55 protein-coding genes are annotated in these 55,145 nt (G+C 71.1%); 30 read left to right on the plus strand and 25 right to left on the minus strand.

The genetic code is table 11. The features are described from left to right. Nucleotides 1-332: 332 nt before the first annotated feature. The 13 genes from P0084_RS16440 to P0084_RS16505 all read left to right on the plus strand — a co-directional run bounded on the left by P0084_RS16440 (nucleotide 333) and on the right by P0084_RS16505 (nucleotide 13,964). Nucleotides 333-1,397 (plus strand): dipeptidase, encoded by a 1,065-nt coding sequence (locus P0084_RS16440; RefSeq protein WP_308917970.1) that lies wholly within the window; start codon nucleotides 333-335, stop codon nucleotides 1,395-1,397. Between the two features lie 37 nt (nucleotides 1,398-1,434). Next, the gene (locus tag P0084_RS16445; protein WP_308917971.1) at nucleotides 1,435-3,033 is read left to right on the plus strand and encodes an ABC transporter substrate-binding protein; all 1,599 of its coding nucleotides are present in this window, start codon (nucleotides 1,435-1,437) and stop codon (nucleotides 3,031-3,033) included. A 199-nt stretch (nucleotides 3,034-3,232) separates the two neighbouring features. After that, on the plus strand, nucleotides 3,233-4,291 hold the full coding sequence (locus P0084_RS16450) for an ABC transporter permease (protein WP_374213692.1): 1,059 nt from the start codon (nucleotides 3,233-3,235) through the stop codon (nucleotides 4,289-4,291). Then, the gene (locus tag P0084_RS16455) at nucleotides 4,288-5,226 is read left to right on the plus strand and encodes an ABC transporter permease (protein ID WP_308917972.1); all 939 of its coding nucleotides are present in this window, start codon (nucleotides 4,288-4,290) and stop codon (nucleotides 5,224-5,226) included. Before P0084_RS16450 ends, P0084_RS16455 begins: the two co-directional genes overlap by 4 nt. Continuing rightward, nucleotides 5,223-5,678 carry a hypothetical protein gene (locus tag P0084_RS16460; RefSeq protein WP_308917973.1) on the plus strand — a complete coding sequence of 152 codons (456 nt, stop codon included), beginning with the start codon at nucleotides 5,223-5,225 and terminating at the stop codon, nucleotides 5,676-5,678. Before P0084_RS16455 ends, P0084_RS16460 begins: the two co-directional genes overlap by 4 nt. Next, nucleotides 5,675-6,529, plus strand: a complete 855-nt coding sequence (locus tag P0084_RS16465) for an ABC transporter ATP-binding protein (protein ID WP_308917974.1) — start codon at nucleotides 5,675-5,677, stop codon at nucleotides 6,527-6,529. Before P0084_RS16460 ends, P0084_RS16465 begins: the two co-directional genes overlap by 4 nt. Then, nucleotides 6,526-7,296 carry an ABC transporter ATP-binding protein gene (locus tag P0084_RS16470; protein WP_308917975.1) on the plus strand — a complete coding sequence of 257 codons (771 nt, stop codon included), beginning with the start codon at nucleotides 6,526-6,528 and terminating at the stop codon, nucleotides 7,294-7,296. Before P0084_RS16465 ends, P0084_RS16470 begins: the two co-directional genes overlap by 4 nt. Further along, nucleotides 7,293-8,651, plus strand: coding sequence for an aminotransferase (locus P0084_RS16475; RefSeq protein WP_308917976.1), 1,359 nt, complete (start codon nucleotides 7,293-7,295; stop codon nucleotides 8,649-8,651). Before P0084_RS16470 ends, P0084_RS16475 begins: the two co-directional genes overlap by 4 nt. Beyond that, a complete protein-coding gene (locus tag P0084_RS16480; protein WP_308917977.1) occupies nucleotides 8,648-10,078 on the plus strand; it encodes an amidase in 1,431 nt (476 codons plus the stop codon). The genes P0084_RS16475 and P0084_RS16480 overlap by 4 nt, the downstream gene beginning before the upstream one ends. Before the next feature lie 79 nt (nucleotides 10,079-10,157). Next, nucleotides 10,158-11,195, plus strand: coding sequence for an ABC transporter ATP-binding protein (locus tag P0084_RS18555; protein ID WP_374213693.1), 1,038 nt, complete (start codon nucleotides 10,158-10,160; stop codon nucleotides 11,193-11,195). Then, a complete protein-coding gene (locus tag P0084_RS16495; RefSeq protein ID WP_308917978.1) occupies nucleotides 11,195-12,121 on the plus strand; it encodes an ABC transporter permease in 927 nt (308 codons plus the stop codon). The genes P0084_RS18555 and P0084_RS16495 overlap by 1 nt, the downstream gene beginning before the upstream one ends. After that, entirely contained in the window at nucleotides 12,118-12,921 is an 804-nt protein-coding gene (locus P0084_RS16500; protein WP_308917979.1) for an ABC transporter permease, read from the plus strand. Before P0084_RS16495 ends, P0084_RS16500 begins: the two co-directional genes overlap by 4 nt. 20 nt (nucleotides 12,922-12,941) lie before the next feature. Beyond that, a complete protein-coding gene (locus tag P0084_RS16505; RefSeq protein WP_308917980.1) occupies nucleotides 12,942-13,964 on the plus strand; it encodes an extracellular solute-binding protein in 1,023 nt (340 codons plus the stop codon). Nucleotides 13,965-14,065: 101 nt separating this feature from the next. Here P0084_RS16505 and P0084_RS16510 read toward each other — a convergent pair whose 3' ends face one another. Next, nucleotides 14,066-15,097 carry a histone deacetylase family protein gene (locus tag P0084_RS16510; RefSeq protein WP_308917981.1) on the minus strand — a complete coding sequence of 344 codons (1,032 nt, stop codon included), beginning with the start codon at nucleotides 15,095-15,097 and terminating at the stop codon, nucleotides 14,066-14,068. A 93-nt stretch (nucleotides 15,098-15,190) separates the two neighbouring features. On the opposite strand from P0084_RS16510, the gene P0084_RS16515 reads away from it, so the two are divergent. After that, complete coding sequence (locus P0084_RS16515) at nucleotides 15,191-16,534, plus strand: amidase (RefSeq protein WP_308917982.1); 1,344 nt, start codon at nucleotides 15,191-15,193, stop codon at nucleotides 16,532-16,534. A gap of 40 nt (nucleotides 16,535-16,574) precedes the next feature. On the opposite strand, the gene P0084_RS16520 is transcribed toward P0084_RS16515, so the two are convergent. After that, nucleotides 16,575-17,000, minus strand: coding sequence for a DUF2383 domain-containing protein (locus P0084_RS16520; RefSeq protein ID WP_308917983.1), 426 nt, complete (start codon nucleotides 16,998-17,000; stop codon nucleotides 16,575-16,577). A 95-nt stretch (nucleotides 17,001-17,095) separates the two neighbouring features. On the opposite strand from P0084_RS16520, the gene P0084_RS16525 reads away from it, so the two are divergent. Further along, the gene (locus P0084_RS16525; protein WP_308917984.1) at nucleotides 17,096-17,425 is read left to right on the plus strand and encodes a hypothetical protein; all 330 of its coding nucleotides are present in this window, start codon (nucleotides 17,096-17,098) and stop codon (nucleotides 17,423-17,425) included. A 70-nt stretch (nucleotides 17,426-17,495) separates the two neighbouring features. Then, nucleotides 17,496-18,404 carry a zinc metalloprotease HtpX gene (htpX, locus tag P0084_RS16530; RefSeq protein ID WP_308917985.1) on the plus strand — a complete coding sequence of 303 codons (909 nt, stop codon included), beginning with the start codon at nucleotides 17,496-17,498 and terminating at the stop codon, nucleotides 18,402-18,404. A 271-nt stretch (nucleotides 18,405-18,675) separates the two neighbouring features. On the opposite strand, the gene P0084_RS16535 is transcribed toward htpX, so the two are convergent. The 9 genes from P0084_RS16535 to P0084_RS16575 all read right to left on the minus strand — a co-directional run bounded on the left by P0084_RS16535 (nucleotide 18,676) and on the right by P0084_RS16575 (nucleotide 26,417). Beyond that, on the minus strand, nucleotides 18,676-19,416 hold the full coding sequence (locus P0084_RS16535; protein WP_308917986.1) for an ATP-grasp domain-containing protein: 741 nt from the start codon (nucleotides 19,414-19,416) through the stop codon (nucleotides 18,676-18,678). Between the two features lie 12 nt (nucleotides 19,417-19,428). Next, complete coding sequence (locus tag P0084_RS16540; RefSeq protein WP_374213697.1) at nucleotides 19,429-20,007, minus strand: SMI1/KNR4 family protein; 579 nt, start codon at nucleotides 20,005-20,007, stop codon at nucleotides 19,429-19,431. Nucleotides 20,008-20,009: 2 nt separating this feature from the next. Then, a complete protein-coding gene (locus tag P0084_RS16545; RefSeq protein ID WP_308917988.1) occupies nucleotides 20,010-20,876 on the minus strand; it encodes an HNH endonuclease in 867 nt (288 codons plus the stop codon). An 8-nt stretch (nucleotides 20,877-20,884) separates the two neighbouring features. Beyond that, nucleotides 20,885-21,295: a hypothetical protein gene (locus tag P0084_RS16550; protein WP_308917989.1), complete on the minus strand. Its 411-nt coding sequence runs from the start codon at nucleotides 21,293-21,295 to the stop codon at nucleotides 20,885-20,887. A gap of 2 nt (nucleotides 21,296-21,297) precedes the next feature. Then, nucleotides 21,298-21,684: a hypothetical protein gene (locus P0084_RS16555; protein ID WP_308917990.1), complete on the minus strand. Its 387-nt coding sequence runs from the start codon at nucleotides 21,682-21,684 to the stop codon at nucleotides 21,298-21,300. A gap of 17 nt (nucleotides 21,685-21,701) precedes the next feature. After that, nucleotides 21,702-22,007 (minus strand): PAAR domain-containing protein, encoded by a 306-nt coding sequence (locus P0084_RS16560; RefSeq protein WP_308917991.1) that lies wholly within the window; start codon nucleotides 22,005-22,007, stop codon nucleotides 21,702-21,704. Nucleotides 22,008-22,019: 12 nt separating this feature from the next. Beyond that, the gene (locus P0084_RS16565) at nucleotides 22,020-22,718 is read right to left on the minus strand and encodes a DUF4123 domain-containing protein (protein WP_308917992.1); all 699 of its coding nucleotides are present in this window, start codon (nucleotides 22,716-22,718) and stop codon (nucleotides 22,020-22,022) included. 182 nt (nucleotides 22,719-22,900) lie between these two features. Beyond that, a complete protein-coding gene (locus P0084_RS16570; protein ID WP_308917993.1) occupies nucleotides 22,901-25,249 on the minus strand; it encodes a type VI secretion system Vgr family protein in 2,349 nt (782 codons plus the stop codon). Between the two features lie 265 nt (nucleotides 25,250-25,514). Beyond that, entirely contained in the window at nucleotides 25,515-26,417 is a 903-nt protein-coding gene (locus P0084_RS16575; protein WP_308917994.1) for a LysR family transcriptional regulator, read from the minus strand. Nucleotides 26,418-26,530: 113 nt separating this feature from the next. On the opposite strand from P0084_RS16575, the gene P0084_RS16580 reads away from it, so the two are divergent. After that, on the plus strand, nucleotides 26,531-27,343 hold the full coding sequence (locus P0084_RS16580; RefSeq protein WP_308917995.1) for a class II aldolase/adducin family protein: 813 nt from the start codon (nucleotides 26,531-26,533) through the stop codon (nucleotides 27,341-27,343). Nucleotides 27,344-27,453: 110 nt separating this feature from the next. Here P0084_RS16580 and P0084_RS16585 read toward each other — a convergent pair whose 3' ends face one another. The 3 genes from P0084_RS16585 to P0084_RS16595 are packed head-to-tail and all read right to left on the minus strand — an operon-like array spanning nucleotide 27,454 to nucleotide 30,413. Next, nucleotides 27,454-28,734: a TRAP transporter large permease gene (locus tag P0084_RS16585; protein WP_308917996.1), complete on the minus strand. Its 1,281-nt coding sequence runs from the start codon at nucleotides 28,732-28,734 to the stop codon at nucleotides 27,454-27,456. Continuing rightward, nucleotides 28,721-29,347: a TRAP transporter small permease subunit gene (locus tag P0084_RS16590; RefSeq protein ID WP_308917997.1), complete on the minus strand. Its 627-nt coding sequence runs from the start codon at nucleotides 29,345-29,347 to the stop codon at nucleotides 28,721-28,723. The genes P0084_RS16585 and P0084_RS16590 overlap by 14 nt, the downstream gene beginning before the upstream one ends. Nucleotides 29,348-29,351: 4 nt before the next feature. After that, complete coding sequence (locus P0084_RS16595; RefSeq protein WP_308917998.1) at nucleotides 29,352-30,413, minus strand: TRAP transporter substrate-binding protein; 1,062 nt, start codon at nucleotides 30,411-30,413, stop codon at nucleotides 29,352-29,354. A gap of 306 nt (nucleotides 30,414-30,719) precedes the next feature. On the opposite strand from P0084_RS16595, the gene P0084_RS16600 reads away from it, so the two are divergent. Next, a complete protein-coding gene (locus tag P0084_RS16600; protein ID WP_308917999.1) occupies nucleotides 30,720-31,430 on the plus strand; it encodes a maleate cis-trans isomerase family protein in 711 nt (236 codons plus the stop codon). A gap of 117 nt (nucleotides 31,431-31,547) precedes the next feature. On the opposite strand, the gene P0084_RS16605 is transcribed toward P0084_RS16600, so the two are convergent. From P0084_RS16605 to P0084_RS16615, 3 genes are read right to left on the minus strand one after another with little or no spacing between them, the layout of a single operon-like run. Then, nucleotides 31,548-33,572 carry a beta-galactosidase trimerization domain-containing protein gene (locus tag P0084_RS16605; RefSeq protein WP_308918000.1) on the minus strand — a complete coding sequence of 675 codons (2,025 nt, stop codon included), beginning with the start codon at nucleotides 33,570-33,572 and terminating at the stop codon, nucleotides 31,548-31,550. Further along, nucleotides 33,569-33,898 carry an L-rhamnose mutarotase gene (locus tag P0084_RS16610; protein ID WP_308918001.1) on the minus strand — a complete coding sequence of 110 codons (330 nt, stop codon included), beginning with the start codon at nucleotides 33,896-33,898 and terminating at the stop codon, nucleotides 33,569-33,571. The genes P0084_RS16605 and P0084_RS16610 overlap by 4 nt, the downstream gene beginning before the upstream one ends. After that, the gene (locus tag P0084_RS16615) at nucleotides 33,895-35,028 is read right to left on the minus strand and encodes a mandelate racemase/muconate lactonizing enzyme family protein (protein WP_308918002.1); all 1,134 of its coding nucleotides are present in this window, start codon (nucleotides 35,026-35,028) and stop codon (nucleotides 33,895-33,897) included. Before P0084_RS16615 ends, P0084_RS16610 begins: the two co-directional genes overlap by 4 nt. Nucleotides 35,029-35,107: 79 nt before the next feature. Between P0084_RS16615 and P0084_RS16620 the strand changes: the two genes are divergently transcribed. The 3 genes from P0084_RS16620 (at nucleotide 35,108) to P0084_RS16630 (ending at nucleotide 38,610) form a co-directional block, all read left to right on the plus strand. After that, a complete protein-coding gene (locus tag P0084_RS16620) occupies nucleotides 35,108-36,139 on the plus strand; it encodes an aldo/keto reductase (RefSeq protein WP_308918003.1) in 1,032 nt (343 codons plus the stop codon). 82 nt (nucleotides 36,140-36,221) lie between these two features. Then, nucleotides 36,222-37,487, plus strand: a complete 1,266-nt coding sequence (locus P0084_RS16625) for an alpha-L-fucosidase (protein WP_308918004.1) — start codon at nucleotides 36,222-36,224, stop codon at nucleotides 37,485-37,487. 76 nt (nucleotides 37,488-37,563) lie between these two features. Next, nucleotides 37,564-38,610 (plus strand): GntR family transcriptional regulator, encoded by a 1,047-nt coding sequence (locus P0084_RS16630; RefSeq protein ID WP_308918005.1) that lies wholly within the window; start codon nucleotides 37,564-37,566, stop codon nucleotides 38,608-38,610. Nucleotides 38,611-38,656: 46 nt separating this feature from the next. On the opposite strand, the gene P0084_RS16635 is transcribed toward P0084_RS16630, so the two are convergent. Beyond that, nucleotides 38,657-40,051 (minus strand): MmgE/PrpD family protein, encoded by a 1,395-nt coding sequence (locus tag P0084_RS16635; protein WP_308918006.1) that lies wholly within the window; start codon nucleotides 40,049-40,051, stop codon nucleotides 38,657-38,659. 124 nt (nucleotides 40,052-40,175) lie between these two features. Here P0084_RS16635 and P0084_RS16640 point away from each other — a divergent pair, with 124 nt between their 5' ends. Next, nucleotides 40,176-41,381 carry a GGDEF domain-containing protein gene (locus P0084_RS16640; protein ID WP_308918007.1) on the plus strand — a complete coding sequence of 402 codons (1,206 nt, stop codon included), beginning with the start codon at nucleotides 40,176-40,178 and terminating at the stop codon, nucleotides 41,379-41,381. Between the two features lie 465 nt (nucleotides 41,382-41,846). On the opposite strand, the gene P0084_RS16645 is transcribed toward P0084_RS16640, so the two are convergent. The 4 genes from P0084_RS16645 to P0084_RS16660 are packed head-to-tail and all read right to left on the minus strand — an operon-like array spanning nucleotide 41,847 to nucleotide 46,052. Next, on the minus strand, nucleotides 41,847-42,722 hold the full coding sequence (locus P0084_RS16645) for a carbohydrate ABC transporter permease (protein ID WP_308918008.1): 876 nt from the start codon (nucleotides 42,720-42,722) through the stop codon (nucleotides 41,847-41,849). Further along, nucleotides 42,719-43,597: a carbohydrate ABC transporter permease gene (locus tag P0084_RS16650; RefSeq protein ID WP_308918009.1), complete on the minus strand. Its 879-nt coding sequence runs from the start codon at nucleotides 43,595-43,597 to the stop codon at nucleotides 42,719-42,721. Before P0084_RS16650 ends, P0084_RS16645 begins: the two co-directional genes overlap by 4 nt. A gap of 56 nt (nucleotides 43,598-43,653) precedes the next feature. Further along, complete coding sequence (locus P0084_RS16655; RefSeq protein ID WP_308918010.1) at nucleotides 43,654-44,919, minus strand: ABC transporter substrate-binding protein; 1,266 nt, start codon at nucleotides 44,917-44,919, stop codon at nucleotides 43,654-43,656. Further along, complete coding sequence (locus P0084_RS16660; RefSeq protein WP_308918011.1) at nucleotides 44,916-46,052, minus strand: ABC transporter ATP-binding protein; 1,137 nt, start codon at nucleotides 46,050-46,052, stop codon at nucleotides 44,916-44,918. Before P0084_RS16660 ends, P0084_RS16655 begins: the two co-directional genes overlap by 4 nt. 539 nt (nucleotides 46,053-46,591) lie before the next feature. Between P0084_RS16660 and P0084_RS16665 the strand changes: the two genes are divergently transcribed. Both P0084_RS16665 and P0084_RS16670 read left to right on the plus strand, forming a co-directional pair. After that, nucleotides 46,592-47,014: an Hsp20/alpha crystallin family protein gene (locus P0084_RS16665; protein ID WP_308918012.1), complete on the plus strand. Its 423-nt coding sequence runs from the start codon at nucleotides 46,592-46,594 to the stop codon at nucleotides 47,012-47,014. A gap of 42 nt (nucleotides 47,015-47,056) precedes the next feature. Then, nucleotides 47,057-47,551: an Hsp20/alpha crystallin family protein gene (locus P0084_RS16670; protein ID WP_308918013.1), complete on the plus strand. Its 495-nt coding sequence runs from the start codon at nucleotides 47,057-47,059 to the stop codon at nucleotides 47,549-47,551. Nucleotides 47,552-47,648: 97 nt separating this feature from the next. Here the strand turns inward: P0084_RS16670 and P0084_RS16675 are convergent, their stop codons facing one another. Both P0084_RS16675 and P0084_RS16680 read right to left on the minus strand, forming a co-directional pair. Further along, on the minus strand, nucleotides 47,649-48,326 hold the full coding sequence (locus P0084_RS16675) for an HdeD family acid-resistance protein (RefSeq protein WP_308918014.1): 678 nt from the start codon (nucleotides 48,324-48,326) through the stop codon (nucleotides 47,649-47,651). Next, a complete protein-coding gene (locus tag P0084_RS16680; RefSeq protein WP_308918015.1) occupies nucleotides 48,323-48,472 on the minus strand; it encodes a hypothetical protein in 150 nt (49 codons plus the stop codon). Before P0084_RS16680 ends, P0084_RS16675 begins: the two co-directional genes overlap by 4 nt. A 152-nt stretch (nucleotides 48,473-48,624) precedes the next feature. Here P0084_RS16680 and cls point away from each other — a divergent pair, with 152 nt between their 5' ends. The 3 genes from cls (at nucleotide 48,625) to P0084_RS16695 (ending at nucleotide 51,551) form a co-directional block, all read left to right on the plus strand. Then, nucleotides 48,625-49,974 (plus strand): cardiolipin synthase, encoded by a 1,350-nt coding sequence (gene cls, locus P0084_RS16685; protein WP_308918016.1) that lies wholly within the window; start codon nucleotides 48,625-48,627, stop codon nucleotides 49,972-49,974. A 2-nt stretch (nucleotides 49,975-49,976) separates the two neighbouring features. Continuing rightward, a complete protein-coding gene (locus tag P0084_RS16690; protein ID WP_308918017.1) occupies nucleotides 49,977-50,702 on the plus strand; it encodes an endonuclease/exonuclease/phosphatase family protein in 726 nt (241 codons plus the stop codon). Nucleotides 50,703-50,786: 84 nt separating this feature from the next. Next, nucleotides 50,787-51,551 (plus strand): DUF2243 domain-containing protein, encoded by a 765-nt coding sequence (locus P0084_RS16695; RefSeq protein WP_308918018.1) that lies wholly within the window; start codon nucleotides 50,787-50,789, stop codon nucleotides 51,549-51,551. Nucleotides 51,552-51,620: 69 nt separating this feature from the next. On the opposite strand, the gene P0084_RS16700 is transcribed toward P0084_RS16695, so the two are convergent. Next, nucleotides 51,621-52,523, minus strand: a complete 903-nt coding sequence (locus P0084_RS16700; protein WP_308918019.1) for a LysR family transcriptional regulator — start codon at nucleotides 52,521-52,523, stop codon at nucleotides 51,621-51,623. 115 nt (nucleotides 52,524-52,638) lie between these two features. Here P0084_RS16700 and P0084_RS16705 point away from each other — a divergent pair, with 115 nt between their 5' ends. The 3 genes from P0084_RS16705 (at nucleotide 52,639) to P0084_RS16715 (ending at nucleotide 54,890) form a co-directional block, all read left to right on the plus strand. Next, nucleotides 52,639-52,773: a hypothetical protein gene (locus P0084_RS16705; protein WP_308918020.1), complete on the plus strand. Its 135-nt coding sequence runs from the start codon at nucleotides 52,639-52,641 to the stop codon at nucleotides 52,771-52,773. A gap of 37 nt (nucleotides 52,774-52,810) precedes the next feature. Then, the gene (locus P0084_RS16710; RefSeq protein WP_308918021.1) at nucleotides 52,811-53,785 is read left to right on the plus strand and encodes an SDR family NAD(P)-dependent oxidoreductase; all 975 of its coding nucleotides are present in this window, start codon (nucleotides 52,811-52,813) and stop codon (nucleotides 53,783-53,785) included. 67 nt (nucleotides 53,786-53,852) lie between these two features. Continuing rightward, complete coding sequence (locus P0084_RS16715) at nucleotides 53,853-54,890, plus strand: aldo/keto reductase (RefSeq protein WP_308918022.1); 1,038 nt, start codon at nucleotides 53,853-53,855, stop codon at nucleotides 54,888-54,890. Nucleotides 54,891-55,145: the final 255 nt, after the last annotated feature.

The raw sequence follows: 55,145 nt of genomic DNA on the forward strand, positions 1-55,145 counted from the left end.
TGCGCTGCGGCGAAAGATCCTCCCGCCTCGGGCGCTTTGGGCGCCGTCGAGGGGGTCATTGTGTGCTGGAGCGGGGCGTCCGGCAAGGGGGCGGTCACTTCCAACGGGAACAGGGGGCCAGGCCGGTTCGCGGCGGTCCGTGGGGCGGGGTCGTGGCATCCGGGGCGGCGCGCGGCGCGTGTCTGCGATGCGTCTGCCCCGTGTCTGCCCCGCGTCGGACGGTTCTGCGATTCGGCCCCCGGTCGCCCCCACCGCCGCGAACCCGCCCGTGCAGCTTTGAGGGGTGCGCGCCCCTGTCGGTCGGGCCCGCCTTGCGTCTAGCGTGACCGGCGATGCCATCCGACACCGCACCCATCGTCTTCGACGGCCACAACGACCTGCTGTCGAAGCTGTGGCGCGCGGGGGGGCTGGCGGCGGTCGACGGCGCGCTTATGGGGCGCGACGGGGCGCTCGACGGGCCCAAGGCGCGGGCGGGCGGCTTCGGGGGCGGCTTCTTCGCGATCTACGTCCCCGACCCGGACCGCGACCTCGATTCCCTGATGGAAGCGTTCGCCCGGCCCGATTACGACATCCCGCTGCCCGACCCGATCCCGCAGGCCCAGGCCCTGCCCGTGGCGCTGGGGCAGGCCGCGATCCTGCTGGATCTGGAACGCCGTGGGGGGTGCCGCATCTGCCGGAGCACCGCGGACATCCGCGCCGCCTGGGACGCGGGCGTCATGGCCGCGATCATGCACCTGGAAGGGGCGGAGGCGATCGACCCCGACCTCCACGCGCTCGACGTGCTCCATGCCGCGGGGCTGCGTTCGCTGGGACCGGTCTGGTCGCGCAGCACGATCTTCGGCCACGGCGTGCCGTTCCGCTTTCCGTCATCGCCCGATATCGGGGCGGGGCTGACCGATCACGGGGCACGTCTGGTCGCGCGCTGCGACGAGTTGCGGATAATGCTGGACGTCAGCCACCTGAACGCCGCAGGGTTCGAGGATGTGGCCCGCCTGTCCCGGCAACCCCTGGTTGCGACCCATTCCAACGCCCATGCCCTGTGCGCCCATTCGCGCAACCTCACGGACGGGCAGCTGGCGATGATCCGGGACACGGACGGGATGGTGGGCCTGAACTTCGCAACCTCGTTCCTGCGCGCCGACGGCCGCAAGGACGCGGACACGACGCTCGACGACGTCCTGCGCCATCTGGACCACCTGATCGAACGGGTGGGCGAGGATCGCGTCGGCCTGGGCTCGGACTACGACGGGGCGGTCGTCCCCGAGGCGGTCGCCACGGTGGCGGACCTGCCGGCCCTGCGCCGCGCGATGCGCGAGCACGGCTATGGCGAGGGGCTGGTGGCGAAGCTGTGCCACGGCAACTGGCTGCGCGTGCTGGACGAGATCTGGGGCCGCTGACCGCGCGGCCCGACGGAACCTAGAAGGGGGACTACCGATGACTTCCATCAAGACGATGCTGACGGGCGCGGGCCTGGCCGCGGCGCTTCTGGCGGGGACGGCCCTGCCGGCCCTGGCGGAAACGCCCGACGACATGCTGGTGATCGCCAACCGGATCGACGACGTCACCTCGCTCGACCCGGCGGAGAACTTCGAGTTCGCGGGCGTCGATGCGGGGCGCAACATCTATCAGAAGCTGGTCAACTTCGACCCGGCCGACCTGGACGCGGGCTATATCCCCGAGGTCGCCGAATCGTGGGAGGTGTCGGAGGACGGCACCACGATCACCTTCACCATCCGCGACGGCCTCACGTTCCATTCGGGCAACCCCGTGCGGGCGGAGGACGTCGTCTTCTCGCTCCGCCGCGTGGTGCAGCTGAACCTGACGCCGTCCTTCATCCTGACGCAGTTCGGCTTCACCCCCGAGAACGTCGAGGAGACCATCACGTCGGACGGGAACACCGTCACCATCGTGACCGACGCGCCCTATGCCACGTCGTTCGTTCTGAACTGCCTGGCGTCGACCGTGGGCGGCATCGTCGACATGGAGACGGTGATGGCCAACGCCCAGGGCGACGACCTGGGGAACAACTGGCTGAAGACCAACTCGGCCGGTTCCGGCGCCTATAGCCTGGTGTCGTGGACGCCCAACGAGTCGCTGATCCTCCAGGCGAACCCGGACTACTATCTCGGCGCGCCCGCGATGGACCGGGTGATCGTGCGCCACGTCGCCGAGAGCGCGTCGCAGCGCCTGCTGCTGGAGCGCGGCGACATCGACATCGCCCGCAACCTGAACCCCGAGGACGTGGCCGGCATCCGCGACGTCGACGGCATCGAGATCCACGACGAGCTGCGCGGCCGGCTGATGTACTTCGCGCTGAACCAGCAGCATCCCGAGCTGTCCAAGCCGGAGGTGCGCCAGGCCCTGAAGTACCTGGTCGACTACGAGGGCATGCAGGACAGCTTCCTGTCGGGGCAGTACGTCATCCACCAGAACTTCCTGCCCCAGACCTTCCTGGGCGCCGTGGACGAGAACCCGTTCACGCTCGACGTCGCGCGCGCGCAGGAACTGCTGGCCGAGGCGGGGGTCGAGGACCTGGAGATAGAGGTCGGCGTCCGCGAGGCGCAGGAGCGCATCGAGATCGCCCAGACCCTGCAGAACACCTTCGCGCAGGCGGGGATCACCCTGAACATCACCGTGGCGACCGCGGCGCAGACCCTGGGGCGCTACCGCGCGCGGGAGCTGGACATGTATCTGGGCGAATGGGGCCCCGACTATCCCGATCCGCAGACCAACGCGGGCACCTTCGCCTACAACCCCGACAATTCCGACGAGGCGCAGGCGACCGGTCTGCTGGCCTGGCGCAACAGCTGGGACACCGGCGGGCTGACCGAGAAGGTCGACGCAGCGGTGATCGAGAACGACACCGATGCGCGCGCCGAGATGTACCGCGAGATCCAGGCCGAGTTCCGCGAGACGTCGCCCTTCGCGATCATGTTCCAGCAGATCGAGCAGAACGCGATCCGCGACAACGTCGAGAACCTGTCGCTGGGTGGGGCCACCACGGCGATCAGCTATTGGGTGATCGAGAAGTGACCGGTCGGAGCGGCCGTTCCGTCGGCGGGAAGAGCCTGCACCCCGGACTTGATCCGGGGCCTCGCTCCGCGCCGCGGAACGGCCGCTCCTTGCCGTGCCCCGGCCTCGCGCCGGGGCCGTCATGCGCGGTGCGCGACCGTTCCATCAAGATCGTCGGGGCCCCGGGTCTAGCCCGGGGCGCGCCGCGCGTAACCACCCCATGACCACCGCCCCCGACACGCCGCCCCGTGCCCGCCGCGGCCCCATCGCGCCGTGGTTCACGACGACGGTGGGCACGCTGACCTCCATCGCGGTGACGATGCTGGGCCTGCTGTTCGTGACGTTCTTCATCGGGCGGGTCATGCCCATCGACCCCGTGCTGGCCATCGTGGGCGAACGGGCCAGCCAATCGACCTATGACCAGGTCTATCGCCAGCTGGGGCTGGACCAGCCGCTGATCGTTCAGTTCGCGTACTACATCTGGGACGTGGTGCGCGGGGATTTCGGGGTCTCCACCCTGAACGCCCGCCCGGTGCTGGAGGACATCGCCCGCGTCTTCCCCGCCACGCTGGAGCTGGCGACGCTGGGCGTCATCGTGGGCGTCGTCTTCGGGATCCCGCTCGGCGTGGCGTCCGCGGTCAAGCAGGGGACGTGGATCGACCACCTGGCCCGCGTCGTGGGGCTGGTGGGCTATTCCATGCCGATCTTCTGGCTGGGCATGATGGGCCTGCTGGTCTTCTACGGCATCCTGGGCTGGGTCGGGGGACCGGGCCGGCTGGGCATCTTCTATCAGGGGATCGTGCCCGACCGGACCGGCATGATCCTGGTCGACAGCGCCCTGGCGGGCGAGTGGGAGATCCTGGGCAACGCGTTCAGCCACATCGTCCTGCCCGCGTCGCTGCTGGGCTACTTCTCCATGGCGTATATCAGCCGCATGACGCGCAGCTTCATGTTGGAGCAACTGTCGGCGGAATACGTGACCACGGCGCGCGTGAAGGGCCTGTCGGAATGGGCCGTGGTCTGGGGCCACGCCTTCCGCAACATCCGCGTGCAGCTGATCACCGTGATCGCGCTGTCCTATGCCAACCTGCTCGAAGGGTCCGTGCTGACGGAGATCATCTTCGCGTGGCCCGGGATCGGCTCCTACATCACCACCGCGCTGCTGGCGGCGGACATGAACGCGGTGCTGGGGGGCACGGTGGTGATCGGGCTGGTGTTCATCTGCCTCAACATCTTCTCGGACCTCCTTTACCGCGTGTTCGACCCGAGGGCGAAATGACCGCCCTGCCGGAGCACGGGCGCGGCCGCGGGGGCTGGCGCGACTGGCTGCTGAGCGATGCGCCCGCGTCGCGCGGACAGGCGCGGGCGGCGGCCGCGTGGCAGGGCTGGCTGAACTTCCGGTCCAACACCCTGGCGATGATCGGGCTGGGCATCCTGCTGGGGCTGCTGGCCGTGGCCGCGCTGGCGCCCTGGCTGGCCCCCTACGACCCGTTCGTGCAGGACCTGGGCAACCGGTTGCAGCCCCCCGGCACGCCGGGGCACCCGCTGGGGACCGACAGCCTGGGCCGGGACATCCTGTCCCGCCTGATCCACGGCTCGCGCATCACGCTCTACATCGTGGCGCTGGTCGCGCTGATCGCGCCGCTCGCGGGGCTGCTGGTGGGCACGGTCGCGGGCTATGCGGGCGGCTGGGTGGACACGATCCTGATGCGGATCACGGACATCTTCCTGGCCTTCCCCCGCCTGGTCCTGGCCCTGGCCTTCGTGGCCGCCCTGGGCGCGGGCATCGAGAACGCGGTGATCGCCATATCCCTGACCGCCTGGCCGCCCTATGCCCGGATCGCCCGGGCGGAGACGCTGACCATCCGGTCGTCGGACTACATCTCCGCCGTGCGCCTGCAGGGGGCGGGGCCGATCCGCATCATCACGAAGCACATCTGGCCCCTGTGCATCTCGTCGCTGATCGTGCGGGTGACGCTGGACATGGCGGGCATCATCCTGGCCGCGGCGGGCCTGGGCTTCCTGGGCCTGGGCGCGCAGCCCCCCAGCCCCGAATGGGGGGCCATGATCGCCGAAGGCCGCCGCTTCATCCTGGACCACTGGTACGTGGCCACCGTGCCGGGCCTGGCGATCTTCACCGTGAGCCTGGCGTTCAACCTGCTGGGCGACGGGTTGCGCGACGTGCTGGACCCGAAGTCGGGGGAGGGGGGGTGAAGGGGTCGTCCGTCACCGATTGGATCCAGGCGGTTGCAGTCGTCATCGGGGTTGCATTTGCAATCTACGAGCTTCGCATATCGAATCGTTCGATCGAACGCGTGCAAAAAGAGGCAACGTATGCTCATTACATCAGTCTTATCGAAGGGGACGAGTTAGACGACCTTACTTACCTAGGTTTGTCTGTCGGGTTCGTCGGGCTCGATCTGGAAGAGATGAATGCACACATGCAAGTCATTGAAAAAGCTGATCGCGTATTGCACGGCGCTGCATTTTGCCATGATAACGATATTTGTCACAGCGAACTATCGCAAGAAATGTTTTGCCCGATGGTAACGTCACTTCTCGAGATTCGTGATGCTGTCGTAGATCATTACGACGGGGACTGGATTCTCGCAAACGGAAAGACGCTGGACGAAACCCGTCTATTCAACATATGTGCCGGCGGATGAGCGAACCGCTGTTGGACGTCCGGGACCTCCACGTCCGCTTTCCGACCCGCCAGGGCGTGTTCGAGGCGGTGCGCGGGGTGTCGTTCACCCTGGGGCGCGAACGGCTGGGGATCGTGGGCGAGTCGGGGTCGGGCAAGTCGATGACGGGCCGGGCCATCCTGCGGCTGATCCGGCCGCCGGGGCAGGTGGAGGCCGCGCGCATCGCGCTGGAAGGGACGGACCTGCAATCGCTGTCGGAGCGCGACATGCGCAAGGTCCGGGGCCAGCGGATCTCCATGGTGATGCAGGATCCGAAGTTCAGCCTGAACCCCGTGATGCGCGTGGGCGACCAGTTGATCGAGGCGTATCGCCTGCACCGCCGGGGGGGACGGGCGGCGGCGCACCGGGCCGCGGTCGAGATGCTGGAGGCCGTCAGTATCGCGGACCCGGACCGCGTGATGCGCGCCTATCCGCACGAGGTGTCGGGCGGCATGGGCCAGCGCATCATGATCGCGATGATGCTGATCCCCGACCCGCGGATCCTGATCGCCGACGAGCCCACGTCGGCGCTCGACGTGTCGGTGCAGCGCCAGGTCCTGACCATCATGGACGACCTGGTGCGCGACCGGGGCATGGGGCTGATCTTCATCAGCCACGACCTGAACCTGGTGGCCGAGTTCTGCGACCGCATCCTCATCATGTATGCCGGCCGCGTGGTCGAGACCTGCGAGGCGTCCAGACTGCACGAGGCCAGGCATCCCTATACCCGAGGGCTTTTGGACGCCCTGCCGCGGCTGGACCGCCCGACCGACAGGCTGGCCGTCCTGCGCCGGGACGAGACCTGGGCCGACGCCCCGTCGGTGGGGTCGTGACGGCCATCGCCATCGAAGGCCTGGACGTGTGGTTCGGTACGGGTCGCGACCGCGTGGACGCCGTGCGCGGCGTGTCGCTGGCGGTGGGGCAGGGGGAATCCTTCGGCCTGGTGGGCGAGAGCGGGTCGGGCAAGTCCACCATCCTGCGCGCGATCACCGGCCTGGCGCCCGACTGGTCGGGCCGCATCGCGGTCGAGGGGCTGAACCTGCGCGGCACCCGGCGGACACGAGCGTTCTTCAAGCGCGTGCAGATGGTGTTCCAGGACCCCTATAGCAGCTTGCATCCCCGCCACTCGGTCGACGCCGTCCTGTCGGAAACGCTGCACCTGCACGGGCTGAGCGACGTGGACCGCCGCGTGCCCAAGCTCCTGGACGACGTGGGCCTGGGGGGGCGGTTCCGGTTCCGCTATCCCCATCAGCTGTCGGGGGGGCAGCGCCAACGGGTCGCGATCGCGCGCGCGCTGGCGGGGGAGCCGGACATCCTGCTGCTGGACGAGCCGACGAGCGCGCTGGACGTGTCCGTGCAGGCGGAGATCCTGAACCTGCTGACCGACCTGCGCCGCGACCGGGGCCTGACCTATCTGCTGGTCAGCCACGACCTGCCCGTGGTCGGGCACATGTGCGACAGGCTGGCCGTGATGCGCGCGGGCCGCGTCCTGGAGGTGATGGACGTCGCCCGCCTGCGCGACGGCACGCCCGAGACCACGTATTCACGCGAGTTGCTGGCCGCGTCGGGCGGCCCGCACGCCACGGAGGGGACGAGATGAACGCCACCGACCGCGACAGCGCCTGGGCCAAGGACCGCGCGCACCTGATCCACCCCTATGCCGACTTCGCCACCTTCGGCGAGGAAGGCAGCCAGATCATCGAGCGGGCGGAGGGGATGTACGTCACCGACCATCACGGGCGCCGCCTGCTCGACGGCATCGCGGGGCTGTGGTGCGTGAACATCGGACACGGACGCGAGAGCATGGCCCGCGCCATGGCCGATCAGGTCATGCGGATGGAGTACTACAACCCCTTCGGCCACAGCGGGAACGTCCCCGCGGCCGAGCTGGGCGCCACCCTGGCGTCGCTGACGCCGGGCGACCTGGACCACGTCTATTATTCCTGCGGGGGGTCCACGGCGAACGACGCGGCGATCCGGCTGGTCCACTTCCACTTCGACATGCTGGGGATGCCCCGCAAGAAGAAGATCATCAGCCGCGTGAACGCCTATCACGGCGGCACCTACGTCGCGGCCGGGCTGACGGGGATCCACGGCACCAAGATCGGCTTCGACCAGGTCGGCCGGGACTTCATCCACCACGTGTCGGAGGCGAACCTCTACGCCAAGCCGGAGGGCTGGTCGGACGCGCAGTACTGCGACCACCTGGTCGCGGAGTTCGAGGCGCGCATCCAGCAACTGGGCCCCGACACCGTCGCCGCCTTCATCGCGGAACCCATCATGGGCGCGGGCGGCGTCCTGGTCGCGCCCGACGGCTATCACCGCCGCATGTGGGAGGTCTGCCAGCGATACGGCATGCTCTACATCGCCGACGAGGTCGTGACCGGGTTCGGGCGGCTGGGGGCGTGGTTCGCGTCCGAGGATGTGTTCGGCATGGTCCCCGACATCGTCGTCTGCGCGAAGGGCATCACGTCCGGCTACGTGCCCCTTGGCGCCACGATCGTGTCGAAGGCGGTCCACGACGTGATCGCGCGGCCGCAGGCCGAGGGCGCGGTCTTCTCCATGGGGCTGACCTATTGGGGGCATCCGGTGTCGTGCGCCGCGGCGCTGGAGAACATCCGCATCATGGAGGAGGAGGATCTGCCGGGGAACGCGCGCGACGTCGGCCCGCACCTGCAGGAGGCGGGGCGGTCCCTGCTGAACCTGCGGTCGGTCGGCGACGTGCGGGGGTCGCACCTGATGATGGGCGTGGACCTGGTGGCCGACAAGGCGACGAAGGCCCCCGCGATGGGCATGTCCAAGAAGGTGTTCGACGCCTGCCTGAAGCGCGGCGTCGTGGTGCGCCCCACCGGCACGCGCATCATCCTGTCGCCGCCCCTGATCATCACGAAGGACCAGGCCGACGAGATCGTGGACGTCCTGCGCGACGCCATCCGCGAGGTGGAGGCGGCGTGACCCCCTGGACCCCCGACGCGACCGTGCTGGCCGGCATGGTCGCATCGGGGGAGGCGCGGGCGTCGGATTTGCTGGACGACGCGCTGGCGCGGGCGGAACGGCTTGACCCGCGGATCCGCGCGCTGACGCTGTTGCAACCGGTCGCGGCGCGGACCGCGGTCGAGGCGGGCCTGCCCGACGGCCCGTTCCGGGGCGTGCCGTTCCTGTTGAAGGATCTGGGCGCGGAAGCGGTGGACTTCCCGTCGAACGGCGGGTCCCGCCTGACCGCGAACCACGTCCACGCCTACGATTCGGAGCTGTGGCGCCGCATCCGCGCCACGGGCGTGGTCTGCTTCGGTCGGACCACCGCGCCGGAAGGCGGCGTCGGCCCCGCGACGGAGGCTGCGGTCTATGGCGCCCCCACCCGCAACCCCTGGGATCCCGACCGCACCCCCGGCGGATCGTCGGGCGGGGCGGGGGCGGCTGTGGCGGCGGGGATCGTGCCGATGGCGCACGGCTCCGACGGGGGCGGGTCGGTGCGGATCCCGGCGTCGTGCTGCGGCCTGTTCGGGCTGAAGGCCACGCGCGCGCGCCTGCCCGACGGCCCTGCGGCGGGCGAGGGCTGGGCGGGCATGGCGATCGACGGGTTCCTGACCCGGTCGGTGCGGGATGCCGCGACGATGATGGACGCCTGCGCCGGCGGCGATCCCGGGGCGCCCTATGCCGCCCCGCCGATGGCGGATACGTATTCACGGGCCATCGCACGGCCCCCCGGACGGTTGCGGATCGGGCTGTGCGACACCCGGTTCGACGGCACAGCGATCCATCCCGATTGCGCGGACGCGGTGCGGGGGGCGGGCGCGGTGCTGGAAGGGCTGGGCCACCACGTCGAACCAGACCGCCCGGACGCCGACCACGCGGGCATGATGCGGGCCTGGACCGCCATCGTCGCCTGCGGCACGGCGCTGTGGATCCGGCAGGTGGTGGCCCGCCGGGGCCGCGACTTATCGCCAAACGACGTGGAAGGGGTCGCGCGCGGCGCCATCGCGCATGCCGCGACCATCGACGGCCCCGCCTATCTGGAGGCGGTGGAGGCGATCCACGCCTATGGCCGCGCCATGGCCCGCGCGATGGACGGGTTCGACATCCTGCTGTCGGCCACCCTGGCCGAGCCGCCCGCCCGGATCGGTCGCTTCGCTCACGACACGGACGACTTCGTCCAATACCGGACCGGACCGGGGATGGTGTTCGACTACTCGCCCTTCTGCGCGGCCTTCAACGCGTCCGGCCAACCGGCCGCGTCGGTGCCCTTGCACTGGAACGCGGACGGGCTGCCCATCGGGGTCCACCTGGCCGCCCCCTTCGGCCGGGACGACACCCTGATCGGGCTGTGCGCGGAGCTGGAGGCGGCGCAACCCTGGGCGGATCGCAGGCCACCGATCTCGTGACGCCGCTTTCGCGGGCATGTGGGGGCGCCGCCACGTGGCGACCCTTGCCAAGCGCGGGACCGCGGCGCAGCCTTCGTCCATGACGGGGGATGGATCACCGGCGGTGGAGGCACGCGGCGCGCGCAAGGCGTTCGGCGGCTTCGTCGCGCTGCAGGGCGTGGACCTGGCCATCGCGGCGGGGGAGTTCTTCACCTTGCTGGGTCCGTCGGGCTGCGGGAAGACCACGCTCCTGCGCCTGATCGCGGGGTTCGAGGGGCCGACGGAGGGGTCCATCCACATCGCGGGGCAGGACGTCACCGCCGACCCGCCGCATCGACGGCCCGTCAACACGGTGTTCCAGTCCTATGCCTTGTTCCCGCACCTGTCGGTCTTCGACAACGTGGCCTTCGGGCTGCGGATGCTGGGGCGGGGCGACGTCGACGCGCGCACGGCCGCGATGCTGGACCTGGTGGCGCTGTCGGACTTCGCGCAGCGCAAGCCCGCGCAATTGTCGGGCGGCCAGCAGCAACGCGTGGCGCTGGCCCGCGCGCTGGCGCCCGACCCGCAGGTCCTGCTGCTCGACGAGCCGCTGTCGGCGCTGGACCTGAAGCTGCGCCGCCAGATGCAGCGCGAGCTGAAGCGCCTGCAGGGCGAGACGGGCATCACCTTCGTGTTCGTCACGCACGACCAGGAGGAGGCGCTGACCATGTCCGACCGCATCGCGGTGATGGAAGCCGGGCGCATCCTGCAGGTCGGCACCCCGCGCGCGGTCTACGACGAGCCTGCCACGCGCTTCGTCGCGGGCTTCATCGGGGAATCGAACGTGCTGGCGGGTTCCGTGCGGGACGGAATCGCCGACCTGCCCGGCGGGCGCGTCCCGGTCGCCGCCCCCGACGGCCCGGTGCAGGTCGCCATCCGTCCCGAACGGGTGCGGCTGGTGGCGTCCGGCACGGACGGCGCGCTGGGCGCCACGCTGGCGCAGGCGGTGTATCACGGCACCGACCTGACCGCGCATCTGGTCCTGCCCGACGGCACGGAGGTGGCGGCCCGCCTGCCGGCCGACGCGGAGCCGGGCGCGCCCGGCTCGGCGCACGGCCTGGCCTTCGATCCGGGCGACCTGCGGGTGCTGGCCGACTGATGGCGGGCGGGGTCCCCGCCGCGGCGGCCCCCCAGGGGCGCGCCACGCCCGCGCAGGCGCGCGCGGGCTGGTGGCTGTCCGCCCCCGCCCTGGTCCTGCTGGCGGTGGGCGCGACGGGGCCGCTGATCGTGATCGTGATCTATGCGTTCCTGGCGAAGGGGTCCTATTCCGGCGTGGAATGGGAGCTGTCCTTCGACGCCTGGTTCCAGGTCCTGTTCCAGCGCGACATCTTCGACGACACGGTCAGCTTCGCCGACGCGCATCTGGCGATCTTCTGGCGGTCGGTGAAGCTGTCGGTCCTGACGACGGCCCTGGCCTTCGCGGTGGGCCTGCCGACCGCGTGGTTCATCGCGACCCGCCCGGCGGCGCAGCGGACGTGGTGGCTGTTCGCGATCACGATCCCCTTCTGGACCAACCTGCTGATCCGCACCTTCGCCATCATGGAGGTCATCCGCAACGGCGGCCTGATGAACAGCGCGCTGATCGCCCTGGGGGTGATCGAGACGCCGATTCAGATCCTCTATACCGACACGGCCGTGCTGATCGGCATGGTCTACGTCTACCTGCCGCTGATGGTCCTGCCGCTCTATGCCGCCGTGGAACGGTTCGACATGACGTTGCTGGAAGCGGCGCACGACCTCTATGCCTCGCGGCTGCAGGCGTTGCGCCGGGTGGTGCTGCCGGTGATCCGTCCCGGCATCGTGGCGGGGTCGATCCTGGTCTTCGTGCCCAGCCTCGGGGCCTATGTCACGCCGCGGATCCTGGGGGGCGGCAAGAACATGATGATCGGCAACTTCATCGAGCTGCAGTTCGGGCAGGGGCGCAACTGGCCCCTGGGGGCGGCCCTGTCGCTGATCCTCCTGGTGATCGTCCTGACCGCGCTGCTGACGCTGACGCGGCTGACCGAACGGAACGACGGCCGATGAGGCGGTTCGACCCCACCGCCCTGCCGGGCTTCGCGTTCGTGGCCGTCGTCGCCGTGCTGGCCCTGTGGGCGCCCATCGTGACGATGGTGGTCTACAGCTTCAACGCCAGCGATTCCGTGGCCGTGTGGGGGGGATTCAGCCTGGAATGGTACGCGGTCGCGGCGGGGAACGAGGCGGTGCAGGGCGCGGCAATCCGTTCGCTGTGGATCGCGTTCTGCGCCAGCGCGATCGCCACCACCGTGGCCACGATGGCCGCCCTGGGCACCACGCGGCGGGGCCGGTTCCGGGGCGACCGGGCGATCTATGCCATGGTGAACCAGCCCCTGATGGTGCCCGAGATCGTGACCGCCGTGGCGCTGCTGATCGTGTTCGCGTCGTTGAAGGTCCTTACGGGCTATACCGGCCTGGGCTGGCTGATCCTGGCGCATTCGGCCTTCTGCGTGCCCTTCGCCTATCTTCCGATCCGCGCGCGGCTGGAAGGCATGGACACCACGCTGGAAGGGGCCGCCGCCGACCTCTACGCCACGCCCTGGCAAGCGTTCCGGCGCGTGACGCTGCCCTTGCTGGTGCCGGGGATCGCCGCGGGCGCGATGCTGGCCTTCGTGATCAGCCTGGACGACGTCATCATCACCGAGTTCGTGAAGTCGGCCGGGCAGGACACGCTGCCGACCTATATGCTGGGGCAGCTGCGCCGCGCCGTGACGCCGGAGGTCAACGCCATCTCCACCGCGCTCCTGGTGCTGACGATGGCGCTGCTGACGGCCTTCTTCGCGATGACCCGAACGCGCAAACCGACCTGACCAACCTCGGAGAGACGACCATGCGATTGACGACCCTCACCTCCGCCCTGGCGCTGTGCGCCACGGGCGCGCTGGCCCAAGGGCAGCTGAACATCTACAACTGGGGCAACTATACCAGCCCCGAGATGATCGAGAAGTTCGAGGCCGAGACCGGCATCGACGTGACGATCACCGACTACGACAGCAACGACACGGCGCTGGCCAAGATCGAGGCGGGCGGCCACGGCTTCGACATCGTGGTGCCCACCCATTCCGTCCTGCCCGTGTGGATCGAGAAGGGGTTGCTGCAGAAGCCGGGCATCCCGGAGATGGAGAACTACGGCAACATCGCGGAGCGCTGGCGGACCGTCGACTGGGATCCGGGCCGGGAATGGTCGGTGCCGTGGCAATGGGGCACGACGGGCGTGGCGGTGAACACGTCGGTCTACGACGGGGACCCGAACACGTCGGCCATCTGGCTGGACCCGCCGGAGGAACTCGTGGGCAAGGTGAACGTCGTGCCCGAGATGCAGGACGTCATCAACCTGGCGCTCCTCTACGTGGGCGGGACGCCGTGCAGTGCCGACCGCGAGGAGCTGCGCGCCGCGCGCGACGTCCTGGTCGCGGCCAAGCCCAAGTGGATGTCGATGGATTACGGCATGACCGAGAAGCTGGGCAACGGGGACGTGTCGGCATCGGTCAACTGGAACGGGTCCACCTTCCGCGCGCGCAACACCAACCCCGACGTGGTCTATGGCTATCCGCGCGAAGGATACGTCGTGTGGATGGACAACGCCGCGATCCTGGCGGACGCGCAGAACGTGGACGAAGCGAAGGCGTTCCTGAACTTCATCATGGCTCCCGAGAACGCGGCCATGATCTCGGGCTTCGCGCGCTACGCCAACGGGATCGAGGGGTCGGAGGCGTTCATGCCCGAGGACATGCGCACCGCGCCCGAGATCGTGGTCCCCGAGGATCTGCAGGACGCGGGCGTCTTCACGCTGGCCTGCCCCGGCGAGACCAACGAGATGTACTCGGCGATCTGGACCGAGCTGCTGCGGTAGGGCCCGGCGTCATCCTCGGGCTCGACCCGAGGACCTCCCGCCACGCGGCGCTTCGCCGATGGAGGTCCCCGGGTCGAGCCCGGGGATGACCGCGCCCGTGTTCAACGCCCCGCCAGACCCTCGAGGAAGTTGACCGCGTTCACGCCCACCGCCTCGATCGCGTAACCGCCCTCGAAGCAGACGACGGCGGGCAGATCCAGCGCGGCCACGCGCGCGCCCATGTCCCGGAAGTCGTCGCTGTCGAGCTTGAAGAAGCTGATCGGGTCGTCCCTGTAGGCGTCGGTGCCCAGGGACACGACGAGGGCTTCGGCCCCCCGGTCGCGGATCGCCCCGATCCCCCGGTCCAGCGCGTCCGCCCAGTCGCGATAGGGCGTGCCGGGCGGCAGGGGCAGGTTCGTCGTCGCGCCCGCGCCGTCGCCGGCCCCCGTCTCGTCGGCATAGCCGATGTAGTGGGGATAGGCGTGCAGCGGGTCGCCGTGGATCGACACGAGGTGGACGGTCCCGTCCTCCCAGAAGATCCCCTGGGTGCCGTTGCCGTGGTGGAAGTCGACGTCGAGCACGGCGACCCGCCCCGCGCCGCCGTCGCGCAGCATCCGTGCCGCGACCGCCGCGTTGTTCAGGAAGCAATAGCCGCCGAACTGCGCCCGCGTCGCGTGGTGCCCCGGCGGACGGCAGAGCGCGAAGGCATGGCGCGCGCCTTCCATCACGTCGCGGGTGGCGGCCTGCGCGCAGGCGGCGGACGCCTTCGCCGCGGCCCAGGTGCCGGCGGTCATCGCCGTTTCGGAGGCGTGGGCGTACCAGCCGACCTGGCCCTCGATCCCTTCGGGGCGGCGGGCGGCGGACATGCCGGGGGCGGGGACGTTCGTGGCGATGATCTCGCCCGCGTTGCCGTCCGCGACCCAGTCGTCCCAGGCCCGTTCCAGGAAGTCCAGGTAGTCGGGCGCGTGGACCCGCGCCACGGCGTCCAGGTCGCAGGGGCCGGGATCCGCGGGTGCCTCGAAGCCGCGTTCGCGCAGGCGGCGCAGGACGTATTCCACGCGGGACGGGCGTTCGAACGGGGTGACGAGCTGTCCCCCCGCCAGTTCGGCCTGCGGGAAGTGGAGGCGGTGATCCTCCGAATGGTAGGTGCGCATCGCCGTCTGCCCCCCTTGGTTCCGGAACGACGATGCCGCGCGGCTGGGCGGAAGGCCAGGGGCGGGGTATGGTGGGGCATGGACCCCACCGCCATGACCGCCGCCGCCCTGTCCCGCGCCGTTCGCGACCGCACCCTGTCCTGCGTGGCGGTGATGGAGGCCGCGCTCGACCGGATCGACGCGCGCAACCCGGACCTGAACGCGATCGTGTCGCTGCGGCCCCGCGCCGACCTGATGGCGGAGGCCGCGGCGCGGGACGCGGACCTCGACGCGGGCCGCTGGCGGGGCGCGTTGCACGGGATGCCGCTGGCGCCCAAGGACCTGGCCGACACCGCCGGGCTGCGCACGACCTATGGCTCGCCACTCCACGCGGACCACGTGCCGGGGGCGGACGGGATCGGCGTGGCGCGGATGCGCGCGGCGGGCGGGATCGTGATCGGCAAGACCAACGTGCCGGAATGGGGGCTGGGGTCGCAGACCCACAACCCGGTCTTCGGGACCACGCGCAACCCGCGCGACCCGCGCCTGACGCCGGGGGGGTCGTCCGGGGGCGCGGCGGCGGCGCTGGCGGCGGGGATGCTGTGGGTGGCGGATGGCAGCGACCTGATGGGATCCTTGCGCAATCCGGCGGGGTGGTGCGGCGTGTGGGGTCTGCGCCCGTCCTTCGGCCTGGTGCCGTCCGGCCCGCGGGCGGAGGTGTTCGGCCACCAGATGTCCACCGAAGGGCCGATGGCGCGGAACGCGGGCGACCTGACGCTGCTGCTGGACGCGCTGGCCGGGCCGGATCCCCGCCTGCCGCTGGGACTGGCCGCGCCCGGCCGCGCCATCGGGGGCCGCCCCGTGATCGGATGGATCGGGGACTGGAACGGATATCTGGGAATGGAGGACGGGGTGCTGGACGTCTGCGCCCGCGCGCTGGCCGCCACCGGATGGGATGTCGAACCGGTCCTGCCCGCCTTCGACCCCGCGCGGCTGTGGCGGGCCTGGATCGACCTGCGGTCCTGGAGCGTGGCGGGCGGTCTGGCGGCGGCGCATGCCGACCCGGCCGCGCGTGCCCTGCTGAAGCCCGATGCGGTGTGGGAGGTGGAGCGCGGCCTGGGCCTGCGGGCGTCGGACATCCACCGCGCGTTCGAGGTGCGCAGCGACTGGCATCGCGCGCTGCTGACGCTGTTCGAGCGGTACGACGTCCTGGCGCTGCCCACGGCGCAGGTCTTCGCCTTCGACGCGGACATCCCCTGGCCCCGCGCCGTGGCGGGGCGGGCGATGGACAGCTATCACCGCTGGATGGAGGTGGTGGTTCCGGGTTCGATGTCGGTCTGTCCGGTCCTGGCGATGCCCGCCGGCACGGATGCGGCGGGGCGGCACATCGGCGTGCAGCTGATCGGACCGCCCGGGCGGGACCGCGAGCTGATCGCGATGGCCGGCGCGGTGCGCTGACCGCCCGCCGGGACCGGACGTCCCGGCGGGCGGCGTCCCGTCACGACTTGGGCAGAGCCTTCACGCGGGCATCGAGTTCGGCGTGCTGCTCGGCCACGAGGGCGCGGTCCTCCGGCCCGTCGGCCGCGTCCCAGTTCTTCAGGGCGGAATCGTAGACGCCCAGCAGCATCTCCTCGCCCATGCGCACGAAGGACAACGCGTCCGCGTCGAGCGAGCCGACCCAGTCGCGCAGCGTGGTCGCGGCCTTGTTGACGGTTCCGCGGACGGAGCCGTCGTCGGTCGCCTCGCCATGGGCCGCCAGGCGGGCCTGGATGGCGGCGGCGTGCTGGCGGTGCAGGGCGTCCAGGTCGCGGGCGATGCCCAGGATCTCGGACTGGGCACGGTCCTTCAGGGTCTCGTAGCCCGACAGCACGTCGTTGATGGCGGAGTTGACGCTGTGGAGCGCCGAAACGGCGGGGGTGGCCATGGAACATCTCCTTCATGGGGCCACGGACAACGGCGGCGGGGCGGGTGTCGTTCCCCGTCCCGGGAACGGGCGGCGCACGGGGGCGTTCCAGGGCCATGCGCTATCCGGTCACGCCAGACGGCCGCTACTTCGTCGCGAAGGGACGGATGTGGCGCCGCACCGATCCCGCCCTGCCGGAGGACGCGCGCGAGGCCGCCGTGCGGGACCTGATGGCCGCCCGCCGCGCGGTGCGGGACGCCGACGGGCCGCAGGCCACGCGCGCCGCGCGCGCCCGCGTGCAGGACGCGAAGGTCCGCCTGGGGGAGCGCGGGCCCGTCTGGTGGGACGACGGCGCGCCGGACGTGACGCGGCACGCGCCGTGGAACACAGACTATGCCGCCTGGTGGCACGGTCTGCCCGACGCCGCGCGCGACGCGGCGAGCTGAGGGCTGCAACCCGGCGCCCGGCCGGGGCGTTGCGTTTCCGGACCCCAGCCCATCCGGGAAGGATCACGCCATGGCCGCCTTCGCGCGCACCGCCCTGTTGATGGCCGCGATGACGGCCCTGTTCATGGGCGTCGGTTGGCTGCTGGCCGGGATGGGGGGCATGTGGATCGCCCTGGCCGTGGCGGCGGCGATGAACCTGTACACGTGGTGGAACAGCGACAGGGCGGTGTTGCGGATGCACGGCGCGCGGCCCATCGGGCCGGGGGACGCACAGGGCCTGCACGAGATGACGGCGAAGCTGGCCGCCAATGCGGGCCTGCCGATGCCGGCGCTGTACCTGATCGACACGCCGCAGCCCAACGCCTTCGCCACGGGCCGGGACCCTGGCAACGCCGCCGTCGCTGTCACCGCGGGCCTGCTGCAGCGCCTGTCCGCGGAGGAGGTGGCGGGCGTGATCGCGCACGAGCTGGCCCATATCCAGAACCGGGACACGCTGGTGATGACCGTCACCGCGACCTTCGCCGGCGCGATCAGCATGCTGGCGAACTTCGGTATGCTGTTCGGGGGGCGGCGCGATTCGCCCATGGGGATCGTCGGGGTGCTGGCCATGATGATCCTGGCGCCGCTGGGCGCGGTGCTGGTGCAGACCGCCATCAGCCGCACGCGGGAGTACGAGGCCGACCGCGACGGGGCGGCCATCTGCGGCGACCCCCGCTGGCTGGCCTCCGCCCTGGGGAAGATCGCGGGCGCGGCGGCGCGCATCGACAACCACCGGGCGGAGCGCAACCCCGCCACGGCGCACATGTTCATCGTCAACCCGCTGCACGCCCATGCGGTCGACGGCCTGTTCCGCACCCATCCCCCCACCGAGAAGCGCATCGCCGCGCTGCTGGCCTTGGAAGGCGAGGGCGCCCCGTCCACCCGTCCGTCCCGCGTCCCCGCCGCGGGACGGCGCCGGGCGGCGGGGCCCTGGACCTGAGGCCGCCGGGCTTCGCCGCGCTGCGGCGAACGCGGTCCGTCGCGGTCGTCCGGACGGGGGCGTCACGCCACAGTCTGACCGGGAGCGGGGTTCCGGTGCAAGACCCCGGGATCGTCCAACGATCATAGGGGTCCGATGGGCCTGCGCGGTCCGATCCCGTGCCGCGCCGCGGGTCCCCGGGGCGGGTCGGCGGCCGCGGGGTGGGTGTCTGCTCCGCGTCTGCGTTCCGTCTGCCCCGCGTCGGACGGATCGGGTCGCGGGGGGCCCGACGTCACGGCAGGATCCGCACAACCCCGTCGCCGTCCCGCAGGCGCAGCGAACGGTCGAAGTCGTTCGGGCGGGACCAGGAGAACAGGCAGGCGTCGGTCGCCCGGTCGAACGGGTTGATCTCGATCAGCGTGGCCTCGCCGTCGTCGCCGAGATGCAGATCGACGGCGCAGGATTCGACGTGGAGCATCGGCACGATCCGGCGCAGCGACCGGCGCAGCGACCCGAGCAGGTCGTCGCGTCGATCGAGCAGGGCCGGGAATGTCCGTCGATGATGGTATTGGGACACGCCGACCACGCGCCCGTCGGACACGAAGGCGCGGAACTCACCCTCGTCGCCGAACCGCCGCCAAGCGCGGAGGTGCAGGTGGACGGGCGGTCCGCCCGCGAGATGGGCCGCCACGGCGCGTCCGATGCGCGGGCTGTCGGACGTCATCGTGTGAAGCACGCCCCGGCGGCCGAAGGACGGCAGGTGCGAGGGGCTGGCATCCTTCCAACTGCACATCCCGATGCGCGGGCTGACACCTTCGGGCATCCCGGCCATCGTCGCGTCGATCCAGTCCAGAAGATCCTCGCCGAACGGCCTCGGGACCGCCCCGGTCGCATCACGGAACCAGTCGGAATAGGCGCCGAGGGCCCATGCGTCGTCGTTCGACAGCGCGCGCGACCTCGTCGGAACGGCTAGGGCACGCAGCGTATGGGGCCAGTTCTCGGGGAACGTGGCGGCGACCGCCTGGGGGATCACGGCTCTGTAGCGTCAGAGCGTGATCACGCGCGCGTCGGCGCGGTTCTGACCCGCCTCCCAATTTCGGCGACCCACTTCGCTTCCCGGAAGCTCCTCCATCGCGTCGAGGAGCGAGCGGAAATCGGGTGCGAGCGGCGCCATGTCCTCGGGGCGGTTGCCGCGCTCGCCCGATGCCTCGTCCGGAGGCGTTCCCCACGGGATCGCCGATCGCGCCCAAACACGAAGAGCACCGCGATCCGCATCATGCAGGCTCATCACCACGTCGACGCCGTTTCCATCCGCAACGAACACGAAGCCCTGGGGGGTGGCATCCCCATAGTATTCGCCGCTCGAGTAGCTCTCGACGATGCGCGGTTCATAGAACTCGAAGATCGCGATGATGTCGTCCCCGATCAGATCCTCCACGGCGGGGTCGTCTAGCGCGATGTCCTGGGGCCAGGGAAAGCCCCCGCCATATGATATGAGGAACCCCCGGTAATCGGGGGGGAGCGCGGCGCCTACGGTCGCTTCGATGCGTTCGACCGAGGCGCGGCGTTCGCCCTCGTCGGCGTTCGAGCCGTCCTTTCGCCGATAGATCAGGATATCCGTCATGATCAGAATGCCTCCTGCTGGGAACCTCGGTAGAGCGATGCGCCGCCCATGTGCGGCGTGGCGGCGCCGTCGCCCGTCGCATGGATGTTTCGGGGCACCAATTGCATCGTAACGCCGTCTTCGTGGTGATGCCACGTGTGGCCGTCGGGGCGTTCCCATCCGGGGACGCGACTACGCATCGCCTCATCCGCCAGGGCGAAATCGGTCCGATTCCGACCCGTCATGGGGATGTCGACCGCCGAGGGCACCCGGACACCCCCGACGTTCTGGGCATGGACGTGACCGCTGTAGTCAGGGAACCCGTTCCGATAGGTTATAGGGGGACCACCGTTGTTCGGCGTGAACACCCCGTCACCGCGGCCTTCGGGCGGGTCCCACGTCCCCGTGTTGCTGGTGGGCGTATTGCGATACTGTGGTCCCTTCTCCAGGGCCGCTGCGTCCTTGCAGGCCTGCGTGTTATTGCACCGCGCGAGCGCGTCGCGATACGCTTGGCTGTTCTGGCGCCGTATCCGGTTCCAGTGCGCCCGCGCAGCGTCGCGGGTCCGGTTCAGTCCGCGTGCCACGCCCGTATTCAGCGTATCGAGGGAGCGGCGGAGGTCGTTGAGGCGGTTCGCCAGCCGTCCCGCTTTGGCCCCATCGCCGACGATTGGAATGAACCCGACCGCGTCCATCAGCGCGCCGCCCCAGTCACCGCGCCAAAGCGATCGGCCGAGAGAGGCCGCATCGGCCACGGTTCCGAACGGCGGCGGGAGGGCGCCGGCCGCGGCGAGCCCGCCTTCGACGGCGAGGTCCGCGTACTCGCGGCCCATGTTCTGCAACCGGTCGTGATCCGCCCGCAGCGCGCCGTGGTCGACGCCGGCATCGCGCAATGCACCGCTCATGTCGCATCCCCCTTCGTCAGGCCGTTCTCGACCGGGTACCAATAGCGATCGTCGGCGTTCTGGATGGCCGTGGCTGCCGTGTCGGGGTCGATCTCATAGAAGGCGTCGATCCGCGCCATGTCGTCGCCGTCCCGCTCGGCGATCTGGCGGAACCCTTCGTGACGGAAGAAGTCGGCGCCCACCTCCCACATCAGCGTGATGAAATGGCCCTGCGCCTCCGCGTCCTCGAACCCATGGAGGCGCGCCCAGTGACGGCCGTTGATCGTCATCTCGCGTTTCCCCTGCGCCGACAGGGCGTGGTAGAAGCGTGGCAGGTTGAACTGCATGAAGTCCTCGACGTACCATTCGGCGAACGCGTCGTCCCTCGCCAGGTGCGCCTGCTGCTGCTTTCGGGTGATGCGCAGCATGGTCAGACGGCCCCTTCGTTCCACGCAAAGAGGGCCATCGCGATCGTGCCCATCGCCGCGAACGCCGCAGCACCGAAACCGACCATCACGCCGAAGTCGCGGAACGCAGGGCTGGCGACCCATTCGGGGATCCGGCCCTGCGCGCCGCCGCGTCCGATGGCGTGGCGCAGGGCCGCGGCGAAACGCGTCCACGCCCAGGGTTGGAACGCTGCGAAGGCGGCTCCGCCCAGCAGCGGGAAGACGATCATGTATGTGCGGGCCGCCAAGGCCTCGTCCCCGCCGAACAGCGGCAGGGTGCGTTCCCCGACGATGCCGAGGACCACCAGCACCGCGAACAGCGCGCCCGCGAGCTTCAGCAGCGGCACGATCCAGGCGGACAAGGCTTGCATGCCTGTGGCCATGATCGTCAGCAGACCCGGATCCCCGGGAAGCCCATCACCATCTTGCCGCCGTGGGACGTGGCGTCGCCCAGGCGCATGACGCCCTTGCCGTCGATGCGGACCTTGCCGGACCCCTTCGACGTGCCCGCGGTGGTGGGCACGCCCGTGCACAGGCACGAGCCGCCCCCGTCGACCAGAACGGGGATGCCGTTCACCCGCACGGTGGACTGGCCCGCGGACACGGCGGGGCCGCCGATATGGGGCCGGGGGCCGGGATCGACGGCGGGGCAGGCATGGGGATGTCCCAGGTGGCAGACGGGCTTGCTGGCCATGGCGATCTCTCCTTACGTCGTGTCGGCGCCGGCGGCGCGCAGGAGGGCGGCCGCGTCGTCGGGCGAGGCGGGGCGCAGGCGGCGCGGCTCGCCCAGGGCGATCAGGTCGTGCGCCTGGCGGTGCAGGCGGCCGTCCCCGTCCAGCGACAGGGCGACGGCCCGGCCGGGATCGGCCGGATCCTCCGCCACGTAGGCGTCGATGCCGCGGAAGAACCCCGCGCGCTGGCCGTCCTCGAAGCCCGGCACGTAGTCGAGCAGGTTGCGCGGGCGGAAGAACTTGAAGAAGAACGCCTCGCCCGCCTCGTCGGTGACGCGCAGGAACGCCTTCATCCGCGTCTTGACCTTCGCCATCGGCAGGCGCGAGCGGATCAGGACGCCCCAGTTCCGGCCCCACCCTTCCTCCACGAACCAGTCCCAGGCCGCGCCGTGGCGCAGGGGCTGGCAGAGCCAGGGGCCCACGTCGCGCAGGTCGTCGAGGGTCTGGCCGTCGAACAGGCAGCGCGCGGGGTCGTCGAACGCGTCCAGCATGGTCGCGATCTCCGGGTCGGCGGCGGCGTCGAGCAGCAGGTAGAGGTCGGGCACGCCCTCGCCGGGCGAGGCGGGCAGGGGCCCGGCCTCGAAGGCCAACGCGTCGAGCGCCAGCTCGATCGCCTCCGCCCGGGGGTCGGGCAGAAGGGTGTCCGGCAGGACGATGTCGGTCGGATCAGCCATGCATCGCCTCCCGGCGCGCGATGGCGGCACCACGGTGACTGCCGTGCCCGGCCCGTGCCGCCCCGTCCCGCGCGGTCGGGCCGGTCCCACCGGGGGCGACGCCATTCCCGGCACGTCGACCCGAACGCACCGCGTCGCCCCATTCGCCGCGGATCGGATACCTGATGCGGGTCGCGGCCATCCTACTTCCCCTTGCACTCCTGCACGAAGGCCTTGTCCGAGGACAGGGCGTCGAGCTGGGAGGGCGAGCCGGAGGTGAAGTCCACCGAGGGCGACTTCACCTTCAGGTGCTTCGTGCGGATCGTCACGCCGGACTTGTCGATGGTGATGCTGCCGCCCGGGCCCGCGATCACGAACTTCTCCTTGGCATGCAGGGTGTGGGTCACCGTGCGGTTGAAGATGCTCTTCTTCGTTTCAAGCTCGTAGTCCTCGCCGACCTTCGTGGTCATCAGCTTGCCCACGGAGGTCGACATGACGTTGCCGACCACCGTGTTCTTGGCCAGGCCCACCTGCTCGGTCGCGGCCTGGCCCACGGTGGTGGTCAGGTAGCGCTCGACCACCGTGCTCATGGTGCCGCCGCCGGGCATCACCAGGCCCAGGAGGCGCGACATGATGCCGGCCTGGCCCAGCTGCGCCGCGCCGCCCGCGTCGCGGTGCCCGCCCGAGGCCGCGAACATGCCCTTCTGGGCGATGGCCGCCAGCTCGCCCGGCATGGCCGCGACGCCCGCGATGCCCGTGGCGAAGCCGCCCACGCCCTCGCCGGTCTGGCCGCGCGACGCGTTCTTCTGCATGAACTTGCCGCCCGCCTGCACGAGCGGCATCAGCACCTGCAGGAGGCCCAGCGGCCCGCCCCCGCCGACGGAGGTGGACTTGTTGGCGCCCACCCGCTCCATCCGGTTGGCGTTGATCTGCGTGGAATGGTTGGCGCCGACCTGCTCGACCCGGTTGGCCCCGATGTTGGACGACTGGTCGTTCAGGACGCGGAAGGTCTGGTCCTTCTGGGCGTGGAAGGCCATGTTCTCGCGCCCCGACTGGGCCTCGAACGAGATCTCGTTGAAGCCCTCGCCCTGGTGGCTGTCCTCGCGGATGACGCGCTTGGTCTTGTGGGCGGGCAGGGCATAAGGACGGTCGTGGTCGGCGTGGTACACGCAGCCGGTGACGATGGGACGGTCGGGGTCGCCCTCCAGGTGCTCGACCACGACCTCCATGCCGATGCGCGGGATGGCCATGCCGCCATAGCGGCGCGACGCGTTGGCCTGCACGACGCGGCAGCGCATCGAATGCTTCGCGTCCAGGTCCCAATGGAAGCGCACGAGGATGCGGCCCAGATCGTCGCAGTCGATCTCGCCCTCGCCCACCACGATGGCGGTCTGGGGGCCGTGGACCCGCGGGCGGGGAACGCGGCGGGGCGGGCGCAGGGGCGCGTCGTCGGGCATCAGCACGTACTCGCCCATATAGGCCTGGTCCGCGTCCGTGCCCTCGCCCCGTCCGCCCGCGTCGCCCGTGCCGTAGGCCTGCGCGCGGTAGCGGTGGGTGGCGGACAGGCACACGAAGCGCCGGCCCGTCACGTCCGCGACCCGGTCGCCCGTGGGCGTCACGCAGATGCCCGCGCCCAGGCCGGCCACGTCGCCCGACGCGCGGTGGCGCACGGCCCCGCCGCGCTCGGCCTGCAGCAGCTTCGCGGCCGCCGTGCGCGCCTGGTCCGGCCCGCCCCCGGGCGCGAGATAGTCGCCGGGCCAGTCGAAGCTCTCGATGCGGCCCTGGGCATGGGCCGCGTCGCCCGCCTGGTCGACCTGCTGGCCCGCGCGGGGCTTGTGGAAGTTCCATTCCGTCAGGCGCACCGCGCCCGTGGTGACCCGCGCGCCGGCCTGCCAGTCGTGGAAGTGCTCCTCGTCGGCCATGTGATGGCGGCCGTAGGGCTTGTAGGGGCGGGTGCCCCCCGGCACGTCGGGCAGGGACAGGGGGTCGTCGACCAGGACCAGCGTGTGCGATCCGGGCGCGTGGCGCCAGGCCCAGGTGATGCCTGCGCGCTCCATGATCCGCTGCGCGAAGGCGGCGTCGGATTCGCCGTACTGGACGGTGTATTCCCATTCCGGATAGCTGTCGCCGAGCCGGTCCTCCAGGTGCGGGTCGCCCCCGTCGGCATAGTCGGCCAGGAGCTCCGTTAGGATCGCGGGCGCGGTCATGCGGTGGAAGATGCGCATGTTGCGCCGGAGCGAGGCGAGGTGCAGCCAGTCCCGCAGCACGAGGCCGTAGCGCCAGCCGTTCTCGCCCGGGCCGATGCGCCGCGCTTCCGCGACGATGCCGTCGAAGTGCCGCGTGCCGCCCGCCATGTCGACCGCGACCGTCGCATGCTCGCCCAGGAGGGCGTCGAGATCCACGTCGTCCGTCGCGGCGAGCGCCTCCACCTCCCAGGCGAAGCCGCCGCACAGGGCTTCGCGCCCGTCCATCCGCAGCAGGACCAATGCGTCGCCGCCCAGCGGCGTGGTCAGGCGACCCCGCCTGGCGGACTGGGAGAAGGGCGCGTTCATGACGGAACCTCCGGGACGGAATGACGATGTCCAAACGGACTGGAATCACGGTAGCACGAAATCGACCTCCGCGCGCTAGCACGCGTTCCGCGCCGGCCGCCAGCGGGGGTGCCCGGGCCCGCGCGCCCATCGGCGGACGGGCGCCGCCCCGGGATCGGCGGTCTGCGACGCGGCGTCCGGCAGTCGACATTATGTATCGCGGGGTCGAGGATCGCGTCGCGGTGGGTCCGGTCGAGATGCGCGGACCCGTGCCCGGACGGGCGCGCTACCACCCCACCTTCCGGAAGCTCGCGACCATGTGGTCGAGGAAGGCGCGGGTCCGGGCCGCGCGGGGGCCGGGCAGCGTGACGGCGTAGATCGCGCCGTCGTCGAAGGGTCCGTGCTCGGGCAGCAGCTCGACGAGCGCGCCGCGCTCGATGGCCGGACGTGCGAGATGCTCCGCGCATCGCATCGCGCCCAGCCCGTCGAGGCACATCGCGAACAGGCTCATCCCCTCGTCGGAGCGGAACCGCCCCTCCGCGTGGAACGTCCACGGCCCGTCGGCCAGATCGAAGCGCCATCGGTTCAGCCCTTCGCGCCGTCCGGTCCAGCACAGCACCGGGATGCCGGTCAGGTCGTGCGGCGTCCGGACCGGCCCGTGGCGCGCGAGGAGCGCGGGCGCCGCGACGAGCACGCGCCTGAGGTCGCACAGCTTGCGCGACACGAGCGTGGAATCCGGCAGACGGCCCATCCGGACGGCGACGTCGATCCGCTCGCCGATCAGGTCCAGGTGGTTGTCCGACAGCAGCAGCTCCACCGCCAGGCCGGGATGCGCCTCCAGGAAGGCCGGAAGCGTCGGCCGCACCCGGTCCATGCCGAAGGCGATCGGCGCGGTGACGCGCAGCGTGCCGTCGAGGCGCCCGCCCTCCCCGTGCAGCTCGGCCTCGGCGGCGTCGACCGCGGCGATGGCGGCCTGCGCCCCCTCCAGGTAGCGCCGCCCCTCTGCGGTCAGGGCCAGCGCCCGCGTCGTCCGGTCCAGCAGGCGCAGGCCCAGCCGATCCTCCAGCCGGGCGACGGTCTGGCTCACGAAGGGCTGCGAGGCCCCCAGCGACTGCGCCGCCTGCGTGAAGCTCCCGGTCTCCGCCACGGCGGCGAAGACGCGCATCATCGTGAGACGGTCGTCCTTCATGGCGGCAGGATGCCCGAGATTCGCGCCGGGCGATAAGACTTATTGCGTCCGCGGCGTTGGGCGGTACGGGATCGTCGGCTAGACGGTGTCATCCAGTTCAGGAGGATCCCGTCATGCTCGACCTCGGAAACCGTCATTCGATCTACCAGCCCGAGCAGGAGGGCCTCGAATTCCCGTGGGAGCCGGAGTTCGAGTCCGTCGAAGCCGAACGCACCTATCGCAAGCAGCACCTCGCCGCCGCCTGCCGGGCCTTCGCGCTCCAGGGCTTCGACTACGGCTTCGCGGGCCACCTGACGGTGCGCGACCCCGAACGGCCGGACCTGTACTGGACGAACCCGATGTGCGTGCATTTCGACCAGGTCCGGGTGTCGAACCTGATCCTCGTGGACCACAAGGGCACGGTGATCGAGGGAACCCATGCGGTGAACCGCGCGGGTTTCGTGCTGCATGCGGGCGTTCACGACGCGCATCCCGACATCGTCGCGATGTGCCACGCGCACACCCCCCACGGCACCGCCTGGTGCGCCACCGGCAAGCCGATCGAGCCGGTCACGCAGGACGCCTGCGCCTTCTTCGAGGACCACGTCGTCATCGGCGACCACGCCGGCCAGGTCGCGGTCGAGGAGCATGCGGGCTCGGACGTCGCCGCGGCGTTCGGGGGCGTGAAGGCCGCGCTGCACCAGAACCACGGCCTGCTGACGGCGTCGCGCCATTCGATCGACGCGGCGGCCTTCTGGTTCATCGCGCTCGAACGCTGCTGCCAGCAGCAACTGGCGCTCTACGGCGCGGGCGTGCCGACGATCCGCATCCCCGACGACCGCGCGCGATACTCGCGCGAGCATGTCGGCTCCGAGTATATCGGCTGGCTGCACTTCCAGACGATCTGGAACCAGATCGTGGCGACGCAGCCCGACGCCTTCGAATGACCTGATCCGGACCGTCGTCCGCGCCCCCGCTCCGGCGGGGGCCGGCCGTCCGGATGACGCGGGGCCGACGGGTTGGCGACCGCCATGACCCTCGTGCCGCTACCCTCGGGTCAGATCAGGATCGCCGGGAAGACGGTGATAAGCGCGACCACGAGCAGGATGCACAGGCAGAACGGCAGCACGCCCACGATCACGGTGCTCACGTCGCCTCGGCCCCGCACGCTTTGGGTGACGTAGAGGTTCATGCCGACCGGCGGCGTGATGAGCGCCAGTTCGCACATCAGGACCAGGAAGATGCCGAACCAGATGGGGTCGTAGCCGATCAGTGTCACGATGGGCAGGACGATGGGAATGGTCGCGATCATCATCGCCAGCGCGTCGAGGAAGCAGCCGAGCAGCATGTAGAGCAGCACGAGGAGCAGGATCATCGTCAGCGGCCCGACGTCGAACGACGACACGAAGGCGGATACCTGCGCCGGCACCCCCAGCACGCCGAGGACGAAGTTGAGGTAGAACGCCGCCACGAGGATCAGCAGCGTCATACCGGTCGTCGTCACCGCCGACAGCATCGCGTCGCGCAGCATCGGCCAGTTCAGCGTGCGGTAGAAGGCGGTCAGCCCGAGGGCCGCGATCACGCCGACGCCCGCGGCCTCGGTCGGCGTGGCGAGTCCCAGATAGATCGACCCCATGACCAGGAGGAAGATCACCAAGGGCGGGATCAGGTCCGTCAGCCGCTGCCGCCGTTCCGCCCAGGGCGCCATGCGCTCCGGCCGCCCGGCGATCGACGGGTTCAGCACGGAGGCCAGGACGATCACGCCCATGAACGCCGCGGCCAGCAGGAGGCCCGGCAGGATGCCCGCGGTGAACAGCGCGCCGATGGAGGTGTTGGTGATCGCGCCGTAGATGATGAGGTTGATCGAAGGCGGGATCAGGATGCCCAGCGTCGCGCCGGACGCGACGCTGCCCGCGACCCAGGATTCGGCGTAGTTTTGCGCCCGGAAGGTCGGGAAGGCCACCGTGCCGATGGTCGCCGCGGTGGCCACCGACGAGCCGGAGATGGAGGCGAACACCGTCGAGGCGGCGATGTTGGTGTGCAGCAGGCTGCCGGGCAGCGGTCGCGTCCAGTCGGCCAGCGCGCGGTACATCCGTTCGGTCACGCCGCCGCGCACGAGGATCTCGCCCATGAACACGAAGAGCGGGATCGCCACGAGGAGGAAGTTGTTCAGCGTCCCCCACATCATCGTGCCGAAGGGCCGGATCATGGTGTCGCCGAAGAAGAGCCAGGCCCCCAGCACGGCGACGACGAACAGCGACGTCGCCACGTGCAGTCCGATGAAGAGCAGGAACAGCAGCAGGCCGAAGCCGATCGCCGCGCCCTCAATCCCGAGCATCGCCGTTCCCCGCACGGACGGCCTCGGACGCCCCCGTCGACCGCGCATCGGCGGCGACGTAACCCTCCACCTCCTCCTCCACGGTCGGGGCGCCGTAGACGCGCGACACGGCGCCCCCGCCCGCCTTCAGCAGCACGACGGCATGGCACGCCGCGACGCAGGCGGTCAGCGCGAAGAAGGCCATGCCCGCCACCCACACGCCCTGAGGCACCCAGAGGGGCGTTTGCAGCGGCGTGTTGGTGATGGCCCCGAAGCGCAGCGTCGTCTGCAACTCGCCCCAGGCGTGCCACGTCATGAACAGCGCGAAGGCCGCCACCGTCGCCTGCGCCAGCGCATGGAGCGCGTCCCGGAGGATCGGCGGAAAGAACCGGAAGAACAGGTCGATCCGCGGATGCCCGCGCCGCAGCAGCGTCAGCGCCATGCCGAGCGAGCCGACGAAGGCAAGGACATAGCCGCCGATCTCGTCCGTTCCCTGCACGGACACCCCGAAGACGTCGCGTCCCAAGATGTCGACCGCGATCAGTGCCGCGAGCACCGCGATCGAGGCGCCCGCCACGAGGGCGAACGCCACGGCGATCCGTTCCAGGAGCCGCAGGAGGGGCGGGACGGCCACGGTCCTATTCGATGGTCAGGCCGCGCGCCGCCCCCACGGTCTCGTTCCAGATCGCGGTGCAGCCGGGATAGGCCGCCTCGCACTTCTCGGCCCATTCGGGCAGGATCTCGGCGCTCGCAATCTCGGCCACCTTCGCCGCGTCGGCATCGGTCACGGGCACGAGTTCCATGTCGTAGGAGGTGTAGAGCCCGTCCGCCGGGCAGTCGCCGCCCGTGGAGCAGGCCTGCGCGGTGTCGTTGGTCGTCCGCGCGACCTCCCACAGCGCGGCCTCCATCTCCGCCATGATCCCCTCGAACGCCGCGCGTCGATCCTCTGGCAGCCCTTCGAGCCAGTCGAGGCTGACCATGTGCGCCTGGATCGAGCCCGACACCGACAGGGGATAGAGATGGGTCGTCACCTCGGGCCACTTGCCGGTGTTGGACGAGGTGGGCGACGTCACCCCGCAGGAGGCGACGCCGCGCTGGAGGGCCGGATAGACTTCCGGGAAGGACAGCGTCACCGGGGTGGCGCCCAGGTTCTCGAGCAGCGTCGACATGGAGGCGGTAAACGACCGCACCTTCAGCCCTTCGAGGTCGGCCAGCGAGGCCATCTCCTCCCCGCACAGGAACACCTGCGGTCCGAAGGGCCAGATCGCCACCGCGGTGACGCCGAACTTCTCCGCCAGTCGCTCGTTGAACGCCTCGCGGTAGGCGTCCACGGCCGTCTCCAGCTCGTCCATGTTCGTGGACACCCCGATCAGGTCGATCCCTTCGAGGAACGGGTCGTCGCGCGCGACGCTGCCCACCTGGATGGTCGCCATGCTGAACGCGCCGGTGCTGACCAGCCGCAGCGCGTCGGCCAGGTCGATGCCGAGCGACTGGAACTCGGAGCGGTTCACCGCGAACCCGGCCTCCTCCAGCGCGGCCATCGCCTCCATCTCGGGCGGGTTCTGCGCGCGTCCCTCCTGGTTCTGCGACACGAACTGCATATTCTGCGCGTGCGCGGCGCCCGCGAGGGCGACGCCGGCGGCGAGGGCGATGCCGAGGGTGGCGGCAGGGGTGACACGCGCGTGGGTCGGGGCGATCATGGTGAATCTCCGGCTGCTCGATGGATGCGGCACGGCCACGATGGGATCGCGGGAACCGCCTCGGAAAGGCCGGACGGTCCCATTTCGACGCCGCGCCCCGAAACGGCACGGAACGCCCAAGGAGACGGCAGCATCCGCCCTCTCGCGCGCAATCCGTGGGCGGCCCGGCGATCGCCCCTTGCGCGGCCCGCACCCGCAGGTGCGCCATCGAAGGGCAGCGCAACACGCCGGATCCCCATGACACCCGCCATTCCCGACCGATCCCCGACGCCGTGGCCCGACATCGTGCCCCCATGCCGCATCGGCATGCTGGTGCCGTCCTCGAACACCGCGCTCGAACCGCTGACGGCGGTTCTGGCGGCCCCGCTGGCCCGCGAGGTCGGCATCCACTTCTCGCGCTTCCGCGTCACCCGCATCGGGCTCGACGCGGATGCGGACGCGCAGTTCTCGACCGAGCCCATCCTCGCCGCGGCCGAGCTGCTGGCGGACGCCCGGGCGTCGGTCATCGCGTGGAACGGCACGGCAGCGAGCTGGCGGGGCTTCGACACCGACGCCGCGCTCTGCGCCGCGATCGAGGCGCGCACGGGCTGCCGCGCCACGTCCGCCATCGTCGACCTGAACGCCGCGCTCGCGCGGTTGGGCATCCGCCGGCTTGGACTGGTGACGCCCTATACGCAGGACGTGGAGGCGGCGATCGTCGCGAACTATGCGCGCGCGGGGATCGAGATCACGGCGAGCCGGCGCGCCGATCGGAGCGACAACTACAGCTTCGCCGACATCCCGCCGGCCGCGGTCCACGCCATGTGCCGCGACGTCGCCGCGACGGGCGTGGATGCCATCGCCATCGTGTGCACCAACATGAGGGGTCCCGGGATCGTCACGGCCATCGAGGCGGAGTTCGGCATCCCCGTGCTGGACAGCATCGCCGTGACGCTTTGGGGGAGTTTGCGCGCCCTGGACATCGACACGGCGCCCTTGTCCCGCTTCGGCCGGCTGTTCGCGCTGCCCGCGCCATAGCCGTCCGTCGGGCGCGGACGGGGGGTCCGCGCAGTCCCGACCGGCACGGCGCGATGCCGCCGTATTCGAACGCATGGGTATCCCCCGACGCCGCGCCCCCCCCGGACGGCCCCGGGCTCAGCCCGCGTGGACGATCTCGATCATCTGGTGCCCCCGCAGCCGCGGCAGGACGAACCGGACGCGGCCATCCGCCGCCTCGAAGGGGATCGCCTCGCCCTCGGGCGCGGTGCGCACGGCCGTCACCGCCGCGTCCAGGGCCACGTCCACGGCGACGTCGTGCAGCGTCACCAAGTCCTGGATCGGCTCCACGTGGTCGGTCCGCAGGAACCCGCGGCGGACGGGGTTCGCGTGCATCAGGTGCAGCACGTGCCGCCCCGCATCCGGCTGGGCCCGCAGCGTCGCCCGCCCCGCGCGCGGCAGGCCGGTCTCCAACAGACGCGGGCGTCCCAGCGCGCGGGCGACCGTCCGCTCGATCACCTCCAGCAGCGCCACCGATCCGGCCTTGTGATAGGCCGTGAACACCGGATGGGCCAAGCGGATCACCGGCCCCTCCTCCACGCCGAAGGCGCATCCGTTGGGCTCCGGCCGGGGCGGCGCGTGCAGGTGCCCCGAGAAGCGCCCCCGCCCCCGCGCGAGATACGGGTCGTGCACGTCCCCGAGCGACCGCCCGCTCGTCGCGCGCAACCGGTAGGAGGCCGCGTAGAGATAGAGCGGCTGGTCCGAGAAGCCCGGCTGCAACGCCTCCACCGGGCGGGCATAGTCGCCTGCCGGAAACGGGTTGACGCCCTCCACCTCGGCGCCCGCCGGGAACGCCACGCGCCCCGCGTCGATCCCCGACGCGCCGGTGACCAGGAGCCGCCCGCCGCCATCCAGGAACGCCGCGATCTTCGCGTCCAGCGCCTCGTCCACGGGGATCGCGTCGGGCAGGATCAGCAGGCGATAGGGCGACAGGTCGCGGTCGCGGTCCACCACGTCGAACAGGAACCCGCATTCCAGCAGCGCGCGGACGCAGCCGTCGTCCACGGGGTTCTGCTGCGGCGGCATGCCCGCGAAGGGGGGCGCGCGCATCGCCTCCTCGCTCAGCACCGCGATCTCGGCCACGTTGCGCGACCCCGCCACGAAGGACTCCGCCGCCTCCACGTGGGCGAAGGCGTGCCCCACCGCGGCATAGGTCGCGGGATCGGCGACGCCCGTCGGGTGCAGGTGGTCGCCGATGCACATCCGCGCGCCGTGGGCCAGCATCACCGCCGCCTCGTAGCGCAGGGCGTCGGGCAGCTTGTAGCCGCCCATCTCGCCCCACAGGTGGTGGAACTTCCCCGTCATGCCCAGATACGGCATGCCCACCCCTTCGACGTAGCGGGCCGACACGGGCATGTGCTCGTATCCCCAGCCCGCGGTGGGCAGCGACTCGATCTCCACGTGGCTGAAATGCTCGTGCAGGACCTCCGCCCGGCCCCGCCGGACATGGCCCAGGTTGAAGAAGCAGGGCATCCCGGCCCCGGTCGCGATGCGCTGCACGTCGGCGAAGAAGTCCAGCGTCAGCCGTTCGGCGAACCGGTCGCGGTCGGCGGCGTCGAACGGGTCCAGCCCCAACGCCGCCATGCCGTCGCGCGCATGGGGGCTGATCGACGGGCGCTGGAAGCAGATGTCGATCCAGAACCCGTCCGCATGCGGATACCGGTCGGCGACCTCCTGCAACTGCCGCAGGACATAGGCGCGATAGGGCGACGCGAGGTCGAGATGCTTCCACCCCGTCTCGTCCGCGTCGCCGTGCTGCACGAAGCGCCGGTGGTCGGGATCGACCGCGCGCCAGCCCGGCTCGCGGTGGGCCGACAGCTCGTCCCACAGCGCCGACACGTAGATCGGCGTGCGGATGCCCACGCCCTGCAGCGCCTCGATCTGCGCGCCCAGCAGGTCGAAGGACAGGCCCGGATGCATCTCGCCCACCTCCGTGGGGTGGTACGAATACCCGTGGTGGCACTTGGCGAACAGGTTGACCGACCCCACCCGGGCGTCCCGGAACGTGGCCGCGAACCGGTCGGGGTCGAAGTCCGCGCCGATGTCGGGGATCTCGCCCGCCGTGTGGAAGTCGAGGTGGATCTGGCGCCAGGGCCATGTCCGGGGATCGGTTCGAACGGTCATGGCGCGAAGAACACCTCCTCCATGTAGACCCACTTCTCGCCGGCCTTCGCGGACGGCAGGACCGTCTGGCAGGGGTCGGTCTCGGCCCACCAGTCCTGCGTCACCGGGTCGGCGGCCATCGCTTCCATGTCGGCGTCCAGGTCGTGGCCGTGATACTCGAAATGCCCGAACAGCAGGTTCTCCGGTTCGCGCAGATAGATCACGAAGTTGCGGATGTGGCTCGCGCGGATCTGCGCCAGGACGCCGGGCCAGGCCTCCGCGTGCAGGCGCTTGTAGTCCTCGATCCGCTCGGGGCGGATCCCTATGACCATGCCCACGCGCCTCATTCCGCCGCCCGCGGCGCCGCGTCGCGCCGTCCGATCTCGGCGCAGTGGACGCTCAGGCGCTCCACCGCCTCCGTGTCCCAGTCGATGCCCAGGCCCGGCGCGTCCGGGGCGTGGGCCATCCCGTCCTCCATCCGGATCGGCGCCCGCGTGATCGCGTCGAGCTGCGGGATGTATTCCAGCCAGCGCGCGGCCGGCGCGGCGCAGACCAGCGACAGGTGCAGCTCCATCAGGAAGTGCGGCGCCACCCGCACGCCATGCGCTTCGGCCAGGGCGGCCACCTTCAGCCAGGGCGTCACCCCGCCCACGCGCGCCACGTCGACCTGCACCACGGACGCCGCGCCCGCCGCGAGGTATTCGTTGAACTGCCCCAGGGAATACAGGCTCTCCCCCACCGCGATCGGGACGCGGGTCGCCCGCGCCAGCGTCCGATGCGCCGCGACCCGGTCGGCGGCCATCGGCTCCTCGAACCAGGCGATGCCGTGCTCCTCCAGGATGGCGGCGCGGCGGATGGCCTCCGACAGGTCGAAAGATTGGTTGGCATCGACCATCACCTCGAAGTCGGGGCCCACCGCGTCGCGCACGGCGCGGATGCGGCGCGCGTCCTCGCCGCCCGTGGGCAGGCCGACCTTCATCTTCGCGCCGCGGAACCCCGCCTCGCGCGCCGCCGCGGCCTCCTCGGCCAGGGCGGCCTCCGACAGGTTCAGCCAGCCCCCTTCCGTGGAATAGACCGGCACCCGGTCCCGCGCGCCCCCCGCCATCTTCCACAGCGGCAGCCCGGCCCGCCTGCAGCGCAGGTCCCACAACGCGGTGTCCACGGCGGCCAGCGACAGCGAGGTGATGGCGCCGACCGCCGTAGCGTTAGTCGCGCGCAGCATCTCGTGCCACAGCCCGTCGATCCGGTCCGCGTCGCGCCCGATCAGCAGGGGCGCGAGCGTGCGTTCCAGGAGCGCCATCACCGACGGCCCGCCCGTGCCGATCGTGTAGGCGTATCCGATCCCCGCGGCGCCCTCGGAATCGGTGATCGTGACGACGGGCGTTTCCTGCCGCTCGAACGTCTGGATCGCGTCCACGCGGCGGACCTTCGGCGGAAGGTCCACCATCCTCAGCGCCACGGACTCGATCACCGGCATCGGATATCGCCTATTGCATGCACTAAGCGTTACCAATAGGGATCGGGCACCCGTTGTAAACCCCCCGGACGCCCGCCCCGTGCCGACCGCGCCCCTGCCCCGCCGCCGCCTGCCCCGCTCCGGGATCGACCTGTCCGTACTGGGCGTGGGCGGCACCGGGCCGGGCGGCCTGTTCGAAGCGCAGGCCGAAGCGACGTCGCGCGCCATGCTGGACGCCGCCCTGGACGCGGGCGTCCGCCACTTCGACACCGCGCCCTTCTATGGGTTCGGCCTGTCGGAACGGATCGTGGGCGATGCCCTGCGCGGCACGGACGCGGTCCTGTCGACCAAGGCGGGCCGCCTCCTGCGTCCGGGCGCCCATTCCGACCCCGCCGCGATGGGCTGGCCCGGCGCCCTGCCCTTCACGCCCGTCTTCGACTACGGCCACGACGCGATCCTGCGCTCGTTCGAGGACAGCCTCCAGCGGCTGGGCCGCGACCGGATCGACATCCTCCACGTCCACGACATCGGGCGCATCACGCACGGGGACGACGACGACCGCCACCGCGCCGACCTGCTGGGCGGCGGCGGGCTGCGCGCGCTGCAGCGCCTGCGCGACGAAGGGGCCGTGCGCGCCATCGGCCTGGGCGTCAACGAGGTGGAGGTCTGCCTCGACCTGCTGGACAGGGCGGACTGGGACGCCGTCCTGCTCGCCGGACGCTACACGCTCCTGGACCAGACCGGGCTCGACGCGCTGCTGCCGCGCGCGCGGGTCGCGGGGACGGCGATCGTCTGCGGGGGGCCGTTCAACTCCGGCATCCTGGTGGGCGGCACGACCTGGAACTACGCCGACGCGCCCCCCGACATCGTGAGCAGGGTCCGGACCCTCGCGGACGTGGCGCGCGAGCACGGCGTTCCCCTGCCCGCCATGGCGCTGCAATTCCCGCTGGCGCACCCCGCCGTGGCCTCCGTCCTGCCCGGCCCGCGCAGCGCCGCGCACGTGACGGCCACGCTCGAATGGGCCCGCACCCCCGTTCCGCCGGAGGCCTGGGCCGCCTTGCGCGACCGCGGCGCGCTGCACGCGGACGCCCCCGTGCCGGACGTCAACCCCTTCACGGCCGACCCCGCATGAGGGGCGGCGCCCATCGCCATCCGTGCCGGCCCGCTCGCGGCCGTGGCGGCACGCCGGCACGGTTCCAACCGGGAGGACGCGCATGACCGCCACACCGCAGGGCGAACGCCTGATGGATCTCCGCTACGGCCTGTTCCTGCACTGGAACCCGTCGAGCGTCGTGGGCCACGAGATCTCGTGGTCGCGCGAGGGTCCCAAGCGCGAGATCATGAACAAGCCCCGCGACAGCGACGTGTCGCCCCGGCTGGGCGTGCCCGCGGCGCTTTACGACACGCTCTACCGCCATTTCAACGCCAGCCGCTTCGACGCCCCCGCGCTCGTGGCCAAGGCCAGGCGCTGGGGCCACCGCTATGTCTATATCACCACGAAGCACCACGACGGCTTCGCGATGTTCGACAGCGCCCGGACCGACTACAAGGTCACCGCGCCCGACTGCCCCGCGGGCCGCGACCTGACGCGCGAACTGGCCGATGCCTGCCACGCGGCCGGCATGGGCTTCGGGGTCTATCACTCCCAGCCCGACTGGCATCACCCCGACTACCGGACGGAGAACCACGACCGCTACGTCGAATACCTCCACGCCATGGTGGAGGAGCTGTGCACCGGCTATGGCCCCATCGCGGCCTGGTGGTTCGACGGGCTGGCGGGCGACAGCCAGGTCATCGGCCGCCCCGCGCCCCCGCCCTTCGAGCGGATCGCCGACCCCGCCCGCTGGGACGCGGAGGCGCTGATCGCCAAGATGCGGCGGTGGCAGCCCGACATGGCCATCAACGAACGCTGCGCGCTGCCCTGCGACTTCGACACGCCGGAGCAGCGGGTGGGCGACGCGGACACCGGGCGCCCCTGGGAATCGACCATCACGCTGGACGACCAATGGGCGTACCGGTTCCAGCGCGACGTGAAGTCCGCCGAAACGGTGATCGGCCACATCGTCGACGCGGCCACGGGCGGCGGCAACTTCGTGGTCAACGTGGGCCCCGACCGCCTCGGGGTGATCCCCGCGGAGCAGGAGCGCGTGCTCGACCGCGTGGGCCTGTGGCTCGACCGCTACGGTCACACGATCTACGGCACGCGCGCGGGCCCGTGGCCGCGCTGGATCTGGGGCGGCTGCACGGCCAGGGACGACACCGTGTGGCTCCACGTCCGCCGGTGGGCGGAACTCGACGACACGCTGCGCCTGCCCCTGGGCGGCGGCGTCCTGCGGGGCGAGCCCAGGCTCCTGACACCGGGCCGCCTGCGCCACGCGGTCGAGGACGGCGTCCTGCACCTCGCCCTGCCGTTGGAGGATCACGACGGCGTCGACGCGATCGTGGAGGTCGCGTTCGACGCGATGCCCCGGTTCGGATAGCGCGCCCGCGCCCCGGCACCCCGCCCCCCGCGCCCTTCGGTTCCCCGGACCCGCGAAATGCGCTAGACCCCGCGTCATGCCCCCGCCGCCGCCGCCCCGCCCCGACGCCCCGCCCCCGGCGGAGGGGACGCAGCCGGTCCGCCGCAACCGGTTCATCCACGACACCCTGCGCGACGCCATCGGCCGGGGCGCGCTGCCGCCCGGCCTGGTCCTGACCGAAAGCGCGCTGGCCCGCCTCTTCGACGTCAGCCGCGCGCCCGCCTCCGACGCGTTGGCCCTTCTGGCGGCCGAAGGGCTGGTGGCGCGCCACGACGGGCGCGGCTTCCTCGTGGGCGACGGCACCGACCCGCCCCTGCGGCGGGACCTGGACCCTGCGGATCTCGACCTGCCCCAGGACGGCGGCACGGTCCTCGCCGCCCGCTCCGCGCGCGAGACCCTCTATCCCCGGGTGGAGGTCGAGGTCGCCGCCGCCACGGGCTACGGCTCGTTCCTCGTCACCTCCGGCGCCCTGGCGCGGCATTACGGGGTCAGCCGCACGACGTCCCAGGAACTGCTGACCCGCCTGGAACGGGTGGGGCTGGTGGAACAATCGCTCAACGGCCGGTGGGTCGCGCCCCGCCTGACGCCCGAAGCGGTGGCCCACCACTACGAGATGCGCCGCCTGCTGGAGCCGGTGGCCCTGCGCCACGTCTGCGCCCCGGACCGCGCGGGCGCCACGGCGGCGGCGGCCGACGCGGCGCTGCGGCGCATCGCGGCCCTGCGCGCGGCACAGGCCCCGCCGGGCGCGGACGACATCACCGCGGTGGAGGACGACCTCCATGCCGGCATCGTCCTGGCCTGCCCCAATCCCCGCATGCGCGACACGATCCGCCGCTCGCAGCTGCCCCTCATCGCCACCCACGCCGCCTTCGACCGCTATCGCAGCGCGCCGGAGATGGAGCGCGTGCTGGCCGACCACGAAGGCGTCCTGCGCGCCCTGCGCGACGCCGACCCCGACCGCGCCGCCGCCCGCATGGCCCGCCACCTCGACCAGGGCGAGCGCACCACGATCGCCTACGTCGCCGCCGACCCCACCGCCCCCCCGGGCGTCGTCCGCCCCTACATGGTGGCGGTCGAGGGGTAGGCGGGGGGCGGGGGGGCGGGGAAGGCGTCCGCACCTCCCCGCATGGTCACCACGGCGGGGCGCCTCGCGGATGGCCCCCGCCGATGGCGGCCCCGCCCGTTTCCCCGCACCGTTGGTCCAACGGCGCGCAAAGGGCGTCCAACAGCGGCCGCAGGCCGTCCGTCTCCAAACCGCCGACCGCCGCCTCGATCCGCCCGACGCGAGCGGGGGGAAGCGCGAGGGCGGCGTAGTCCCGGAACTTCCCCCGGATCTCGCCTTCGGTCGCGGGCGCCTCCGGATCGCCGCGGGCCTCGACGTCGCGCACCTCCAGCCGCCGCCCGTCGCGCAGCACCAGGGTTACGTCCGCGAAGCGCCGTGCGGGGAACGCCGCGTCGTGACCGGCATGGGCGCGCAGGACCATGCCCCCCGACAAGCGACCGATCTCCGGATCCGCGAAGGCCGCCGGACCGACCTCCGCCGGGCCGACCCGGCCGCGCACCATCGCCGCCGCGGCGGGATAGGAGGTGGAATACTGCGCCTCCTCCGTCGTCCGGGGGGCTCGGACGGCGAGGCGGAGGGATGCGTCGAACGTCGCGACCTCGATGCGCTCCACGTCCTCGGGGCGCAGGTCGTGCGCCGCGCGCAGCGACAGCACCCCCTCCACCGCCGGCTGCGCCCAGCGGCAGACGGGATAAGCCTTCCAGTACTGCTCCGGGGTGTGCCAACGCGACCCCAGATCACCCCAAAGGTCGGCCACGTCCGCCCCTTCGACCGTCAGCGCGGGCGCCCCGGTGAAGCCGTCCGCGGCGAGGTAGCAGGCGGACACTCCGGCCATGGCGCCCCAGCCGGACCCGTCCTTCAGCATCGTCGGATGATCGATGCACCGCATCATCGGGCTGCGCGGCCCGTGATACTCCGCGATGCCCAGGGCGTGCCGGGTCGCCCCGGCATCGAGCCCCAGCAGGCGCGATCCGAGGCCCGCGCAGGCGACCGAGACCCAGGCGCCGGAGGTGTGGTAGTCCCGGGCGGTGCGGTGCAGCGCGATGCCCGCGCGCGTGCCGATCTCGTATCCCAGCACTAGGCCGCACAGGAACTCGGCGCCGTCCATCCGCCCTTCCGCCTCCGCGAGCGCGAGCAGGGCCGGCAGGACCCCGCAACCGGCATGGCCCTTCGTCAGCCGGTGACCGTCATGCGCGTCCATGGCGTCGATCGTCATGCCGCCCGCCAGGGCCGCCCCCGCGGGGCCGACCGGGCGCCCGTCCATCAGCATCCGCGCCGCCCCGCGCGTGCCCGCCCCGAACTGCGACGCGGCATGGTCGCGCACGATCCGGGAAAGCGGCGTGCGGGCGCCGACGGCGGCGACGCCGGCGAGATCCAGCAACCAGAGCCGCGCGCGCTCGCGGACCGCGGCGGGAACGTCGCCGGGGGCCAGGTCGTGAAGGAACGCTGTGATCGATGACATGTTCGGCGCCTCGCATCCCGTGGGGACCGAACCACACGGAGGGACGGGCGCATAGACCGATCGCGACGAGCCGCCCGGGCGCATCCGGATCGACGTTAACGATTCGTTAAGGTTTGGCACCCTATTGATCACCCTCCGGTTGATCGACCGCTGGTGGGAGGACGCGATGATTGTGACCCCCATGGCGATCCTGATCGCCCTGACGTTCGGCTTCGGGGTCATGGCGCTCCTGACCCTGGCCTTCGGCATGATCGAGCGGGGCGTCGCCGGCGCCCGTCGCCGCTCGGTCCTGCACGGATCGATCTTCGGCGTCGGGGCGGCCCTCGCCATGCTGGAACCGGTTCATTTCGGCGACGGCGTGATCCTCGACGGGCGCTCGGTCATCGTGGGCCTGGCGGCGGCGTTCGGCGGCGGACCGGCGGCGTTCGTCGCAGCCCTCGTCGCCGGTGGCGTCCGGCTCTATCTCGGCGGGGTCGGTGCCATCGCTGGGGCGGTGGGGATCGCGATCGCCGCCGCCCTGGGCCTTCTCTGGGCGCGGCACCTGCGGCCGGAGGGTCGCGCGGGCCTGATGCATCTCGCCGGGCTCGGCACGCTCCTGGCGCTCCACACGTCCAGCGTCGCGTTCCTGCCGGCGGCGTTGATCGTGGTGGTCGCGATCAAGGCCATCCCCGTCCTCGCGGCGGGCTGCATCCTCGGCACGATCGTCATGGGGCATCTGCTCGACCGCGAGCGGGGCCATCTGAGCGTCGAGGGGACCTTGCGACGGGATGCGCATACCGACGCGCTGACGGATCTGCCGAACCGGCGTGCCTTCGATTGGACCCTTGCCGCGGTGGCCGCCGCGGCGTCCGAACGACGCGCCTGCGCGCTGATGCTGGTGGATGCGGACCATTTCAAGCGCGTGAACGACCGCCATGGTCACGCGGGGGGCGACGAGGCCCTGAAGTTCATCGTCGCGCGACTGCGCCACGCCGCGCCGGACGGGTCCCATGTCTGCCGCATCGGCGGCGAGGAGTTCGCCGTGATCCTCGAAGGGACTTCGTATGCCGAAGCCCTGCGCGCGGCCGAGGCGCTGCGCAGCGAGGTCGAGGCCCGGCCGTTCGTCCACGACGCGATCCCGGTACCCCTGACGGTCAGCATCGGCGTCACGATGGGCAATGGACCGGAGACCGCCGAGGCGTCCGAGCTCCTCCGGGCCGCGGACCTCGCCCTCTACGCGGCGAAGACCCGGGGCCGCAACCGCATCGTGTTCCACGGCGCGCTGCGCGGCGCGCATGGCCGGCTGGCATCGGTTCTGCTCGACGGCGAGGAAACCGAAGTGCTCGCCTGAGGTCCGGCCCCCACGCCCCGCGACGCGCGCGCGGTCCCGGGCGCCTGTCGCGGCGGATGCCGGTACGGATGCCGTGCCGCGGGCAAGCGGTCGGACGGCTCCGGTCGAGCCAGCCTCGCCCGCACGGACCGCCGGACATCACCCCCTGTCCGGAACGGTCGCGTGTCACGCAACGTCGCCCGAAGACGGGGCCTTTGCGTATGTACGGGGGGTGTACAGGGGGGCGAAGGACCGGTCCCGCAGGGACGGGTCGATCCAGTGGATCGAGCCGAGGTCCGCAGCGCGGTCCGCCCGAGCGGACCGCCGGACACCACCCCCTGCCCGGAACGGTTCTGCATGCCACCACGTCAATCCCAAACGGTGACCTCGCGTATGCACGGGGGGTGTACAGGGGGTGTACGGGGGGTGCACAGCACCTCCCGGTGCGAGAAAGGGACGATTTCCCGCATGCTCCGTGATCGCGCCCTACTTGCCGATGCCCGCGAAGGCCCGCACGAAGTGGCGTTGTGCCACGATGTAGATGGCCAGCAGCGGCAGCGTCATCAGGTTCACCACGGCCAGGATCTTGGGCCAGTCGGACGAGTACTCGCCCTGGAACTGCATGATGCCGGTGGTCCAGACCCGCGCCTCCTCACCCGACGCGGCGATCGACGCCCACAGGAACTCGTTCCACACGCTGACCGTCTGGAAGATGACGACCGACAGCACCGCAGGCGCCGACAAGGGCAGCACGATCGCCACGAGGATCCGCCAGGGCGAGCAGCCGTCGATGCGCGCCGCCTCCTCCAGCTCCGACGGGAAGTCGAGGAAGAAGGAATACAGGATCACCACGGAGAACGGGATCCCCAGCGCGATATGCGGCAGGATCAGTCCCAGATGGGTGTTGAGCAGTCCCATGTCGTCCACCATCCGATAGAGCGGGACGAGGATGGAATGCACCGGGATCGCATAGGTCAGCACGATCAGCACGTAGATCGCGCCCCGCCCGATGAAGACCCGCCGCGCCAGGGCATAGGCGGCCATGATCGACACGACCACCATCGGCACGACCGAGCCCACGGTCACGATCACGCTGTTCCAGATGTAGTGGTGGAACCCGCTCTCGAAGATGTTGGCGTAGTTGCCCCACTGCGCCTCCGCCGGCAGGCCCAGGGGTTCCAGGAACACCTCGCGGCGGGTCTTCACCGACGCCGTCATCACCCACACGATCGGCACCAGGACCAGCGCGCAATAGGCGATCAGCACCAGATGGGGCAGGCGCCGCAGCACGAAGGCCGCGGCGGGGTTGCGCCGCCGGCGCGCGGGCGCCTCCGCGGCGTAGGGGACCGCCGCCTCGCTCATGCCCGCCGCCCCGACCAGACCTGCAGCGACCCGAACAGGATCGCCACGACCAGCACCACGACCGACATGCCCGCCGCATAGTTCGGCCGGAACAGCTGGAACGCCGCCTCCACGATGTAGGTGCCCAGCACCTGCGTCGTATTGCCCGGCCCCCCGCGCGTCAGCACGTAGACCAGCTCGAACGTCTTGAAGCTGCCCACCACGACGATCAGCGCGCACAGGATCAGCGCGCCGCGCACGCCCGGCAGCGTGATGTTCCAGAACGTCTGCAGGGGCGACGACCCGTCGAGCCGCGCCGCCTCGTAGAGGTCGCGGGGGATGCCCTGCATCGCCGCCAGCATGATCGTCATCATGAACCCGATGTAGTTCCACGCCCCCACGGCCACGATCGACGCGAAGGCCAGGTCCGGGTTGCCCAGCAATCCCTGGCGCGGGAACGGCAGCCCCGTGGCGTTGAACGTTTGCCGCACCAGCCCGAAGTTCGGCTCCAGCAGCATGGCCCAGATCACCCCGATGGCGACGGGCGCGATCACCAGGGGCGCGAAGATGATCGTGCGGATCACCGTGGATCCCCGCCGAATCCCCTGGTCGATCAACGCCGCGAACACCGTGCCGACCCCGACCTGGAACACCAGGTTGCACAGGATGAAAAGGACGTTGTTCTTCATCGCGATCCAGAACACCGGATCGGACGCCATGTCCCGATAGTTCGCCACCCCCACGAACCCACCCCCCCGCGTCGGTTCGGCGTGGAGCGAGGTGACCAGCGCCTGCACCGCGGGCCACACGATGAACAGCCCGAACAGCGCCAGGGCCGGGGCGATCATCACCAGGTCGAAGCCCGTGCCGTGGCGTCGTCGGATCGTGGCGGCCATGACCCCTCCCTCAGGGCGTCGGGCGGGGGCGTCGATGTCCCCGCCCGCGCGTCGGCTCAGCCGCGCGACGCGGCGTCCCGGGCCTGGGCGCGCACCCGGTCCATGAACTCCGCCGGCGTGATCGTGCCCGCCACCAAGTCCTGGCCCGACTTCAGGATCACATCGCTGACCGACGTCTCGACGATCGTGTTGAGCGGCGGCACCGAGACGGGCGCGGACGTGGCCATGTCCAGCAGCGCCGCGGCCATGGGCGCGAGGTCGCCGTCCTCCAGGGCGGCGTTGTTGGACGGGATGCGTCCGATCATGCGCGCCCGCAGGGCCGCCATCTCGGGGGACAGCAGATGGGACACGAACTTCAGCGCGGCCTCGCGCTCGTCGCTGGCCTCCGACACCTGATAGCCGACCGCGCCCACCAGCACGCCGTCCTGATCGCCCTCGGCCCCCTCGATCCGCGGGAAGGGGAACATCGAGTAGCGCCCGGCGAAGCCTTGGTCGTCGAACATTGGCGGGCACCACGACCCGCAGAAGTTCATCGCCGCCAGTTCGGTCGCGAACATCGTGCGCCCCACCTCCGGCGTGACGGAGTTGATGCCGTCGTTGAAGCACTGCGCGTCGATCAGCGACACGAAGTCCTCCAGTGCCTTCTCGTAGCCGGGATGCGTGAACAGCTCGTCCGCCGGGGCCTGGAGCTGGTAGTCGGCCAGCGCGGTCTCGATCGGCACGTGCCGCTGGAAGAGGATCGTGAGGTAGTGGTTGATCGTCCAGCTCTCGGACGCCCCGAACGAGATCGGCACCATCAGGGGGTCGACCTCGCGGATCCGGCCGCACAGCGTGCGCAGCTCGTCCAGCGTTTCGGGAACCTCGAGGCCGTTGTCGTCGAAGAAGGCGTCGTTCTTCCACATCGTCTTCGTGTAGATCTCGGCCGGAACGCCGTAGAGCCCGTCGTTGTGGCGGAACTGGTCGACGATGCCCTTCGACGCGCCCCGCGTCCAGGCGTCGCCCCGCGTCTCGCTGTCGGAGATCTCGCTCACGACGCCGGTGTCGGCGATGTCGTTGGCGAAGGATCCGGCCCAAACGAAGTAGACGTCCGGCGGATCGTTCGACTCCATCATCACCTTGATGCCGGTCTTGTAGGGCTCGTTGGCCTGCCACGCGTACTCGACGTCGATGTCGGGGTTCGCTTCCTCGAAGAGACGGATCGCCTCCTCGTTGAACGGCTCGCGCTCCGGGCCCTGGTCCTGGAACGTGATCGTCGTCTGCGCGCCGGCGACGCCGGCGGCCAGAAGCGCCGCCGTGGTCGTCGCGATGAATGTGGTCCTCATGGTCGTCCTCCCTGGTTGATCGTTCGGTCTTCGTGCGTCGCCCCTCCCAGCCGCGCGCCCGTCTCCGCGTCGAAGACGTGCGCACGCGCGAGGTCGAAGCGCAGCACGATGGTTTCGCCCAGGCGCAGCGCGCGGGGCTTCAGCATGCGCCCGATCCAGTCCCCGCCCTCGCCCATCGGGAAGAAGACGAGCGTTTCCCCGCCCAGGGGTTCGGCCGCGGACACGGTCGCCTCGATCTCCCAAGGCTCGGCCGCGTCCATGCCGTGCCCCTCCGGCGCGATGTCGTTCGGGCGCAGGCCGAAGAGCACGCGGCGCCCGACCGCGTCGGCCAGGCCCCGCGCGGGCAGGTTGAGCGGAACGGTCGCGCCCCCATCGAGCCGCACGCCCCCCGCTTCCAGCCGGCCGGCCGCGAGGTTCATGGGCGGCGAGCCGATGAAGGCCGCGACGAAGGCGGATGCCGGGCGGTCGAACACGTCTTCCGGCGTGCCCACCTGCTCGAGCCGCCCGTCGCGCATGATGACGATGCGGTCGGCGAGGGTCATCGCCTCCACCTGGTCGTGGGTGACGTAGACCGTGGTCGCGCCGACCTGCCGGTGGATGCGCTTGATCTCGGTCCGCATCTGGGTGCGCAGCTTCGCGTCGAGGTTCGACAGGGGCTCGTCGAACAGGAACACCTTCGGGCGGCGCACGATCGCGCGGCCCATCGCGACGCGCTGGCGCTGCCCCCCCGAAAGGTCGGCGGGCCGCCGGTCGAGCAGGGCCTCCAGGTCGAGGATGCGCGCGGCCTCCGCGACGCGGGTGCGGATCTCGTCGCGCGGGCGGCCCGCAACCTTCAGCGCGTAGCCCATGTTCCCTGCGACGCTCATATGCGGGTAGAGCGCATAGGATTGGAACACCATCGCGATGCCGCGATCGGCGGGCTCCACCTCGTTCACCACGGCCCCGCCAATGGCGATCGTGCCGTCGGACACGCTTTCCAACCCGGCCACCATCCGCAGCGTCGTCGACTTGCCGCATCCCGACGGGCCGACCAGCGCCACGAACTCGCCGTCGGCGATCGACAGGTCGACGCCGTGGAGCACGCGCGCCGCGCCGTAATCCTTGGACAGGTTGCGAATGTCGACGTCCGCCATGCCGTGCGCCCGAGCCTCCCTCGCCCCGTTGCTAGGGGAAACGACTACTGCATGCAATATTCAGTATGGAGGCCATCGGAACTTCGGCGGCGTGCCCCGCCCGACCTGCTCGCGGCGATGCCGCCCCATCGCCCGGGCCACTTCGCGGTGGAGCCATGCGACGATCGGCCGAAGCCGATGGTGCGAACCGGCGGGCCATCGGTGCGAACCCGCGTTCCATCGATCCCCCCTCCCCCATCTATCCAAGAACGTTGGAACTTTCCGGCCGCCCCGTGGCGTTCTGCCGCTGTCCGACGCGTGCGGTCGCCCTTCGATCCGACCGTGCCGGACGGCCCGTGCGACAGCGGAGGATACGTCCCGTGACCGACCCCCATCGCCACCACCTTCCACGGCAGCGGCAGCGATCGCCTGCGCGCGCGGCGTCGATCGAGCCGAAGGCGGCATCGGGACGCTCGGGGGACGGGGACCGCTGCCGCGCGATGCGAGGGCCTGCCCCATGGCGGGTCCGAAGGTTCCAACCCAGCAGAAAGGAGACATCCATGTTCGGTACGACGATGCGGGACCCGTTCCGCGAGATGAGGCAGCTGACCCGCCAGATGGACCGCTTGATGAGCCAGGGCGCGGCGGGTGCCGCCGCCGGCTTTCCGGCGATGAACGTCTATGCCGGCCCCGACGGCGTCGCGATCACGGCGGAGGTGCCCGGCGTCGACAGGGACGCGCTCGAGATCAGCGTCCACCGCGACACCGTCACGTTGAAGGGCGAGCGCAGGAACGAGATCGAGGGCGCGAAGGGCTATCACCGCCGCGAGCGGGGCGCGGGGCGGTTCACCCGCACGTTGAGCCTGCCCTTCCCGGTCGATCCCGAGAAGGTGGAGGCGTCGTTGTCCGACGGCATGCTGCACCTCAGCCTGCACCGCCCCGAAAGCGACAAGCCCCGCCGCATCGAGGTCAAGGCCGCCTGATCGGCGCGCCCGACCGGAACACGAAGAAAGGAGGATCATCCCATGGCAGACGAAAGCAACACGCCGCAGGAGCACGAGAGCCAGGCCGTCGAACCCAATGAGCCGGAGGCGGATCAGGCCCGGGGCGAGGGGCAGGACGCGCCCCAGGACGACGGATCGAAGATGCCGGCCGAGGCGGAAGGCGCGGGCGAACCCACGCGCGACCGTCCCACCTTCCGGCCCCGCTGCGACATCGTGGAGACCGAGGACGGGCTCGCGATCCTCGCCGACATGCCCGGCGCCAAGGCCGACACGCTGGAGGTCCACGTGGAGAAGCGCGAGCTGTCGATCCGCGCGGAGGTGGAGGAGCAGGCCCCGGACGGCATGAGCCTCGCCATCCGCGAATATCGGACGGGCGACTGGGAACGGCGCTTCTCCGTGTCGCGCGCCTATGACCTCGACGGGGTGTCGGCCTCGCTGAAGGACGGCGTGCTCACGCTCACGTTGCCGAAGGTCAGCGACCCGGAAAGCAAGCGCATCGACGTCAGCGCGGGCTGAACCGTAACAGGCGGACGGCCCCCGCCCATGGGGGCCGTCTCGATCCCGCGACCGACCCGAGGGCCGGACCGGCGCGGCATGCGGACGGGGCGGACGGTCAGGCCTCCGGACGCCGATCCGTGGGCTCCACCGGGTCGTTTCGTTCCCTGCGCAGCCGCAAGCCCAGCACGATCATCGCCACGCCGAAGACGACGGCATAGAGGCCGAGCATCCAGCCCACCGCCAGCAGGCTTTCGACCGGGCGGGTGAACAGGAAGAACAGCACGCCCAGCCCCAGAAGGATCGAGACGAGGCCGCCGAGGCCCAGCCAGACCTCGCCCTCGATCTCGCGGCGCAGGCGGATCGCGGCGGTGATCTCGAAGGCGCCCGACAGGATCGACCAGGTCGCCACCGACACGGCGAGCAGCAGCGCCAGGGTGACGGTCGCCACGAAGGGCAGCACGATCACGGCGATGCCGACCAGCACGCCCAGCAGGCCCGACAGCGCCAGCCAGCCCCAGCTCTCGCCCGCGCGCATCTTGCGGTATGCGGCGACGAGGCCCATGAGGCCGTCCGCGAAGGAGAAGGCGCCGAACACGATCGTCAGCGCATAGAGCGCCGCCGCCGGCATCGCGAAGGCCGCCACGGCGAAGACCAGCGCGATCACGCCGCGCAGCACGAAGGCCCACCAGTTGCGCGCGAGCGTCGTGCGGTCGAGCCCGAAGGGCAGCGCGTTCGGCGTGGCGTCCGCGCCGGGACCCGTTCGGGGCCGGGTGTCGGTATCGGTGGCGTTCATGCTGCAACCTCCTGTGTCGTGGACCCGCGTCCGGGCGGGCCGTGGGTGATGTTCGCGAAGGGGGCGGTCGGATCCGGGGACGGGTCCCGGCGCGCACCTCCCGACCCGTCGGCGCGGTCGTCCGCGTCGCGGTCGTCCTTCGTCATGATGGCCTCCCGGAACGTTCGGCCAATTCGGGGAATGGCCGGTGCCCGGCCATCCGTACGCGCTGGAACGTCGCAGTGTCGGCCGAGGTTCAATCCTTCGAGGGATGACGTTCACGCCGCGACGGCGAGCTTCGGGGCCCGGGAGGTTCGCCATGTGGGACATCGCCCTTCTGATGCAGGCCGTGCTGGTCGGGGCGGGCATCCTCGTCGCGCGCGCGGCCCTCGTGACGGCGCGCACGCCGCAGGGCGCGGCGGCCTGGGTGGTGTTCCTGGTCTCCTTCCCCCTGCTGGCGCTGCCGGCCTATGCGCTCTTCGGCGGCATCGCGCGGATCAACGCCAGCCCGAAGGACCGGCACGGCGCGCCGGAGGACGCCGATCCCGCGGCGCGCCTCGCCACGCTCGCGGCCATCGCGCGCGCGCCCGTGACCGAAGGCAACGACCTGCGCCTTCTCGTGGACGGCGCGGAAACGTTCGACGCGATCTTCGCGGCGATCGAGGCGGCGGAGCACGAGGTCGTCGTTCAGTTCTACATCCTGCGATCGGACGTGATCGGCCGGGCCCTGCAGGACCGCCTGATCGCGGCCTCGGAGCGGGGCGTCGAGGTGAAGGTCCTGTGCGACCTCGTCGGGTCCTTCTTTCTGGGCTTCACGTATGTCCGCGCGCTGAGGGAAGCGGGCGTGGGCGTCCGTGGCATCCCCGGGGCCCCGCGCCGCGTGCGCCGGATCGGGATCAACTACCGCAACCATCGCAAATGCGTGGTGCTGGACGGCCGGGTGGGGTTCACGGGCGGCATCAACGTGGGCGACGAGTACGTCGACGGGGGGCGGCGGTTCGAGCGGTGGCGCGACACCCATCTGCGGATCGAGGGACCGATGGTCGCCCAGCTCCGCGACCTCTTCGCCGCCGACTGGACCGCCGTGACGGGCGAGGCGCTCGCGCCGTCGGACGTTCCGCCCGCCGCGGGCGCGCGACGCGGTCTCGTGACCGGGACCGGCCCCACCGATGCGATCGAGCGTGGCAGCCTCCTCTGGTGCGGCCTCGCGGGCCTCGCCGAGCGGAGGCTCTGGATCGCATCGCCCTACCTCGTGCCGCACACGGACCTGCTGACCGCGCTGGAACTCGCCTCGCTCCGCGGCGTCGATGTGCGTATCCTGATCCCCGCACCGTCCGACAACGTGCTGGCCTGGTACGCGGCGCGCGCCTATGGGCCCATGCTGCGCCGCACGGGGATCGCGGTGCATGAGTACCTTTCCGGCTTCATGCATCAGAAGGTCGTGCTGATCGACGACGACGTCGCCTCCGTGGGCACGGTAAACCTCGACATCCGCTCGGCGCTGCTCAACTTCGAGGAGACAGCGCTCGTAGAGGATCGCGGCTTCGCCGCCGAGGTGGAGGCGATGCTGACGGCGGACTTCGCCCGAGCGCGCCCCCTGCCCCAGCGCCCGTCCTGGCATGTGCGCCTTCTGGCTCCGGTGGCGCGCCTCGCCGGGCCGCTCCTCTGACGATGCGGCTGGTATCCTGGAACATCCGCAAGGCCGTGGGGCTCGATTGGCGGCGCGATCCGGCCCGCATCCTTCGCGCGCTCGACGAGATGGGGGCCGACGTCGCGCTCCTGCAGGAAGCCGACCGCAGGATGCCGCCCCGCCGCCCCGCGCTGCCGCCCGCCCTGGTCGCAGAGCATGGCTGGGCGGCGGTGGGCACGCATCCCGACACGCCCTCCACCGGCCATCACGGCAACGCGATCCTGCTGCGCCCGGGCTGGACCGCGCGCGCCGTCCAACTGATCGACCTGCCGGGGACCGAGCCGCGTGGCGCCGTCGCCGCGGTCGTCGAAGGACCCGATGGTCCGGTTTCGGTGGTCTGCGCGCATCTCGGCCTGCGCCGGCGCGACCGGATCGCGCAGATGGCGATGCTTCGGCCCCAACTCGCCGGGCTGGGACCGCGGGCCCTGCTGGCGGGCGACACGAACGAATGGCGCCGCGGTCCGGCGGGCCTTCCCCTCCCGCCCGGCTGGGCCTGGCACGTGCCCTTGCCCACCTTTCACGCCGCACGGCCCTTCCTGGCGCTCGATCGGCTCGCGACGGGACCGGACCTGGCGGTGACGGACCTGCGGGTGTCGCGCACAGGTTCGGTCGCGCGGGCATCGGATCACCTTCCCCTCCTGGCGGAGGTGATGGTGTGTCGTGCGGACAGGGCCCGCGGATCCTCGATGTTTCCGCTGGATCCGTAGAATGGACGCATGCCGGGGACATCGTCCGTCGAGATCCGACCGAAGGCCGCTAGATCCCCAACGAAGGGCGAACGGGGGTGTGGCATGACGGACACGACGAGGCAAACCGGCGAGGCGACCGAGCCGTTGCGATCCGCCGCGTTCCTGCTGGGCTTCGCCGCGAGCGGGTTCTTCGACGGCGTCCTGCTGCACCAGATCCTGCAATGGCATCACCTGCTCGGTGCGATCGAGGGCGACGTCGCGTTCCAGGTCGCGGCGGATGGCTGGTTCCACGCGGCCATGTACGCCATCGCCGCGGTGGGCGCCTGGTTCCTGTGGCGGGCGCGACGGGCGCTCGGCGCGCGGGACGCGGGGCGTACGGTCGCGGCCTGGGGGCTGATCGGCTTCGGCGCGTGGCACGGGCTCGACGCCGTCCTCGCCCATTGGGTCCTGGGACTCCATCGCATCCGGATGGACGCCGCACTCCCCCTCGCCTGGGACCTAGGATGGCTCGCGGTCTTCGGGTTGCTGCCCCTCGGCGCGGGACTCGCCCTTCGCCGGGGCGGGACCGGCAGCGGCGGCCGGACGGCGGCCCTCGGGCTCGTGCTCGGGACGGTTGCGCTCGGGGGGTGGGCGATGCGGCCCGCACCGGGCCCGACCTTCACCGCGATAGCCTTCGCCCCCTGGGTCACGACGGCGGAGGCCGCGACGCGGACGATGCGCGTCTCGGAACGCCTCGTGGACATGCGGGGCGGCGTCTTCGTCGTCGCGGGCCTCGCCCCGGGCGCGGCGTTCGATCTCTATCGCGATGGCGCGATCTATGTCGGCACGGGACCCATGCCGGCCGGATGCGTGTCGTGGACGCGGTAGCGCGGTGGGCGCGGCCCGGTGGGGCGGCGCGGAAGAGCAGGCTCTTCGTGCCGGGGGAACCGTCGCCCGTTACGTGGCGGTCAGCGACGGCTCCGCCTTGATCCGCGCCGCCATCGCGTCGAGGAAGACGCGCAGCTTCGCGGTGTGGAAGGGGCCCGGCAGGAAGACGCCGTGCAGGGGAAAGGCGGGGCTTTGCCAATCTTCCAGGACCCGCACGACCCGCCCGTCGGCCAGCGCATCCTCGCACGCCCAAAGCGGTGAAAGCGCCATTCCCTGGCCCGAGAACATGAACTCCCGCACTGCGGACATGCTGTTCACCGCGATCCGGCACCAGGTGACCGCGACCGTGACGCTCTCCCCCGCGCGGACGAGGTGCAGCTTCATCTCGGGGGCGGGGCGATAGAAGATGAAGGGGTGGCGCGCGAGGTCCTCGGGCCGTTCGGGCCGGTCGTGGTGCTGGAAGTAGGAGGGCGCGACGACGATCGCGCGCGGCACCGACCCGAACCGGCGGGCGATCAGCGCGCTGTCCGACAGGCTGCCGATCCGCACCGCGACGTCCACGTTCGCCTCCCGCAGATCGGCGAAGTCGCTGCCGAGGTTCAACTCGACCGAAAGCTCCGGGTATTCCGACAGGAGGCGGTCGACCACCGGGGTCACGAAGCGCGCACCGAAATCCACGGGCGCCGTCACGCGCAAAAATCCCCGCGGCGTGTCGGCGAGGCCCGCGATCTCGGCCTCCAGCGCGGCCTGCTCGTCCACGATCCGCCGCACCCCGTCGTAGTAGGCCTGCCCCGCTTCGGTGGGTCTCGACCGGCGGGTGGACCGAATCAGCAGCTTGGCACCCAGCCGCCCTTCCAGCTTGGCGATCCGACGGGTGACCGAGGACGGGGTCGCCTTCGCTTCGGTCGCCGCGGCCTTCAGGCTTCCGGTCTCCACCACGCGCAGGAAGAGTTCGATATCGGGGTCCGGCATAAATTGCGATTCCGACAAGTAGTCATTGCGATCCGACGGTCTACTCCACGCAGAATCAAATTTATCTTTCTGCCGTAGCGAACGGAACATCAAGGACCGTGTGAGGGACCGAACCATGGCGAGGATTACCGTTGCCGCCTCCATCGTCCCGGACCCGGACCTCGTGTCGGGGATCGAACCGAACCCGGCCGGGACCACGATCGCGTCGCCCGGGACCCGGATGGCCGCGACCACGACCGGACCGGCGTGATGACGTCCTCCATTCACCCCACCCGAGGAGACGACCGATGACCCACCACAGCGATGCCGCCCCCGACCGCCCCGTCGATCCGACCCGTCGCCTGGCCCTCGGAGGCGCGCTCGGCGCCGCCACGGCCGCGGTGGTCGGTGCCCGGGCGGCGAACGCTCAGGATGCCGCGCCGACCGGCCACCTGTCGGGCAAGACCGCCTTCGTCACCGGCGGCGCGCGCGGGATCGGGCTCGCCTCCGCCGAGGCGATGGCCAGGGCTGGGGCGAACGTCGTCCTGTTCGACATCGCGACGGCGGACCTGCCGAACGTTCAGTACCCCCTTTCCAGCGAGGCGGATCTCGCCACCGCGCAGGCCGCCGTCGAAGCCCATGGCGTGGAATGCATGAGCTACCAGGGCGACGTCCGGAATCTCGCCGACCAGCAGGACGCGATGCGGCAGGCCGTCGATCGCTTCGGCAGCCTGGACGTCGTGCTCGCCAATGCGGGCGTCAGCCGGGCCGGCCCCATCGAGGACGCCACGGCCGACGACCTGTCGATCCTGTTCGAAACCAACGTGAACGGATACGTGAAGACGACCCAGGCCGCGGTGCCGCATCTTCGCGATGCCGGTGGGGGCCGGATCATCTACGTCTCCTCGGGCCTCGCCCGCACCGGCAACGACATCTTCGGCCTGTACGGCTCGACGAAGTGGGCCATCAACGGCTTCGCCAAGAGCGCCGCCATCGCCTACGGGCGGGACGGCATCACGTGCAACGTGATCGCGCCCGGACTGGTGAACACGCCGTTCGCGGACAACGAAGCCGTCCTGGGCTACATGATGCCGGGCGCGGAGAACCCGACCTTCGCCGAGGTCTCGGCCGCGATCGCGCAAGGCGCGCCCCTCGGCGTCGGCCATCTGGAGCCCGAGGAGGTCGCCGAGTCGGTGATGTTCTTCACGGGCGACGCCACCCGGACCATGACCGGCGAGGTGCTCGACGTCAGCTACGGATCGGCCGCCACGAGCATCGGCTGACCGTCGACCCCATTCACGCGCGCCGACCGCCCCGGTCGGGGCGCTCCCATGCCAGAAGGATTCCTCCATGCGTCAAAGGCGTCTCGGCCACAGCGGCCTCTTCGTGTCGGAACTCTGCCTCGGCACCATGACCTTCGGCGGTTCCGAAGGGATGTGGGGTCAGATCGGCCAGTTGGGCCAGGAGGAGGCCGATGCCATCGTCGGCGCGGCCCTCGATGCGGGGATCACCTTCATCGACACCGCCAACGTCTATGCCGAGGGCCGCTCCGAGGAGATCGTCGGTCAGTCGTTGCGCAACCTGAACGTCGCCCGCGACGAGGTGGTGATCGCCACCAAGGTCCATGGCCCGATGGGCGACGGCCCGAACGCGCGGGGTGCCTCGCGCGGGCACGTCCTCGACCAGGCCCATGCGAGCCTGAAGCGTCTCGATCTGGACCATATCGACCTATACCAGATCCACGGCTTCGACCCCGCGACGCCGATCGTCGAGACGTTGGAAGCGCTCGACGCCCTCGTCCGCCGGGGCGACGTCCGCTATCTCGGCCTGTCGAACTGGGCGGCGTGGCAGGTCGCCCGCGCGGTCGGGATCGCGGAGGCGCGCCATCTCGCGCCGGTCGTCTCGCTCCAAGCCTACTACAGCCTCGCCGGTCGCGACGCGGAGCGGGAGATCGTCCCGATGCTGCGTGCCGAGGGGATCGGCCTGATGACGTGGAGCCCGCTGGCCGGCGGCTTCCTGTCGGGAAAGTTCCGCCGGGACGGCGGGGCGGTCGAAGGGCGTCGCGCGAGCTTCGACTTCCCGCCCGTCGACAAAGACCGGGCCTACGGCGTGATCGACGTCCTCGACGAGGTGGCCCGCCGCCGCGACTGCACCGTGGCGCAGGCGGCCCTGGCGTGGCTCCTCCACCAGCCGGCCGTGACCAGCGTGCTCGTCGGGGCGAAGCGGATCGATCAGCTCGAAGACAATGTCGGTGCGACGGAGGTGGTCCTCGAACGAGGCGATCTGGACGCCCTGGATGCTGCAAGCGCGCTCGCGCCCGAATACCCCGGCTGGATGTTCACGACGCAGAACGAGAGCCGTCAGGCGCTGATCGACGCGGAGAGATGAACAGCCTCCCCGGTCCCCGGTCCCTGCAAGCAGGAGCGCACGCCGGGCCACACCCACCTGACCATTCCCACCGAAGGACTTCACGCATGACCTCCATCCGCACCGCGCTGGCCGCGCTATGCCTCGCCGCATGGCCGGGCCTCGTCGCCGCCCAGGGGGCGCAGGCCCCGAACGTCGCGCGCGTCTCGACCCATATGGGGGAGATGGCGATGTCGGCCGGGGCGGCGGCGGGGATGGATCGCGAGGTGGGGGACC

Source organism: Jannaschia maritima, from assembly GCF_030973515.1.
Lineage (GTDB): Bacteria > Pseudomonadota > Alphaproteobacteria > Rhodobacterales > Rhodobacteraceae > Jannaschia > Jannaschia maritima.

Coding starts and splice junctions, on each gene's coding strand:
- cls (WP_308918016.1), top strand. CDS start 48,625: ATGTGGGACATCGCCCTTCTGATGCAGGCCGTGCTGGTCGGGGCGGGC.
- P0084_RS16625 (WP_308918004.1), top strand. CDS start 36,222: ATGACCGCCACACCGCAGGGCGAACGCCTGATGGATCTCCGCTACGGC.
- P0084_RS16440 (WP_308917970.1), top strand. CDS start 333: ATGCCATCCGACACCGCACCCATCGTCTTCGACGGCCACAACGACCTG.
- htpX (WP_308917985.1), top strand. CDS start 17,496: ATGGCCGCCTTCGCGCGCACCGCCCTGTTGATGGCCGCGATGACGGCC.
- P0084_RS16645 (WP_308918008.1), bottom strand. CDS start 42,722: ATGAGCGAGGCGGCGGTCCCCTACGCCGCGGAGGCGCCCGCGCGCCGG.
- P0084_RS16500 (WP_308917979.1), top strand. CDS start 12,118: ATGAGGCGGTTCGACCCCACCGCCCTGCCGGGCTTCGCGTTCGTGGCC.
- P0084_RS18555 (WP_374213693.1), top strand. CDS start 10,158: ATGACGGGGGATGGATCACCGGCGGTGGAGGCACGCGGCGCGCGCAAG.
- P0084_RS16650 (WP_308918009.1), bottom strand. CDS start 43,597: ATGGCCGCCACGATCCGACGACGCCACGGCACGGGCTTCGACCTGGTG.
- P0084_RS16585 (WP_308917996.1), bottom strand. CDS start 28,734: ATGCTCGGGATTGAGGGCGCGGCGATCGGCTTCGGCCTGCTGCTGTTC.
- P0084_RS16710 (WP_308918021.1), top strand. CDS start 52,811: ATGACCCACCACAGCGATGCCGCCCCCGACCGCCCCGTCGATCCGACC.
- P0084_RS16595 (WP_308917998.1), bottom strand. CDS start 30,413: ATGATCGCCCCGACCCACGCGCGTGTCACCCCTGCCGCCACCCTCGGC.
- P0084_RS16705 (WP_308918020.1), top strand. CDS start 52,639: ATGGCGAGGATTACCGTTGCCGCCTCCATCGTCCCGGACCCGGACCTC.
- P0084_RS16575 (WP_308917994.1), bottom strand. CDS start 26,417: ATGAAGGACGACCGTCTCACGATGATGCGCGTCTTCGCCGCCGTGGCG.
- P0084_RS16475 (WP_308917976.1), top strand. CDS start 7,293: ATGAACGCCACCGACCGCGACAGCGCCTGGGCCAAGGACCGCGCGCAC.
- P0084_RS16665 (WP_308918012.1), top strand. CDS start 46,592: ATGTTCGGTACGACGATGCGGGACCCGTTCCGCGAGATGAGGCAGCTG.
- P0084_RS16525 (WP_308917984.1), top strand. CDS start 17,096: ATGCGCTATCCGGTCACGCCAGACGGCCGCTACTTCGTCGCGAAGGGA.
- P0084_RS16455 (WP_308917972.1), top strand. CDS start 4,288: ATGACCGCCCTGCCGGAGCACGGGCGCGGCCGCGGGGGCTGGCGCGAC.
- P0084_RS16670 (WP_308918013.1), top strand. CDS start 47,057: ATGGCAGACGAAAGCAACACGCCGCAGGAGCACGAGAGCCAGGCCGTC.
- P0084_RS16445 (WP_308917971.1), top strand. CDS start 1,435: ATGACTTCCATCAAGACGATGCTGACGGGCGCGGGCCTGGCCGCGGCG.
- P0084_RS16615 (WP_308918002.1), bottom strand. CDS start 35,028: ATGCCGGTGATCGAGTCCGTGGCGCTGAGGATGGTGGACCTTCCGCCG.
- P0084_RS16540 (WP_374213697.1), bottom strand. CDS start 20,007: ATGACGGATATCCTGATCTATCGGCGAAAGGACGGCTCGAACGCCGAC.
- P0084_RS16695 (WP_308918018.1), top strand. CDS start 50,787: ATGACGGACACGACGAGGCAAACCGGCGAGGCGACCGAGCCGTTGCGA.
- P0084_RS16560 (WP_308917991.1), bottom strand. CDS start 22,007: ATGGCCAGCAAGCCCGTCTGCCACCTGGGACATCCCCATGCCTGCCCC.
- P0084_RS16495 (WP_308917978.1), top strand. CDS start 11,195: ATGGCGGGCGGGGTCCCCGCCGCGGCGGCCCCCCAGGGGCGCGCCACG.
- P0084_RS16600 (WP_308917999.1), top strand. CDS start 30,720: ATGCTGGTGCCGTCCTCGAACACCGCGCTCGAACCGCTGACGGCGGTT.
- P0084_RS16510 (WP_308917981.1), bottom strand. CDS start 15,097: ATGCGCACCTACCATTCGGAGGATCACCGCCTCCACTTCCCGCAGGCC.
- P0084_RS16570 (WP_308917993.1), bottom strand. CDS start 25,249: ATGAACGCGCCCTTCTCCCAGTCCGCCAGGCGGGGTCGCCTGACCACG.
- P0084_RS16515 (WP_308917982.1), top strand. CDS start 15,191: ATGACCGCCGCCGCCCTGTCCCGCGCCGTTCGCGACCGCACCCTGTCC.
- P0084_RS16675 (WP_308918014.1), bottom strand. CDS start 48,326: ATGAACGCCACCGATACCGACACCCGGCCCCGAACGGGTCCCGGCGCG.
- P0084_RS16550 (WP_308917989.1), bottom strand. CDS start 21,295: ATGCTGCGCATCACCCGAAAGCAGCAGCAGGCGCACCTGGCGAGGGAC.
- P0084_RS16580 (WP_308917995.1), top strand. CDS start 26,531: ATGCTCGACCTCGGAAACCGTCATTCGATCTACCAGCCCGAGCAGGAG.
- P0084_RS16520 (WP_308917983.1), bottom strand. CDS start 17,000: ATGGCCACCCCCGCCGTTTCGGCGCTCCACAGCGTCAACTCCGCCATC.
- P0084_RS16565 (WP_308917992.1), bottom strand. CDS start 22,718: ATGGCTGATCCGACCGACATCGTCCTGCCGGACACCCTTCTGCCCGAC.
- P0084_RS16700 (WP_308918019.1), bottom strand. CDS start 52,523: ATGCCGGACCCCGATATCGAACTCTTCCTGCGCGTGGTGGAGACCGGA.
- P0084_RS16660 (WP_308918011.1), bottom strand. CDS start 46,052: ATGGCGGACGTCGACATTCGCAACCTGTCCAAGGATTACGGCGCGGCG.
- P0084_RS16610 (WP_308918001.1), bottom strand. CDS start 33,898: ATGAGGCGCGTGGGCATGGTCATAGGGATCCGCCCCGAGCGGATCGAG.
- P0084_RS16690 (WP_308918017.1), top strand. CDS start 49,977: ATGCGGCTGGTATCCTGGAACATCCGCAAGGCCGTGGGGCTCGATTGG.
- P0084_RS16465 (WP_308917974.1), top strand. CDS start 5,675: ATGAGCGAACCGCTGTTGGACGTCCGGGACCTCCACGTCCGCTTTCCG.
- P0084_RS16630 (WP_308918005.1), top strand. CDS start 37,564: ATGCCCCCGCCGCCGCCGCCCCGCCCCGACGCCCCGCCCCCGGCGGAG.
- P0084_RS16715 (WP_308918022.1), top strand. CDS start 53,853: ATGCGTCAAAGGCGTCTCGGCCACAGCGGCCTCTTCGTGTCGGAACTC.
- P0084_RS16605 (WP_308918000.1), bottom strand. CDS start 33,572: ATGACCGTTCGAACCGATCCCCGGACATGGCCCTGGCGCCAGATCCAC.
- P0084_RS16505 (WP_308917980.1), top strand. CDS start 12,942: ATGCGATTGACGACCCTCACCTCCGCCCTGGCGCTGTGCGCCACGGGC.
- P0084_RS16680 (WP_308918015.1), bottom strand. CDS start 48,472: ATGACGAAGGACGACCGCGACGCGGACGACCGCGCCGACGGGTCGGGA.
- P0084_RS16450 (WP_374213692.1), top strand. CDS start 3,233: ATGACCACCGCCCCCGACACGCCGCCCCGTGCCCGCCGCGGCCCCATC.
- P0084_RS16555 (WP_308917990.1), bottom strand. CDS start 21,684: ATGCAAGCCTTGTCCGCCTGGATCGTGCCGCTGCTGAAGCTCGCGGGC.
- P0084_RS16635 (WP_308918006.1), bottom strand. CDS start 40,051: ATGTCATCGATCACAGCGTTCCTTCACGACCTGGCCCCCGGCGACGTT.
- P0084_RS16655 (WP_308918010.1), bottom strand. CDS start 44,919: ATGAGGACCACATTCATCGCGACGACCACGGCGGCGCTTCTGGCCGCC.